General features: G+C 38.6%; 50 protein-coding genes (2 of these 50 only partly in view). 46 read left to right on the top strand and 4 right to left on the bottom strand.

All coding sequences use genetic code 11. The annotated features are described in order from the left end of the window. Window positions 1-262, bottom strand: the 5' portion of a protein-coding gene (locus AC2TFD_RS25785; protein WP_335568849.1) for an LCP family glycopolymer transferase. 731 nt of this gene lie to the left of the window's left edge; 262 of the gene's 993 nt are visible here — the first part of the coding sequence; it begins with the start codon at window positions 260-262; its stop codon lies off the left edge, out of view. A gap of 350 nt (window positions 263-612) precedes the next feature. Between AC2TFD_RS25785 and AC2TFD_RS25780 the strand changes: the two genes are divergently transcribed. From AC2TFD_RS25780 to AC2TFD_RS25725, 12 genes are all read left to right on the top strand, one after another. After that, complete coding sequence (locus AC2TFD_RS25780) at window positions 613-1,749, top strand: SDR family NAD(P)-dependent oxidoreductase (RefSeq protein ID WP_335513778.1); 1,137 nt, start codon at window positions 613-615, stop codon at window positions 1,747-1,749. Further along, a complete protein-coding gene (locus AC2TFD_RS25775) occupies window positions 1,749-2,801 on the top strand; it encodes a WaaS/CpsH family glycosyltransferase (protein WP_484674191.1) in 1,053 nt (350 codons plus the stop codon). The genes AC2TFD_RS25780 and AC2TFD_RS25775 overlap by 1 nt, the downstream gene beginning before the upstream one ends. Next, the gene (locus AC2TFD_RS25770; RefSeq protein WP_335513774.1) at window positions 2,798-3,514 is read left to right on the top strand and encodes a glycosyltransferase family 2 protein; all 717 of its coding nucleotides are present in this window, start codon (window positions 2,798-2,800) and stop codon (window positions 3,512-3,514) included. The genes AC2TFD_RS25775 and AC2TFD_RS25770 overlap by 4 nt, the downstream gene beginning before the upstream one ends. Window positions 3,515-3,766: 252 nt before the next feature. Continuing rightward, window positions 3,767-4,822: an acyltransferase family protein gene (locus tag AC2TFD_RS25765; protein ID WP_335513772.1), complete on the top strand. Its 1,056-nt coding sequence runs from the start codon at window positions 3,767-3,769 to the stop codon at window positions 4,820-4,822. Window positions 4,823-4,906: 84 nt separating this feature from the next. Next, window positions 4,907-6,271 carry an O-antigen ligase family protein gene (locus tag AC2TFD_RS25760; protein WP_335568850.1) on the top strand — a complete coding sequence of 455 codons (1,365 nt, stop codon included), beginning with the start codon at window positions 4,907-4,909 and terminating at the stop codon, window positions 6,269-6,271. Next, entirely contained in the window at window positions 6,268-7,104 is an 837-nt protein-coding gene (locus AC2TFD_RS25755) for a glycosyltransferase (RefSeq protein ID WP_335568851.1), read from the top strand. The genes AC2TFD_RS25760 and AC2TFD_RS25755 overlap by 4 nt, the downstream gene beginning before the upstream one ends. Window positions 7,105-7,366: 262 nt before the next feature. Further along, window positions 7,367-8,239, top strand: coding sequence for a glucose-1-phosphate thymidylyltransferase RfbA (rfbA, locus tag AC2TFD_RS25750; protein ID WP_335513765.1), 873 nt, complete (start codon window positions 7,367-7,369; stop codon window positions 8,237-8,239). A gap of 19 nt (window positions 8,240-8,258) precedes the next feature. Next, entirely contained in the window at window positions 8,259-8,819 is a 561-nt protein-coding gene (gene rfbC / locus AC2TFD_RS25745) for a dTDP-4-dehydrorhamnose 3,5-epimerase (RefSeq protein WP_335568852.1), read from the top strand. An 11-nt stretch (window positions 8,820-8,830) separates the two neighbouring features. Next, window positions 8,831-9,853 (top strand): dTDP-glucose 4,6-dehydratase, encoded by a 1,023-nt coding sequence (gene rfbB / locus AC2TFD_RS25740; RefSeq protein WP_335513760.1) that lies wholly within the window; start codon window positions 8,831-8,833, stop codon window positions 9,851-9,853. Then, window positions 9,853-10,698, top strand: coding sequence for a dTDP-4-dehydrorhamnose reductase (rfbD, locus tag AC2TFD_RS25735; protein WP_335568853.1), 846 nt, complete (start codon window positions 9,853-9,855; stop codon window positions 10,696-10,698). Before rfbB ends, rfbD begins: the two co-directional genes overlap by 1 nt. A 396-nt stretch (window positions 10,699-11,094) precedes the next feature. Continuing rightward, complete coding sequence (locus AC2TFD_RS25730) at window positions 11,095-12,168, top strand: glycosyltransferase family 4 protein (protein WP_335568854.1); 1,074 nt, start codon at window positions 11,095-11,097, stop codon at window positions 12,166-12,168. A gap of 129 nt (window positions 12,169-12,297) precedes the next feature. Beyond that, entirely contained in the window at window positions 12,298-13,362 is a 1,065-nt protein-coding gene (locus AC2TFD_RS25725; protein WP_335520652.1) for a glycosyltransferase family 4 protein, read from the top strand. A gap of 55 nt (window positions 13,363-13,417) precedes the next feature. On the opposite strand, the gene AC2TFD_RS25720 is transcribed toward AC2TFD_RS25725, so the two are convergent. Continuing rightward, entirely contained in the window at window positions 13,418-14,053 is a 636-nt protein-coding gene (locus AC2TFD_RS25720; RefSeq protein WP_335520649.1) for a YigZ family protein, read from the bottom strand. 262 nt (window positions 14,054-14,315) lie between these two features. Between AC2TFD_RS25720 and AC2TFD_RS25715 the strand changes: the two genes are divergently transcribed. The 6 genes from AC2TFD_RS25715 (at window position 14,316) to AC2TFD_RS25690 (ending at window position 20,853) form a co-directional block, all read left to right on the top strand. Then, complete coding sequence (locus AC2TFD_RS25715; RefSeq protein ID WP_335517289.1) at window positions 14,316-15,461, top strand: sensor histidine kinase; 1,146 nt, start codon at window positions 14,316-14,318, stop codon at window positions 15,459-15,461. A gap of 35 nt (window positions 15,462-15,496) precedes the next feature. After that, window positions 15,497-16,180 carry a response regulator gene (locus AC2TFD_RS25710; RefSeq protein WP_335517295.1) on the top strand — a complete coding sequence of 228 codons (684 nt, stop codon included), beginning with the start codon at window positions 15,497-15,499 and terminating at the stop codon, window positions 16,178-16,180. 314 nt (window positions 16,181-16,494) lie between these two features. After that, window positions 16,495-17,334, top strand: a complete 840-nt coding sequence (locus AC2TFD_RS25705; protein ID WP_335568890.1) for a DegV family protein — start codon at window positions 16,495-16,497, stop codon at window positions 17,332-17,334. A 193-nt stretch (window positions 17,335-17,527) separates the two neighbouring features. Then, the gene (locus AC2TFD_RS25700; protein WP_335568855.1) at window positions 17,528-18,496 is read left to right on the top strand and encodes an N-acetylmuramoyl-L-alanine amidase; all 969 of its coding nucleotides are present in this window, start codon (window positions 17,528-17,530) and stop codon (window positions 18,494-18,496) included. Between the two features lie 171 nt (window positions 18,497-18,667). Then, window positions 18,668-20,149, top strand: coding sequence for an ATP-dependent helicase ComFA (locus AC2TFD_RS25695; RefSeq protein ID WP_484674190.1), 1,482 nt, complete (start codon window positions 18,668-18,670; stop codon window positions 20,147-20,149). Next, window positions 20,146-20,853: a ComFC family protein gene (locus AC2TFD_RS25690; RefSeq protein ID WP_484674189.1), complete on the top strand. Its 708-nt coding sequence runs from the start codon at window positions 20,146-20,148 to the stop codon at window positions 20,851-20,853. The genes AC2TFD_RS25695 and AC2TFD_RS25690 overlap by 4 nt, the downstream gene beginning before the upstream one ends. Before the next feature lie 11 nt (window positions 20,854-20,864). On the opposite strand, the gene AC2TFD_RS25685 is transcribed toward AC2TFD_RS25690, so the two are convergent. Then, window positions 20,865-21,368: a spore coat protein gene (locus tag AC2TFD_RS25685; RefSeq protein WP_335510982.1), complete on the bottom strand. Its 504-nt coding sequence runs from the start codon at window positions 21,366-21,368 to the stop codon at window positions 20,865-20,867. 250 nt (window positions 21,369-21,618) lie between these two features. On the opposite strand from AC2TFD_RS25685, the gene hpf reads away from it, so the two are divergent. The 4 genes from hpf (at window position 21,619) to AC2TFD_RS25665 (ending at window position 25,913) form a co-directional block, all read left to right on the top strand. Further along, window positions 21,619-22,167 carry a ribosome hibernation-promoting factor, HPF/YfiA family gene (gene hpf / locus AC2TFD_RS25680; RefSeq protein ID WP_335510980.1) on the top strand — a complete coding sequence of 183 codons (549 nt, stop codon included), beginning with the start codon at window positions 21,619-21,621 and terminating at the stop codon, window positions 22,165-22,167. A 70-nt stretch (window positions 22,168-22,237) separates the two neighbouring features. Next, window positions 22,238-23,080 (top strand): DUF1028 domain-containing protein, encoded by an 843-nt coding sequence (locus tag AC2TFD_RS25675; RefSeq protein ID WP_484674188.1) that lies wholly within the window; start codon window positions 22,238-22,240, stop codon window positions 23,078-23,080. 315 nt (window positions 23,081-23,395) lie between these two features. Continuing rightward, window positions 23,396-23,797 (top strand): cbb3-type cytochrome c oxidase subunit I, encoded by a 402-nt coding sequence (locus AC2TFD_RS25670; RefSeq protein WP_335510975.1) that lies wholly within the window; start codon window positions 23,396-23,398, stop codon window positions 23,795-23,797. A 166-nt stretch (window positions 23,798-23,963) separates the two neighbouring features. After that, complete coding sequence (locus tag AC2TFD_RS25665) at window positions 23,964-25,913, top strand: SEC-C metal-binding domain-containing protein (RefSeq protein WP_335568860.1); 1,950 nt, start codon at window positions 23,964-23,966, stop codon at window positions 25,911-25,913. Window positions 25,914-26,383: 470 nt separating this feature from the next. Here the strand turns inward: AC2TFD_RS25665 and secA are convergent, their stop codons facing one another. After that, window positions 26,384-28,897, bottom strand: coding sequence for a preprotein translocase subunit SecA (gene secA, locus AC2TFD_RS25660; protein ID WP_484674187.1), 2,514 nt, complete (start codon window positions 28,895-28,897; stop codon window positions 26,384-26,386). A 507-nt stretch (window positions 28,898-29,404) separates the two neighbouring features. On the opposite strand from secA, the gene AC2TFD_RS25655 reads away from it, so the two are divergent. From AC2TFD_RS25655 to AC2TFD_RS25540, 24 genes are all read left to right on the top strand, one after another. Next, window positions 29,405-30,784: a NapC/NirT family cytochrome c gene (locus AC2TFD_RS25655; protein WP_335568863.1), complete on the top strand. Its 1,380-nt coding sequence runs from the start codon at window positions 29,405-29,407 to the stop codon at window positions 30,782-30,784. 26 nt (window positions 30,785-30,810) lie between these two features. Then, a complete protein-coding gene (locus tag AC2TFD_RS25650) occupies window positions 30,811-31,968 on the top strand; it encodes a cytochrome c3 family protein (RefSeq protein WP_335510967.1) in 1,158 nt (385 codons plus the stop codon). Window positions 31,969-32,106: 138 nt separating this feature from the next. After that, window positions 32,107-32,808, top strand: a complete 702-nt coding sequence (locus tag AC2TFD_RS25645; RefSeq protein ID WP_335510965.1) for a tetratricopeptide repeat protein — start codon at window positions 32,107-32,109, stop codon at window positions 32,806-32,808. Window positions 32,809-32,824: 16 nt separating this feature from the next. Further along, a complete protein-coding gene (locus AC2TFD_RS25640) occupies window positions 32,825-33,793 on the top strand; it encodes a 6-bladed beta-propeller (protein ID WP_484674186.1) in 969 nt (322 codons plus the stop codon). Between the two features lie 244 nt (window positions 33,794-34,037). Then, window positions 34,038-35,153 carry a cytochrome c3 family protein gene (locus tag AC2TFD_RS25635; RefSeq protein ID WP_335568866.1) on the top strand — a complete coding sequence of 372 codons (1,116 nt, stop codon included), beginning with the start codon at window positions 34,038-34,040 and terminating at the stop codon, window positions 35,151-35,153. A gap of 192 nt (window positions 35,154-35,345) precedes the next feature. Next, window positions 35,346-36,377: a cytochrome c3 family protein gene (locus tag AC2TFD_RS25630; RefSeq protein ID WP_484674185.1), complete on the top strand. Its 1,032-nt coding sequence runs from the start codon at window positions 35,346-35,348 to the stop codon at window positions 36,375-36,377. A gap of 229 nt (window positions 36,378-36,606) precedes the next feature. Beyond that, a complete protein-coding gene (locus AC2TFD_RS25625; RefSeq protein ID WP_484674184.1) occupies window positions 36,607-38,370 on the top strand; it encodes a hypothetical protein in 1,764 nt (587 codons plus the stop codon). Between the two features lie 344 nt (window positions 38,371-38,714). Beyond that, a protein-coding gene (gene prfB, locus AC2TFD_RS25620) for a peptide chain release factor 2 (RefSeq protein WP_335518154.1) occupies window positions 38,715-39,816 on the top strand; the annotation gives its coding sequence in 2 pieces (ribosomal slippage) (window positions 38,715-38,786 and window positions 38,788-39,816; 1,101 coding nt in all). Window positions 39,817-40,083: 267 nt separating this feature from the next. Then, window positions 40,084-40,947: a YitT family protein gene (locus AC2TFD_RS25615; RefSeq protein ID WP_335568870.1), complete on the top strand. Its 864-nt coding sequence runs from the start codon at window positions 40,084-40,086 to the stop codon at window positions 40,945-40,947. A 52-nt stretch (window positions 40,948-40,999) separates the two neighbouring features. After that, a complete protein-coding gene (gene cccB, locus AC2TFD_RS25610) occupies window positions 41,000-41,323 on the top strand; it encodes a cytochrome c551 (protein WP_335518149.1) in 324 nt (107 codons plus the stop codon). A 296-nt stretch (window positions 41,324-41,619) separates the two neighbouring features. Next, a complete protein-coding gene (gene ftsE, locus AC2TFD_RS25605; RefSeq protein WP_335514042.1) occupies window positions 41,620-42,306 on the top strand; it encodes a cell division ATP-binding protein FtsE in 687 nt (228 codons plus the stop codon). After that, window positions 42,296-43,189: a permease-like cell division protein FtsX gene (gene ftsX / locus AC2TFD_RS25600; RefSeq protein WP_335514044.1), complete on the top strand. Its 894-nt coding sequence runs from the start codon at window positions 42,296-42,298 to the stop codon at window positions 43,187-43,189. The genes ftsE and ftsX overlap by 11 nt, the downstream gene beginning before the upstream one ends. 104 nt (window positions 43,190-43,293) lie before the next feature. Next, a complete protein-coding gene (locus AC2TFD_RS25595; RefSeq protein ID WP_484674183.1) occupies window positions 43,294-44,607 on the top strand; it encodes a murein hydrolase activator EnvC family protein in 1,314 nt (437 codons plus the stop codon). 173 nt (window positions 44,608-44,780) lie between these two features. Beyond that, a complete protein-coding gene (locus AC2TFD_RS25590) occupies window positions 44,781-46,235 on the top strand; it encodes a S41 family peptidase (RefSeq protein WP_335514048.1) in 1,455 nt (484 codons plus the stop codon). A 252-nt stretch (window positions 46,236-46,487) separates the two neighbouring features. Beyond that, complete coding sequence (locus AC2TFD_RS25585) at window positions 46,488-47,681, top strand: PDZ domain-containing protein (RefSeq protein ID WP_484674182.1); 1,194 nt, start codon at window positions 46,488-46,490, stop codon at window positions 47,679-47,681. Window positions 47,682-47,803: 122 nt separating this feature from the next. Further along, entirely contained in the window at window positions 47,804-48,385 is a 582-nt protein-coding gene (locus tag AC2TFD_RS25580) for a putative ABC transporter permease (RefSeq protein WP_484674181.1), read from the top strand. 124 nt (window positions 48,386-48,509) lie between these two features. Continuing rightward, the gene (locus AC2TFD_RS25575) at window positions 48,510-48,878 is read left to right on the top strand and encodes an ArsR/SmtB family transcription factor (protein WP_484674180.1); all 369 of its coding nucleotides are present in this window, start codon (window positions 48,510-48,512) and stop codon (window positions 48,876-48,878) included. A gap of 279 nt (window positions 48,879-49,157) precedes the next feature. Beyond that, window positions 49,158-50,105 (top strand): cation diffusion facilitator family transporter, encoded by a 948-nt coding sequence (locus AC2TFD_RS25570; protein ID WP_484674179.1) that lies wholly within the window; start codon window positions 49,158-49,160, stop codon window positions 50,103-50,105. A gap of 273 nt (window positions 50,106-50,378) precedes the next feature. After that, a complete protein-coding gene (locus tag AC2TFD_RS25565) occupies window positions 50,379-50,618 on the top strand; it encodes a CsbA family protein (protein ID WP_335516771.1) in 240 nt (79 codons plus the stop codon). Between the two features lie 233 nt (window positions 50,619-50,851). After that, window positions 50,852-52,831, top strand: a complete 1,980-nt coding sequence (uvrB, locus tag AC2TFD_RS25560; RefSeq protein WP_335516769.1) for an excinuclease ABC subunit UvrB — start codon at window positions 50,852-50,854, stop codon at window positions 52,829-52,831. A 7-nt stretch (window positions 52,832-52,838) separates the two neighbouring features. Further along, window positions 52,839-55,709: an excinuclease ABC subunit UvrA gene (gene uvrA / locus AC2TFD_RS25555; protein ID WP_335568873.1), complete on the top strand. Its 2,871-nt coding sequence runs from the start codon at window positions 52,839-52,841 to the stop codon at window positions 55,707-55,709. Between the two features lie 101 nt (window positions 55,710-55,810). After that, window positions 55,811-56,128: a magnetosome magnetite crystal formation protein family gene (locus AC2TFD_RS25550; RefSeq protein ID WP_335516426.1), complete on the top strand. Its 318-nt coding sequence runs from the start codon at window positions 55,811-55,813 to the stop codon at window positions 56,126-56,128. A gap of 225 nt (window positions 56,129-56,353) precedes the next feature. Further along, on the top strand, window positions 56,354-57,469 hold the full coding sequence (locus tag AC2TFD_RS25545) for a DUF4097 family beta strand repeat-containing protein (protein WP_484674178.1): 1,116 nt from the start codon (window positions 56,354-56,356) through the stop codon (window positions 57,467-57,469). Window positions 57,470-57,484: 15 nt separating this feature from the next. Further along, a protein-coding gene (locus AC2TFD_RS25540) for a phage holin family protein (protein ID WP_335516420.1) crosses the window boundary here: on the top strand, window positions 57,485-57,671 show its 5' portion. 173 nt of this gene lie beyond the right edge of the window; only the first 187 of its 360 coding nucleotides appear in the window; it begins with the start codon at window positions 57,485-57,487; its stop codon lies off the right edge, out of view.

Here is a 57,671-nt window from a genome sequence, read left to right as displayed (position 1 = left end):
TGTCACCTTCACGTTCATCGACACCAACCATTAAGATTGAAATTGGATCTTTTTCTTGGACTTCAATCTTCTCCTCCCGCTTTTCAGAAACTTCTCTTGAAATGGGATTATTCATTTTATCAACAGCACTAGCTACATCTGAATATACATTATAAAAATATAAACCACTGCCTGCTAACATGAAGAAAATAATTAAAAGAGTGACTCTGAACCAATTACCTTTCTTTTTCTTCTGTTTTCTCACCGCTCTAGTAATGTTCATATATAGTATTCTCCTTAATTAAAGGGGTTATTTTTTTGTAAAAATCAACCATTAAGCATAAAATAAATTATAACCCCGAAATTAAAGAAGTTCAACTGGAAATAAAAATCCGAAGGAAAAAAGTACAATATCTGACAGGATTCTGTTATAATTTTGTTTTGTTACGTTAACGGCCCGAAAATACCTTGACGAAGATTGTAGAATATTTCGGGAAAATGAATGAATAGTAAGGCGTTGTTAAGAATAATCACAAATAGCTGCAGGAAATTTTTTGTTCCATACATATAGACGTTAAAGTTAAAAAGTTGTTACATGTCTTAAAGAATAAAACAGGAAAGAAGGAAGCTATAATGTTAAAAAATGTTTTAATTACCGGCGGGGCAGGATTCATTGGCAGTAGTTTAGCCTTAAGATTATTAGAAAGAGGATATGAGGTAACAGTTCTCGATAATTTATCGCCGCAAATTCATGGTGAAGATGGTACCTCATCAGAACTTTTTTTGAAAATTAGAGATAAAGTCAACTTTATAAAAGGGGACGTTGTAAATAGCGATGACTGGAGAAAAGCATTAAAGGGACAAGATGTTGTGGTTCATTTAGCAGCCGAAACAGGTACTGGTCAATCTATGTATGAAATTAATAAATATATTGAAGTAAATGTTAAAGGAACTTCAAATTTATTAGATATATTAACAAATGAAGAACATCAAATAAAAAAAATTGTGGTAGCAGCTTCAAGGGCGATTTACGGAGAAGGAATGTACCATTGCACAGAGCATGGAACAGTATACCCTGTTGAAAGAATAGAAGCAGATATGAGTAAGGGTGATTTTGAAGTAAAATGCCCAATCTGTAATCGGAACGTTGAAGTAATGGCCACCACAGAAGAGACTAAAATTCATCCAACTTCTGTTTATGGAATTACCAAACAAATGCAGGAACAAATGTGTATGGTGGTCGGAAAATCTTTAAATATTCCCGTTGTAGGATATCGTTATCAAAATGTTTACGGCCCTGGGCAATCATTAAAGAATCCATATACAGGAATTCTTTCCATTTTCTCAACGATTATTAAAAACAACAATAATATTAACATTTTTGAAGATGGTTTAGAATCTAGAGACTTTGTTTTTATTGACGATATTGTAGATGCGACTATTTTGGGTATTGAAAAAGAAGAGGCAAACTTTGAAAGCTTTAATGTAGGTACTGGTGTTGCTACAACTGTAATCGAAGTCGCGAATGTCTTGAAGGAAAAATACCAGTCGGATACAGAAATTAATATTAGCGGCAATTTCCGCCTAGGTGATATTAGACATAATTATGCTGATTTGACTAAAGTACATGAAAAATTAGGTTTTGTTCCTAAAGTTAGCTTTGAAGAAGGTATTAGTAAATTTGTTGAGTGGGTTAACCAACAAGAAGTTGTTGAGGACCGTTATCAAAAATCAATAGAAGAAATGAAGAAAAAAGGGTTATATAAATAATGAAAGCTGAGCTAAAAAATAAAAAGATTTTGTTTTTATGTCCTTTATTTTTTAATTATCATAAAAAATTGATGCGGGCGATGGAATCTATGGGTGCTCAAGTCGATTATTTCGATGAGCGCCCATCCAATACGTTTCTTTCAAAAGCATTATTAAGATTAAATCGGAATTTTGTAACCGTACAAATTAACAAATATTACGAAGAAATTACATCAAAAATCAAAGATAAACAATATGATTACGTGTTTATTTGTCAGGCTGAAGCAACACCGAAATCTTTTTTGCAAGATGTGAGGCAAATGAATCCCGATGCACGATTAATGCTCATGCTATGGGATTCAGTAGCTAATAAAGTAAATACGCTTGAAAAATTAGACCTTTTTGATGAAGTCTTTTCATTTGATAAAAAGGATTGCGATCAATTTGGGTTAACCTTTCGTCCCTTGTTTTTTGATAAGGAATATGAAGAGCTTGCAAAGGATGAAACTGAGCTTGTCTACGATTTGTTTTTTGTTGGTACCGTCCATAGTGACCGGTATTTGATATTAAACGAAGTTAGAAAACAATTTGCAACTAATAACTTAAATGTTTTCTACTATCTCTATATTCCAAGTAAAATTATGTATTACCAACGAAAATTATTTACAAATGAATTAAAAGGCAGCCAGATATCAGATTTTTCTTATGAAGGGCTGCCAAGTGAACAATTAACGGCTAAATTAAAGCAATCTAAGGCAGTTGTGGATATTCAACATCCAAAACAAACAGGTTTAACCATGAGGACGATTGAAATGTTGGGTGCAAATAAAAAGATTATCACCACGAATACGGATATTCAAAATTATGATTTCTATCACCCGAATAATATTTGTGTGGTCGATCGAAATCATGTAGTGGTACCCAGCGAATTTATGACCACTCCATTTGTACCAGTGGATGAAAAAATTAAAGAGCGTTACACGATTAATTATTTTGTTTTAGATGTACTAGGGTTAACGGAAGAAAAGCAACATGGTTTTTATCTCGAGAGAAGTGGTGGGGGAAAGCAATGAAGGTTTCTGTAGCAATGGCCACTTATAATGGAGAAAAATATTTACAGCAGCAAGTGGATAGTATCCTTTCACAATTAAGCAGTGAGGATGAGTTGATTATATCTGATGATCATTCTTCAGATGGTACGCTTTCGATTATTGAGAAATATATGAAAGAAGATTCAAGGGTGAAGTTGTTCTTTAATGAAGAAAAAGGGGTAACTTCAAATTTTGAAAATGCGATCAAACGCACATCGAATGATATTATCTTTTTAAGTGACCAAGACGATATTTGGAAGCCAGAAAAGGTAAAAACTGTACTATCTTACTACGAAAAAAATCCTAAAGTTCAGATGATTATGTCTGATATAACCGTAGTTGATGATGAACTCAATCCAACAATTGATTCTTTTTATGCATTTAGAGGAAGTCGATCAGGTGTTATTAAAAACATCATAAAAAATAGTTATATTGGCTGTGCCATGTCTTTTAGGAAGGAACTAAAGGCTAAAATCCTGCCAATTCCAAGAAACGTCCCTATGCATGATATGTGGATTGGGTTGGTTGCTGATATGAATAAATCTGCATTACTGATACCTGAAAAATTAATTTATTATCGAAGACATGAGTCGACAGTAACAAGTGTTGAAAACAAATCTTCTTTGAAGGAAAAAATTCTGTGGAGATTTCAAATTTCATCCTTATTATTAAATGCATTTATTAAAAATAACTAGGAAATTACTGTAGAAAAGCGGGATCATTCTCATGAATGGTTCCTTATTTTTTACTAACCAACCTTATGGAAAAATAAGTGATACAAATTCCAATGAGTTAATGCTATAATCTTTTTTGTGTTTATATTAAATATTTTTGTCGGATTTTGGAAAATTAATTTTACATTTGGATTCATTACACAGAAGTTTTGCTCTTTAAATAATTCGCATTATATTTACACCCTAAGATAAAAATAAAGGGGATGGTAAAGCTTGATATCACGTAAAAATATTGAACAATGCATAGATGAAAGAAAAAACAATCTAGATATTATTCGATTTTTCGCCGCTACTTTAGTTATTCTCTCACATGCTTATCCACTTACCACTGGTAACAATGCATCTGAGCCCTTTGCAATTTGGACAAATGGAGGAATGACTTTTGGAGAGCTAGCGGTTGCAATCTTTTTTGTTATTAGTGGATTTCTTATTACCCAAAGCTTCGACCGTTCAAAGAATCCAATAAATTACTTTAAAGCTAGAACTTTGAGGATTTTCCCTGGACTTATATTTGTAGTGTTATTATCGGTTTTTGTCCTTGGTCCAATTATGACAGAAGTCAGTTTAATGAACTACTTTAAGGACCGAGACACCTTCGAGTATTTGCAAACAATCTCTTTATACTGGATGCAATACGACCTGCCGGGTGTTTTTGAGAAAAATATATGGCCGGCAGCGGTAAATGGTTCCTTATGGACGTTATGGTATGAGTTTTTCTTTTATATTGTCGTTGCTGTTCTTGGTGTGACAAGGCTTCTCGATAGAAGAGTTGTTTTGCTTGGGTTTATTCTTAGTACTGTTCTATATTTCTTAGGAAAAGGCGGTTTTTATACCGATTTATTCCGCTATTTTAGTGCGGGTATGGTTGTTTATCTTTTTCGCAAACAAATCTATTTAAACGGCTGGTTCGCCTTGTTATCTTTTATATTAATGATTATTTCAGCAATAGTAGGTTATTTTGAATATGCGTTTTCTATTTTTGGAACATATCTCATTTTTTATGTGGCTTTTGATTCAGCAGTAAAATTCCATAACTTTGGGAAATTTGGAGATTTTTCCTACGGCATTTATATTTATGCATTTCCAATCCAACAAGTTATGACTCACATTTTTAATAATCAGCTGACACCAATAGAAAACTTTTTATTATCTTTCCCAGTAACGCTGGTGTTTGCAATCATTTCTTGGTACTTAGTTGAGAAGAGGGCGTTAAAGTATAAAAAGGTTTCAATTAAATCACTGCTAGAAAAAAGGAAAGTGTATGTTTAATATCTGATTTACACATAGAGAATTTATATAGGAGGCCATCCTTACACGTTTAGAGGTGCCGATAGGAATAGGAGAGGTTTGATTATGAATAGGTTTGAGAAAATATTACTAACGGTTTTTTTCGTAGAGCTATTCGTTGGCGGTGGTGGAAGGCTGATTGATTTTGGTGTGTTATCGATTCGGCAAGTTCTATTCATACTGTTAATAGTAACGTTTATATTCCGGATTGTGAAAGAGAAGGCATGGTTTAATACACGTATTAACACCTTTTTTCGAATCAATCCAGTTACAATTGGGGTATATACCTTAATAGTTTGGTTTGCAGCAAGTGCAGTAATAGGACTTGTAAATGGTCATCCGCTATCGATTGTAATGATGGACTTTCTAAGGGTAGCTTTCTTCGGTTTATATTTTCCATTAGCATATTATATCTCGAATGAACGTTTTACCTTAAACCGTATTATTAGATTATTGAAGTATAGTGCGCTCGTGGTTGCCATCTTTACAATCACGGTGTCACTATTGGGGAAAACAGTTTTTGCAGCCAATTTTAAGCCGTTTTATGATTTTATGAACTGGATGATGAATGATGATCTATTTTTCCGTCCAAGCAATAGTGTTTTTTATAAGAGTCATCTTTTTGTTTTAATCGGTCTTATTCTTTCGTTTAATGATTTATTGAACAAAAACTATCGTAAACTTGAAATTGCAATTGTTATTCTGGGTTCAATTTCTGTTCTTTGGTCGGAAACTAGAGGATTTTTGCTCGCCTTTATGTTAAGTGTTCTAATGATTATTGTTTTGGATGTTAAGGTGATTGTGGATCCGATTAAAGGATTATCAAACAAGATTAAGAAAATGATTCAATCCAAACAATTTATTAGAAAATTTACGATTTCCCTTCTAGTATTGGTGGCTGTTCCGTTTTTGTTTGAATACATGACGCTTGAACGATTTGAAGTAGTAACTGTTGAGGATACATCAGAGTATCAAGAGGGTGAGGCAAATGGAACTACATCTGGTAAAACGAAAACACAAGTGAACGATGTCAGTGTAAATGCACGGATGGAATTTATTGTTGCATCCAAAGAAATACTAGCCAATCCTAAAAACCTTATTCTTGGCTTAGGTTATGGGTCTGCAGTTGCCGGAAGAGAAGATGGATTGGAAATGAGTTTTCTCGATATTTTATTGGAACAAGGTTTAATTGGTTTCGCTATTTGGTGCTACTTATTTTTAATCATTTACATTAATTATTATAAGGCGTACAAACAGGATTATAAGATTTCTGCATTGGATATTTCATTATTGTCTGCATTTATGGGATTACTGCTATTAACAAACATTAATCCTTTCATTAATAATCCAATTGGTATTTGTTTCTTTTTAATTATGCTCGTTGTATCGCAATCAAAGAAAGAATTGAGCGCAAATGAGGGGTTCAAATGAAACTAACAATGGTATTAGTCTTGTACAAGCTTAAGCCAGAGGAAAGTAAAACGTTTCAAACGTTAAAGCAAATTCTGGGGTCAAAAAATAATACCCTCAAAAATATCGAGTTAATTTTATATGATAATAGTCCGTCAAAGCAGGACTTTACCCCCCTTAGTCATGAGGGGATACATACTACTTATTACCATGATCCCCGTAATTTGGGGATTGCTGCAGCTTATAATTATGCTTGGGCAGCTGCAAAACAAAATAATAGCCAGTGGCTGCTGCTGCTCGACCATGATACAGAATTAACTTATGATTATTTTAATTCAATTTTAAACTTATCCGAAGTCCCTGAAAAAGTAGTCGCGGTTGTTCCAAAAATTAATAGTGAAAATATTATGATTTCTCCCGTTTATAGTAACTCACTCCGTCCGTTAAAACAGGAACGGCCCTCTCCTGGTGTTCAGGAGCAGCCAGTCATGGCAATAAATTCAGGTGCATTAATTGCAGTCAATTTTTTAAATGAAATAAATGGTTTTAATGAAGACTTTCCACTTGATTACTTAGATCATTGGTTATTTTTCAAGATTTATGAAAAGGGACGGAAGGTTTTTTTGATCAACGTTTCATTAGAGCATGAGTTATCGGTATTAGATTATACAAGAGTTTCATTACAACGTTATCAAAGTATTTTGGAATCGGAAGTCAATTTCTATAAAAACTTTAAAAAAGATTTATTGCCTAAATATCGAATTCAATTGGCAAAGCGCTTCCTCAAACAACTACTAACTGTAAGGGATAAGGAAGTTGCTTTAAAAACCTTTAAAAAGTTATTTTCTCTTTAGTAAGTCAAACGGATCCTTTTTTAATTTGATTTCTTTGTATAAAAGAGGTCCTTTTTCTATGTGTAAACATATTTTAATGATCTTATGGGAATATTTAAAAAAACGTCAGTATTCCCGCAATGTTTATGTTAAAATTATAACTTTTTTCTAACAATCATGTTAATAATTGTCTTTATTAGATAACCTTCTTTATAATGGGGAATGGAAAACATGTCAGTTTTTGTAGAAAAATCATATAAAGTATGAAATTGGAGGGGTTTACGTGAAAGGTATTATTCTAGCAGGCGGCAGTGGAACTAGACTTTATCCTTTAACAAAGGTAGTTTCAAAGCAATTATTACCTGTTTATGACAAACCAATGATCTATTATCCACTATCAGTTTTAATGTTAGCAGGAATAAAGGATATATTGATTATATCTACACCAGAAGATACAGCACGTTTTGAACAAATCTTAGGTGATGGTTCTGATTTAGGCATGAACTTTACATATAAAATTCAGCCAGAACCGGGTGGATTAGCACAAGCCTTCATTTTAGGCGATGAGTTTATCGGAGACGATAACGTAGCACTGGTGCTTGGAGATAATATTTTCTATGGTCATGGCTTAACAGAATTATTAAAAAGAGCTGCAGCCCGGGAAACTGGAGCAACCGTCTTTGGATATTATGTGAACGATCCAGAGCGTTTCGGTGTTGTAGAATTTGATAAAGATGGAAAAGCGATTTCGATTGAAGAGAAGCCTGATGTACCTAAGTCTAATTATGCTGTCACAGGTTTATATTTTTATGATAATCGTGTCGTTGACATTGCAAAAAGTATTGCACCGTCACCTCGTGGTGAATTGGAAATTACCGATATAAACAAAGCCTATCTTGAGATGGGTGAACTAAAAGTTGAACTTCTTGGACGCGGGTATGCTTGGTTAGATACTGGTACACATGCTTCCTTGCTTGAAGCCTCTCAATTTATTGAAACAGTAGAGAAAAGACAATCCTTAAAAATTGCTTGTCTGGAAGAAATTGCTTTCAAGATGGGCTATATTACAAAAGAGAAGTTGATAGAGTTAGCAGAGCCATTAAAGAAAAATCAATATGGTCAATACTTAATTAAAGTTGCGAACCAAGGACGATAATGAATAGGTGGGTATACACATGAAAATTATTAAAACAAAAATACCTGACTTGAAAATTTTGGAACCAAAGGTTTTTGGTGATCACCGCGGGTATTTTATGGAGAGTTATAATAAAGACTTATTTGAATCATTAGGATTACATTATGATTTTGTTCAAGATAATCAATCGTTATCTGCTGCAGTTGGAACACTCCGCGGATTACATTTTCAATTGAATCCTAAAGCACAAACAAAGGTCGTTCGCTGCGTAACAGGTGCGATCTATGACGTTGCTGTTGATATTCGCCAGGGTTCCCCTACATATGGACAATGGGTGGGTGTAATTTTAAGCGAGTACAATAAGCGTCAGCTTGTTGTTCCGAAGGGATTTGCACATGGATTTTGTACAATCGTACCGGATACCACTGTTGCTTATAAGGTGGATGAATATTATTCTCCTGAGCATGATGGCGGTATTCTTTGGAATGATCCAGAGTTAGGAATCGATTGGCCGACAGAGAATCCGATTTTATCTGATAAGGATACCAAGCACCCAACATTGAGTGCAGCAACTCATCTAAATTTTGTGTACGAGAAATAGGAGGCATTGCAATGAAGTTATTAGTTACAGGCGGAGCGGGCTTTATTGGCAGCAATTTTGTCCGTTATATGGTAAATAAATACCCTGAATATAATATCGTTAACCTAGATTTGTTAACGTATGCTGGAAATCTTGAAAATCTAAAAGATATTGAAAATGCAGCTAACTATAAATTCGTTCGTGGGGATATTGCAGACCGTGAATTTATCAATGGTCTTTTTAAAGAAGAGAAGTTCGATTATGTGTTGAACTTTGCTGCTGAATCCCATGTTGACCGTAGTATCACGGATCCAGGAATCTTTGTACAGACCAATATTCAAGGAACTTTGGCGTTACTTGATGCTGCAAAGACTTTTGGTGTGACAAAATACCTTCAAGTATCAACAGATGAAGTATATGGTACTTTAGGTGAGACAGGCTATTTCACAGAAGAAACTCCTTTAGCGGCAAACAGCCCGTATAGTGCTAGTAAAGCTGGTGCAGACCTGCTCGTTCGTGCATACCATGAGACATTTGGTCTGCCTGTGAATATTACACGCTGTTCGAATAACTACGGACCGTTCCATTTCCCTGAAAAGCTTATACCGCTAATGATCATCAATGCTCTACATGATAAGGAACTTCCAATCTATGGAGATGGATTGAACATTCGTGATTGGCTTCACGTTGAAGACCATTGCCAGGCAATTGATCTTGTCCTTCACAAAGGACGTAATGGAGAAGTGTACAATGTCGGCGGCAATAATGAACGTACAAACATCGAAATTGTAAAAACTATACTAAACCATCTTAATAAGCCAGAGTCTCTAATGAAGTTTGTTACGGACCGCCCGGGTCATGACCGCCGTTATGCGATTGATGCGACAAAGCTTCGTACCGAACTTGGCTGGTCACCAAAGTATAATTTTGAAACAGGAATCGAACAAACGATCAACTGGTATTTAAATAACCGTGAGTGGTGGGAAAATATTATTTCTGGTGAATATCAGGACTATGTGAAATCCCAATATGGCGACAGATTAGAGGTAGAATAATGAAGGTTGTTGTAACAGGTGCAGCTGGTCAATTGGGTCAGGATGTTCTTTTGGAGTTGGAGCGAAAGAATCATCAAGCGTTCGGTGCCGACCGGCTGCAATTAGATATTACCAAAGAAGAGGATGTTCTTGCTTATATAAGTGAAGTAAAGCCAGACGTGATTCTTCACTGTGCGGCTTACACGAATGTGGATGCTGCTGAGGAAAACGAAGATGCGGCTTATCAAGTTAATGCTGCTGGTACAGAATACCTAGCGAAAGCGGCTAAACAGGTTGGTGCAAAACTTCTTTATGTTAGCACTGATTATGTCTTTGATGGCACAGCATCTAAACCCTACGAGGTTGATGAACCAACAAAACCGCTAGGTGCCTATGGAAGAACAAAATTAGCGGGTGAGCAGCTTTTACAAAAGCACCTAGATGAATTTTTCATTGTTCGTACCGCATGGGTATTTGGTGTTTATGGAAATAATTTTGTTAAAACCATGATCCGTCTAGGCAAAGAACGAGGAGAAGTCGGTGTCGTTCATGATCAAGTTGGCTCACCAACCTATACCGCTGATTTAGCCCAGTTCATGGTCGAATTAATGGAGACAGACAAATATGGAATTTATCATGCAACGAACAGTGGAATTTGTTCTTGGTATGAATTTGCAGTGGAAATATTTAAGCAGGCAGATTTGAAAGTCACAGTTAATCCATTAACGAGTGATCAATTTCCACGACCTGCTGCACGTCCGAAATATTCGGTTTTAAGCAAGAAGATGATTGAAAAGCAAGGTCTAAGACCGCTTCGTGATTGGAAAGAAGCACTTGCTGCCTATTTAGCTGAATCTAGATTTTAAGATTTTGGGCTTACAGTTAAAAACCCCTTTCGCACTGAAGGGGGTTTTTCATTAGATAAAACTTACTTAGAAATTTTGAAATTAAAGGTGAAACTTTTTCAGAAGGTAATCGTCTATATAATGTGTAACATACTTCAACAAAAATTTAATAAATAGAAGTAATTTGTCGGAATTGTGAAATAGTTCATTTGAGACAAATCCGTTTTCATCGTTGATATCACTGGTTTTATTGTACTTTTGTAATATTTTTATTAAAAGTAAAGAGAAAGAAATATAGCTTATCCTAGTTTATTTCTGTAAATTACTGTGCTATAATCCTTTAGGATATGTTTGTTAGATTAATAAGGTATGACTATCAAAATATAAAAATAGAGATACGTAAATCTTGGAGGGCATATGTTATATATAACTCTAGTTATCTGTTTTATTGCATCCATATTACTCACCCCACTGGTTAAGAAACTAGCATTTAAAATTGGAGCTACAGATAAACCAAATCAAAGAAAAGTTCATTCACGTATCATGCCTCGACTCGGAGGATTGGCTATATTTCTTAGCTTTATCATTGGAACGCTTATTAGTAAGCCCTCTACATTAATGTATGGGGAATTTCACTTATCAATCGTTATTGGCGCTACAATCATCATCTTAACAGGCATGGTGGATGATGTTAAGGAAATATCGCCTAAAGTCAAACTACTTGGTCAAATTGCTGCCGCCGCTGTTGTCGTGATTTATGGCGGTCTAAAGGTAGAATTTATCAATCTTCCTTTCGGTGGTATTATTGATTTTGGTTACTTAAGTATTCCAATTACAATGATTTGGATTATCGGCATTACCAATGCCATCAATCTCATTGATGGTTTAGATGGATTAGCTGGCGGTGTTTCTACCATTGGATTGTTTGCAATTGCAGGAATGTCCATGGTAATGGGGAACCAATATGTAACAATTATGGCGCTAATTGTAGCGGCAAGCACGATAGGTTTTCTTTTCTATAACTTTCACCCTGCAAAGATATTTATGGGAGATACGGGTGCCCTATTCTTAGGCTATATTATCGCAGTATTGTCATTATTAGGTTATAAAAACGTAACATTTATCTCATTAGTTATCCCTATTATCATTCTCGGTGTGCCAATTTCTGATACATTCTTTGCGATTATTCGTCGTTTAGTAAACAAACAGCCGTTGTCAGCACCAGACAAATCACACCTTCATCACTGCTTGTTGAAAATAGGGTTTACTCACCGGCAAACAGTCTTATTGATCTATGCAATGGCTGCTCTGTTTGGTTTGGCTGCGTTTGTTTTTTCACAATCGACCGTTTGGGGTTCCATTATCGTCATATTAACGCTTTTAATTACCATAGAGTTAGTTGTTGAGAGTATAGGGCTCGTTCGAGAGGACTATAAACCGCTATTAAAGTTTCTTAAAGGGCTCAAGCCTGTGAATTTAAAAAATAGATAATGATATATTCATAGAAAGGTCTAAAACAAAGTTTTAGGCTTTTTTTTTGGTATAATTTCCTGTTTTTACTACATATAGAGTGTTTTCGAAAATGCTTTTATGGACAAGATACTATCGAGGAGGGTCACTATGCTGTTTTTCACCTTGATAGTATGTTTTATTATTTCCATTCTTATTACTCCACTCATAAAAAAGTTAGCTGTCTATATAGGAGCAACTGACAAGCCAAATCAGCGTAAGGTCCATCAAGCGACGATGCCAAGGCTTGGCGGTTTATCCATTTTTATTAGCTTTATTGCTGGTATTTTCATTTTGCAGCCAATAAATCCAGCCTCAATAGCCATTATAATAGGCAGTTTAATCATTGTAATTACTGGAATTTGTGATGATATATTCGAATTATCGGCTAAGTACAAGCTTCTTGGCCAATTAGCAGCTGCTTTGACTGTTGTTTTTTTAGGCGACCTTCAGGTTATTTTCATTAATCTCCCCTTTGGAGGACATTTAGAATTCGGATACCTCAGTATTCCGTTTACAATTCTTTGGATCGTTGGGATTACCAACGCCATCAACTTAATTGACGGTTTGGATGGTCTTGCAGCAGGTGTGTCCTCGATAGCCTTAGTTACCATTTCAGGTATGGCACTCATTCAGGGCAACTTGTTTGTTGTTGCTGTGGGCACGATCGTCTTAATGGGCACGCTAGGTTTTCTTTTTTATAACTTCCATCCAGCAACTATATTCATGGGCGACACCGGAGCTTTGTTTTTGGGGTTTATTATTTCAGTACTCTCTTTGTTAGGATTTAAAAATGTAACTTTTATTTCTTTTATTATCCCTGTAATCATCCTTGGAGTTCCAATTTCAGATACCTTTTTTGCCATCATGCGAAGGATCATAAATAATCAGCCATTGTCAGCCCCAGATAAATCTCATTTACACCATTGTTTATTGAGGCTTGGCTATTCTCATCGCCAAACAGTTTTAATGATATATGCAATGTCGGCATTTTTTGGTGTGGTGGCTGTAATTTATTCTCATGCAAGAATTGGTGTCTCTATCCTTCTAATCGGAGCACTTGTCTTATTAATGGAGCTAATCGCTGAAAAGATCGGTTTGTTGGGGAATAACTTTCATCCATTACTAAAGATTTTGCGTATGTTTGGTATTACTACGGCAAAAAATCGATCATAAAGTGACGGACTCAAAATGACACTTGCTGTGGCAGTTGAGTCAGTCACTTTTTTTTTTATAGTTCAACCTCTAAATACGCTGTTTGCCCTTTTTCAATGCCAGCCTGGCCGTTTGTTAATTCGGTTATCCATTCATGAAACAAATTTACTTTGTCTTCATCTACATAAACGTCCAATTTAACAATGTCGAGATAATGAATTTCCTTCAGGATATAATCAGAATCCCGAAGTTCCTTTTCAACTTTCCCAAGCCAAGTATAATCAACTGTCACGTGAATCACTTGAACGAGCCTTCTCTCCACAATTCCAGCTGTACCCAGCCCTTCTGAGGTCGCCTTCCCATAGGCGCGGATAAGCCCGCCAGCACCTAATTTTATCCCTCCGAAGTAACGGGTAATCACGACGACAGTATCTTTAAGCTTCTTTTTTTTCAATACCTCAAGAATAGGAACGCCTGCAGTTCCGCTAGGCTCTCCGTCATCATTTGCTTTTTGAATTTGGTCATTTTCACCTATCATGTAAGCCGAGCAATTATGGGTCGCGTCCCAATATTTTTTCTTACAAATTTGGATAAATTCCTGAGCATCACTTTCAGTTTCTACTCTTTTGATATGAGAAATAAAACGTGACTTTTGAATGACAATTTCATGTTGACCAATTTCCTGCTTAACCGTAAAATACCTTGATAGCATAGTAATCTCCTCCCATCATATCTTTCGAATAATATAAAAAAAATATTGGTGTAATATAACTTTAACATTGAAGTCATTTTCCCGTGTTATAATAAATAATGGTTAAATAGTGTTAACTGTATTTTTTTAAAATAGTAGATTTGCTACAAAACATTATACTACTTATGCACTAAGAAGTTGGGAAAATTTTTAGTTTAATGCATAGAGATAGTAAAATATTACAATTAGCGTTAAACTAGAAAAAAGGTCTCTGGAGGAAAGCATGGCGAAAATTCAGAAGATTAATGTAAAATCGATTGATGAAATCCGTGAAGAGATGATTGAAACCGTCACCAGCAGTAAAAGCGATATATTTCAAATTAGTGAGCAATGTCGAAAAGACTATGAAAATATGACGGATGAACTAAAAACGATTAAAGACATGATGATCAAACTTATAGCGGAAGAGGAAAGACTTGAAGAACAGGTACTTAGGGCGAGACTAACGTTATCAGAGCTTAGTATGAATTTTAAAGCCTATTCTGAGGCTGAGGTCAGGGAGGCATATGAAAAAGCTCACCAGCTGCAAATGGACCTGTCGATAAATTGGCAATATAAACAGCAGCTGTTAGACAAACGAGCTGATCTTGAGCGCAGACTATTGGGATTGGATGAAACGATTGACCGGGCAGACCAGCTTATTTCCCAAATATCAGTAGTCATGAATTACCTGATGAGTGATTTAAAACTGATGGGTCAAGAATTGCAGAATGCAAAAGCAAAACAGGACTTTGGCTTGAAAATTATTGAAGCTCAGGAAGAAGAGAGGAAACGGCTTTCTAGAGAGATACATGACGGTCCAGCGCAAATGCTGGCAAATGTTATCATGCGATCGGATTTAGTGGACCGTGTTTATAAGGAACAAGGACCTGAGGAAGCTTTTAAAGAGATTGGAAGCTTTAAAAAGATGGTCCGTGCCGCACTTTATGAGGTCAGGAGAATTATTTATGACCTTCGCCCGATGGCGCTTGATGATTTAGGCCTAGTGCCTACCCTCAGAAAGTATTTACAAACCATCGAAGAATATCATAACAGTTCTAGTATTGATTTTATTCATATTGGATTAGAGAGCAGGCTTCCTACGAAGTATGAAGTTGCCTTATTCCGGTTGATACAAGAATCGGTACAAAATGCCTTAAAGCATGCCAATGCATGTGAAATAAAAGTAAGGCTGGAAATGACAAAGAAGGAAATTACCGTTCTAATTAAGGACAATGGCTCTGGTTTTGATATGAATCAAAAAAAGCCAGAGTCCTTTGGAATGATTGGGATGAGAGAACGAGTAGAGCTCTTAGATGGAAGTATCACATTTGAATCTAAAAAAGGAAAAGGAACAGCAGTCTTTATCGTGGTTCCGATACCGTCTTAAAAACATAAGCGAATAAATGGAGCAGGAGGGAAAAAATTATGACGAAGATTGCGATTATCGATGATCATCAACTTTTTAGAGAAGGGGTTAAACGAATCCTAGAATTTGAAAAGGCATTCCAAGTGGTTGCTGAGGGTGATGACGGAAGTGATGCAATAAACATCGTAAACGCCTATAATCCTGATGTAGTCATCATGGATATTAATATGCCTCAAGTGAACGGAATTGAAGCAACACGTGAGCTATCGGAAAAATTTCCAGATACAAAAATTATTATCTTATCCATCCATGATGATGAGAACTATGTTACTCATGCACTCCAAACAGGAGCAAGAGGATACTTATTAAAAGAGATGGATGCGGATGCACTGATTGAGGCCGTTCGTGTTGTCGCTGATGGAGGATGTTACTTGCATCCTAAGGTAACGCATAATTTAGTAAATGAATACCGCAAACTGACAGCTGGACGCACTGGCGGAGGTGCCTTTGTTCAAACCCTGGAACTGCGTCGTCCGCTTCATCTTCTAACACGACGTGAATGTGAAGTACTGCAAATGCTGGCAGATGGTAAAAGTAACCGTGGAATTGGGGAAGCTTTATTTATTAGTGAAAAAACGGTAAAGAATCATGTGAGCAACATTTTACAAAAAATGAATGTTAATGACCGTACTCAGGCAGTGGTATCAGCGATTAAGAATGGCTGGGTCGAAGTGAGATAAGTTATTTAAGAGGCATGCTCTATTACGGAGCGTGCCTTTTCACTTGAAAGATAAGAAAGTATAAGTTTTTAAACTTAGGTTACTGTCCAGCTCCAGCGCCCTAGCGGCTAGTGTCCTTCGGTCTCCGCGAGTAAAAATCCCTTCAGGATTTTTACCTACCTACGATAAGTCAACATCGAATCGCCTCCGGCTCTTCGTGTTTCCTTTATCTCAGTTGGAGCCCTCCAGGCCATACGCCGCTGACCAGGGCGCTTGCGCTTTTCTTAGTTTCATATAAAATAGTAACAAACATGACATTAAGGATGGAATTTATGATGAAAACGGCAGTTGTTACGGATAGTACCGCTTACATACCAAAAGAAATACGCGATAAATGGAATATACATATGATCCCTTTAAATGTTATCTTCGGAAACAAGGTGTATCGTGAGGAAGTTGATATTACAGCGGGTGAGTTTTTTCAACTAGTGAAGGAGAAGGAACTGCCAACCACTTCTCAGCCTCCAATCGGGCAGTTTGTAGAGCTGTTTGAAGTATTAGCTAAGGATTATGAAGCCGTCATCAGCGTCCATCTCTCAAGCGGAATTAGCGGTACCTATGCCGGTTCTGTCACAGCCAGTACGATGGTGGAGGGTTTGAAGGTATACCCATTCGATTCGGAGATTAGCTGCATGCCCCAGGGTTTCTACGCCATTGAGGCGGCAAAAATGGCTTTAAACGGGGAAGATGCCGAAACGATCATCTTACGCCTAGAGGAATTGAAGAAAACGGCTAAAGCCTACTTCATGGCAGATGACCTATCTCATCTACAGCGTGGCGGCCGCCTTTCAGGTGCTCAAGCGTTTATTGGTAGTTTACTTCAAGTAAAGCCACTTCTCCACTTTGAGAATAAAGTGATTGTCCCATTTGAAAAAATACGCACACGAAAAAAAGCGATGAAACGGATTGCTAACCTGCTAGGGGAAGACGCTGCAAGCGGCGCAAACTTTCAGGCCGCCATCATCCATGCAAACCGCAAGGACGAAGCCCAGGAATGGAAGTCAGAGCTAGAAGCACTGTATCCCAATGTTGAATTCTTCATCAGTTACTTTGGTCCAGTCATTGGAACCCACTTGGGAGAAGGTGCGATGGGACTCGGATGGATCAGAAGATAATGTATGAGATGGCCGGGCAGAAGCCCGGCTTATGTTGGCTTTAAGGGGTAGTTAATTCTCTTGAAAAGGTTATTGAAAAATTATAAATCTTTGATAAAGGTTAGGGTAATTAATAGGGAAATATCTAATTTTTGAAAATATCCGAACCAAATTTAATTTATTTTCATTAACTAGTTTTAGGGAGATGATATTAATGGTTAAAATTATGTTAGATCCTGGACATGACATAAACACGCCTGGAAAACGTGCTTTAGATAACAGTATGAGAGAATTTGAGTTTAATAAAGGTACTGCCCTCCATGTAGCCAATTTACTTTCGGATTATCATGATGTAGAGACATTCTTTACTCACGATTTAAATGATAGTATTGATACAAGCCTAACAGCACGTGCAAACTTAGCCAACCAGTTGCGAGTGGATTGTGTGGTGAGTATCCATGCAAATGCAGGAGCGAGCCCAGCGCGCGGAATTGAAACCTATATTCACACAAATGCAACTGCCAGAAACTATAATCTGGCAAGAATGGTTCACGATCATACCATAATCGCTACAGGCATGGTCAATCGCGGGGTGAAGCGTGCCGACTTTGCTATTTTACGTGAAACCAACATGGATGCTTTGCTCATCGAATGTGGATTTATGACCAATTCAGAGGATTTAAGACTGCTCAAGTCAGATGATTACCGAATAAAATGTGCGCAGGGGATCGTCAATGGATTGGTGCAATTTTACGGATTGAATAAAAAAGCAGCACCAGTAACATCACTATCACTATCACCATCTGTCGTTTATGAAGCACATATTGAAGATATCGGCTGGCAGGGAGTAAAAAGAGATGGTGAAACCGCAGGAACAACCGGACAATCACGAAGATTAGAAGCATTAACTGTTAGACTAGAAAACACTAATGCTCGATTGCAAATGCAAGGACATATCGAGGATTTAGGCTGGACGAACGAACGTTCCAATGGGGAAGTTTTAGGAACTATCGGTGTAGCGTTAAGACTTGAAGCCATCAAAATAAAAGCTGATGGATTAAACATTATGTATCGTGTACACATTGAAAACGTCGGATGGACCGATTGGAAGGAAAACGGTGAAGAAGCTGGAACCACAGGTCAAGCAAAGCGGATCGAAGCCATTGAAATAAAGTTAGGTTAATAATAATAAAGAAGCCCTTACTCGATTTGAGTTTGCGGCCTCTTTACTGCCAATAATTTTATTTTATTAATCATCGACAATAAACAGGTTTTTTGACAACACTTGTTGAATTCTTAACAGTAATGAAGGAGTGATACTTCAAAAAAACTAAATAAGAAGGGTGCTGTTTTCGTGCGTTTCCTTGTAAAGGAGAATTATTTATTCCCTCAAAAGAGTACTGACTCACTTCCCATCTCACAAATACCAACCATTCCACAACCACCATTAAACTTTAATTTCCCCTACAACTCTAAACTACAGCTGCTTCTTACAGGCAAACAACTCCTGCTCGATGACCTTCCATTCCCATTTGAAGAAATCCATAACCACTATGAAAATGGCTATATTACCTACCGAAAGGGAATTGAGTATTATAGGAATAAGCGTTTTTGCTCCCGCTGCGGCAATAAAGAAATACAGTGGTTTGCAGAGTTTCCATGTTCAAGGTGCGGGGAAATATGCCTTTATTGCCGTAAATGCCTGATGATGGGGAGAATCAGTGCATGTACACCATTAATAGGATGGAATGGGCCTGGTCCTCGGAACCATTTACCGGAAAAAAAACTGGAGTGGAAAGGACGGTTATCGGATGGGCAGCAGGCCGCATCTAATAAAGTACTTGAGGCAGTAAAGAGCAAGACTGAACTCCTAGTTTGGGCGGTTTGCGGAGCAGGAAAAACCGAGGTTCTGTTTGCCGGAATAGAAGCGGCTCTTGCTGCCCAAGAAAGAGTTTGCATTGCAACACCGCGCACAGATGTTGTCCTCGAACTAACCCCGAGATTAAAAGCAGCATTTCCAGGAATCACCGTTGCTTCCCTGTATGGGGGGAGCGAAGATCGCCATCTCTATGCTCCGCTTACCATTGCTACCACACATCAACTGCTCCGTTTTTACCACGCTTTCGATACCGTCATTTTGGACGAGGTTGACGCCTTTCCATATACAGTAGAGGAATCGCTCCAATATGGTGCTGTTCAAGCTAGAAAGTTAGATTCATCAATGATTTACCTGACAGCGACACCGAACGAAAAATGGCAGCAGGAGTGCCGTACAGATAAAAGAGCGTTCACTACAATCCCAGCTAGATTCCACCGTCATCCTCTTCCAGTACCTCACTTTACATGGTGTGGTAATTGGCAAAGACAATTAAAAAAAGATAAACTTCCTGCCAATGTGATGCAATGGGTAAAAAAACGCCTTGATAGTGGAAAGCAAGCGTTACTTTTTTTCCCGCATATCGGTTTAATGGAAAAAGCTCTCCCAATCCTTTGCCAATTAACGCCTGACATCGAGGCAGTCCATGCAGAGGATCCCCTTCGCAAAGAAAAGGTCCAAAAAATGCGAAACAAAACGATCCCATTATTACTGACAACCACCATTTTAGAACGAGGTGTGACCTTTCCCAATATTGATGTTGCTGTTATCGGTGCTGAGGACGATATCTTTACTGAAAGTGCCCTTGTCCAAATTGCCGGTCGGGCGGGAAGAAGCAAGGATTATCCTGATGGTGTGGTTACCTTCTTTCATTATGGAAAAACTGAACCTATGCTCAAGGCACGAAAACAAATCATTGCTATGAATATGGAAGGTGTCAAAAGGGGGCTTCTTGATTGACGAATACCCACTGTTTAATATGCCATGACATAATCCAGCCTTCAATCGGATGGATCTCTATTTTTTCAAAAGAAAAAGAACTACTAATCTGCTCGATATGTGAGGGGAAGTTGGAAAAGGTTGAAGGCGAAACATGCAGAATATGCAGCCGGCCATTTCAGTTTTTAGATGAAAGGTTTAAACATGACGACTTGTGTCATGATTGCAAGCGCTGGGAGGAGGATATTGACTGGAATGGGTATCTTACCTTCAATCACTCGATATTCACTTATAACGAATTTTTAAAGGAAATTATCGCAACATATAAATTCCGCGGAGACTATGTACTTTCTAGAATTTTTGCACCCTATTTAATAAATTATGTTAATAAAATAAATCCAGACCTTCTCGTTCCCATTCCATTAAGTGAGGAGCGGTTATACGAGCGGGGATTTAATCAGGCTGAGGCTCTGATTATCGAGTCAGGTTTAATCTCCAGCAGGCTCCTTACCAGGACACATGCAGAAAAACAATCTAAAAAGTCAAGATCGGAACGGATTCATATTCCCCAGGTTTTTAAGCTGGACCAGGACATGGATGTAAAAGGAAAGTCCATCCTGTTAATCGATGATATTTATACGACTGGTTCGACCCTTAGGCATGCTGCTAAATTAATTAAAGGTTCAGGAGCGCAAAGGGTACACTCCTTTACGCTTGCCCGGTAATTAACCTAATTCTATTTATATTTCATTTTTAAGGCTTTTTGAGCATTTTCAATATCATGCCCTAGTAAGCGTCCTAAATCGTAGGAAGGATAAAGCCCGTGTTTATGCATATAATTAAAAATACGTTCATGTCCTTTAATCGCTGCGGTGATTTGCTTGGTTAGAACATTTCTCAAAGCTGGTGTTGCGGTCTCCGTAATCGCAATACTTAAATTACGGACTAACGATTTAGAAAGACCGAGAAGGTCACCGGCATAAAACCCAACATCCTCGCGATAGTCATCGTCGTCATCCCTGCCTTGGTAGCCTGGGGCGGAAGGATAAAATTTAAGCAATTCAGTCAGGTTATGTTCTAATTCGTGAATGCATTTGTTGTAAATCTCTTTTAGCTCGGCATCAGGTACCTTTTTATATGACAGTTTTAATTTCATTAAGCCAACAGATTGAAAAGCAACGAGTTCATGCAATTCTAACGTTTCATGCCAAGCGAGAGTTCTTCTTTCATGCTGTTCCATTTTTAATTCCCCCAGTCACGTTTCATCCTCAGTACCTTATTCACAAGACTTAAAAGTGGTAAATTGTCCCTGGAAATAATAGACTAAATGTGTAAACACATTTCTGAATAGCCATTTAGTTAAATGGTTCTCACTATTTACCCGTTGTTTTTGTCAAAATTTCGACAAAATTTATATTAGGATTTAGCAGGAGAATGAAGGGGTAAAATAGAAATGTATTTACATAGGAATATAAAGGAGGAGTCCACAAATGAATTATAACGTTCGTGGTGAAAACATTGAGGTAACTCCAGCAATTAGAGATTACGTTGAAAAGAAGATTTCAAAATTAGAACGATATTTCACAGAAGCACCTGAAGCAACGGTACATGTGAATTTAAGATTCAATCAAGATAAAACTTCAAAAGTGGAGGTAACCATTCCTCTGCCAAACCTAGTCCTTCGTGCAGAAGAAACAAATGTAGATATGTATGCAGGGATTGACTTGATTTCAGACAAGCTGGAGCGTCAAATCCGCAAGCACAAAACAAAGGTTAATCGTAAATTCCGTGAAAAAGGTGATATCCCGATTACGTTTGCTATATCTGAAAACTCAGAAGTCCAAGAACAAGATGAAGATGATTTAGAACTTGTTCGTACGAAACGCTTCGATCTGAAGCCAATGGACAGTGAAGAAGCGATTCTTCAAATGAACCTATTAGGACACAGCTTCTACGTCTTCAACAACTCTGAGACAAACCGTACGAACGTCGTTTATAAGCGTAAAGATGGACGCTATGGCTTGATTGAAACACATTAATACGTATGAACGCAGTCCTGAGCAATCGGGGCTGCTTTTTAAATTACGATAAATTTAGGGGGATTATCATATGACCTTTTCCATCGTAGGCTATGACCCAATCGAAAAGGAATGGGGGATTGCCGTTCAATCAAAGTTTCTTGGGGTAGGTGCAGTGGTGCCTTGGGCAAAGGCAGGTGTTGGAGCTGTTGCAACCCAATCCTATGCGAATACATCCTATGGGCCAAAAGCACTGGAATTAATGGAACAGGGAAAGACTGCCCAAGAAACACTCGATATCCTGCTTGAGGAGGATCCGGATAAAGAAATGCGCCAGGTCGGTCTGATTGATTCCAATGGTTCACCTGCAACTTTCACAGGATATGCTTGCTACACTTGGGCTGGCGGGGTGACAGGCACCCATTTTGCTGCCCAAGGGAATATTTTAGTCGATGAAAAAACAGTTGAAGCAATGGCCCAGACGTATACAGAAACCAATGGTTCGCTCGCAGACAGACTTCTCACTGCGTTAGACCGAGGGCAAGAGGCTGGAGGCGATAGCAGGGGTAAGCAGTCTGCTGCACTCTATATCGTAAAGGAAAAGGGTGGCTATGGCGGTTTCAACGACCGCTATATAGATCTAAGAGTTGATGACCATCCAGACCCCATTAAAGAATTGATTCGAATTTATCATCTTCAACAGCTCTATTTTGCACCTTCAAAGGCTGAGAGAATTGCTGCGATTGAAGGAGAAATCAAAGAGGAGCTCATTCATCATTTAACCAGATTGTCGTATCTAAGCAGTACTTCACAAAGCAAAGAGGAAGTATTTAAAGCCCTAACAGCCTATATTCATACTGAAAACTTTGAAATGAGAGAACAGAGCTCTGGTTTTATCGACCTGGAGGTTCTCGAATTTATGAAGCAATCATAATTTCCCTCCTATATTACTAGGAGGTTTTTTTTGGTAAGGCTGTTTTTCGTATGATTGTTGTTAAAATCCTAAAGCCGATTTTAACGTGGAAATATGTATTTTGAGCTTTAGAATTTAGTTTGCAGGCTCTTTTCTTATTATATTTATTGATTTTTCTGCGGGAAATTTAGCACAATCATTAAAGTTTATTCGAAAAAGCAACAAGTTTAAGAAAAGAGCCTTCGGTAAAAATACTATTGCCATAATTGGAATATTGGTATTTAAATGTAATATAGTATAATAGTTACAGAAATGAGAAAAGGAGGTAGGTACAAAGTGGGAAAAGCGTATTTAAAGGTAGCAACAGTTTATTTTACAATTGGGGTTTTGGCAGGTCTGACCATGGGAATTATTCATGATTTCCGTTTTACATCCGTCCACGCCCATGTTAATTTGTTGGGCTGGGTAACGATGGCGTTGTTTGGAATTATTTATCACTTATATCCAAATGCAGCGAATTCAAAATTGGCAAAAACGCAGTTCTGGTTTCACAATATTGGGGTACCGGTTATGTTAGGCGGGATTGCACTGCAAATAATGGGTGTTTCCGCAGCCCTTGCACCGACTATCATCGGTTCAATCGTTGTGGTGTTAGGAGTCATTTTATTTATGGTGAATGTCTTTAAACATGTTGGGAATGATTCAAACATCAAATCTGATAAAAATGTATCGCTATAATATACTGTGCATACATGATTTCAATTGTGAAATCATGTATGCATTTTTTTTGACCATCTTTAAAAGTTGAAGTATATTTCCTATCAAGCTGGCAAAAATGGTACTATTTTAATTGGAATAATAATAGATACCTAAAGATAGTAGAGGGATTAAGGGGCGAGTAATGATGAAAGAGAGTATAGGCCGGAATGAACCTTGTCCATGCGGGAGCGGAAAAAAGTATAAAAAATGCTGTGGTGCGAGGGAGGCTGTATCAATTACCCATGTGCTTGAAGGTGAGATTGACGATTTACAAAAGCGTCTCCTTCACTTTGCACTTGATCATTATGAAGAGGAAATACTCAAGGGATTTGATGAATATCATGAATACTTTGACATAGAAGAGGAAGAGCGTCAGTTTTTCGAATTTGTCTATACGATTTGGTATTCGCTGTTTTATAAATTGGAAAATGGGGAAACCATTTTAGAAAACTTCATACCCTTAGAGGCTCGAAAACTTAAACGGCCAAAATTGAAACAAATCTTGCAATCTTGGACAAATGCGAGGGCAATTGCGGGTGAAATTACCCATGTTGAAAACAATATTCTAACTGTTACTGATGGTCTTTCATCGGAAGAATTTATGGCCATGGTAACAAATTTACAACAACCATTTGAAAAGGGAACATTTTTTATTGGATTTCTCCTTCCGTTTGAACAAATGTATGTCTTTTTCCCAGCGCCATTTGATTTGCATGATTTACCGCTTCATCAAGCGATTGATTTTATTAAACAAAAAAGTGATATGGCAGGCTACGGTTCACCGCAGGAGTTTTTCACCGATTTCTTTATGGAAATCATGAAGGACCTTCCGGGGATTGGCGGGATGATAGATGTAGATGGCATGGAGTGGCAGTCACCGGTTTATCAGGAAGTGGCGGAAATTTTAAAGCAGAAGCTTGAGTCGTTAGGTGAAATACCGCCAATTGTGGATTTAGGGGTCATTCTCTGGTTCCAATACTGTGAGAAAACGCAAAAGAGGATAAAAAATCCGAATCTCTATGCAGCATCTCTGCATTATTTAATCTCAACGTTTAACCATTTGAAATCACCTCTAACTCAAAAGGAACTGTCCAAGATGTATGGGGTACCTGTGGGCTCCCTTTCGTCTACCTATAGACAAATGGATGACGAATTGGAAGAGGAGATAAGAAGTATTATTGAGATTTCAATGGAAGAGTCGACTGAGCTTGATTCTACTAGGCCGCTTAATTTAGTTCAAGGGCCAATGCCTACAGAACAAATCATGCAGGAAGTATTGGAGGAGATCCAAGGTCACAATTTTGAGACCATGGAAGAAATAAATGAATTTTTGAATAAGAAGCTTGCTGCTCCTGCCCCTAAAAAGGCACCAAAAACGAATAAAGGGCGTGCCCAGCAACTGGTTTATGACGCCATGGAAGCACGTGGACACCAGCGAAGTGATCTTGCGCGGCAGGCTCTTAAGCTAGATCCCAAGTGCGTTGATGCCTATGTTATATTAGCTGAAGCCGCAGATTCTGATGAGGAAGCAATGATATATGCAAAAAAAGGCATGGAAATTGGGGAAAAGGAACTCGGGAAAGCCTTTTTCAAAGAGAACAAAGGTCATTTCTGGGGCTTACTCGAAACAAGACCATATATGCGTGCGAAGGCATCGTATGCAAATGCCGTTCATCAATTAGGACAAACTATGGTTGCGATACGTGAATACGAGCAGCTTCTAGAATTAAACCCAAATGATAACCAAGGTATCCGATATATCCTGTTTGGCGCTTACCTTGAAGAAGGATTATTGGAAAGTGCAGAACGGTTGTTGAAGCAGTATGAGGAGTCGACTGCACATGGTTTATATAACAAGCTTTTGCTTGAATTATATAAAAATGGTTTTTCTGCAAATGCTGCTAAATTACTGAAAGAGGCTAAAAAAGTTAACCCACATGTTATTCCATTCTTATCGGGTAAAAAGAAAATCCCTATGTTCCTTCCAAGTGGATATCAATTAGGGGACGAGAGCGAGGCTATTATGTATGTAGACGATCATTTTCAATTATGGAAAAAGATCGAGGGGCTGCAGAAATGGCTGAAGAAACAGTGAAATTGAGAGGGGAACCTCTCTTTTTTTTATGGGCGAATGCGTAAGCTAAAATTTTGAGGAGCTGGAGTGCCCGGTAGCTGATTTTATATCCTGGATTACCGCTAAGCGTCATTTTCGCAGTTGAAGGGAATCAAAGCCCATCTTTGATTCCCGCTAAGCGTCATTTTCGCAGTTGAAGGGAATCAAAGCCCATCTTTGATTACCGTTAAGCCCCATTTTCGCAGTTGAAGGGAATCAAAACCCATCTTTGATTACCGCTAAGCGTCATTTTCGCAGTTGAAGGGAATCAAAACCCGTCTTTGATTACCGCCAAGCCCCATTTTCGCAGTTGAAGGGAATCAAAACCCATCTTTGATTACCTCTAAGCAGCAGAATCTCCAATTAAGGGAATCAAGTCCTCCACTAGTTATCTTAATAGCCTACAATTAGTAAAATAAAAAGGACTGACATTTTGCCAGCCCTTTACCTGCCTATTTCCCTGCCCCGTGGCAGTTCTTATATTTCTTCCCGCTGCCACAATAACATGGATCGTTGCGGCCGATGTTGATTTGGTTTACTTTTGGTTTTTTCTTAACTGCTTCTCCGTCTTCCTTCGGATTGACAGCCTGCCCTTTAGCGACTTCTTGACGCTCAAGGTTGTTGCGGATTTCTGCCTTCATGATATACATAGAAGCTTCTTCCTCGATGGATAAAACCATTGCCTCAAACATTGCGAAGCCTTCATGCTGGTATTCGCGAAGCGGGTCAATTTGTCCGTACGCGCGAAGGTGAATACCTTGGCGAAGCTGATCCATTTGGTCAATATGGTCAATCCACTTACTATCCACAGCACGAAGTGTAACCACTTTTTCAAATTCACGCATTTGTTCATCAGAAAGGATTTGTTCCTTTTCATCGTAACGTTCCTTCACCTTAGCAAAAATCGCCTCTGTCACTTCCTCTGGATCTTTACCGCGTAATTGCTCAATGGTAATGTCACCTTCATGCAGCAGGTTAGCATTTACGAAGTCAATAATGCCCTGCAGGTTCCATTCTTCCTCATCCTCATGCTTATTTGCATGTGCTTCAACGTTACGCTGAATGGTAGAAAGAATCATTTTTTCAATAATTTCACGCAGGTTTTCTGATTCTAACACTTCATCACGCTGGGTGTAGATAATTTCACGCTGCTGACGAAGAACATCGTCATATTGTAAAAGCTGCTTACGAGCATCAAAGTTGTTGCCCTCTACACGTTTTTGCGCAGATTCAACGGCTTTAGAAACCATTTTACTTTGAATTGGCTGCGTATCGTCCATTCCAAGTCGTTCCATCATCGCTTTCATGTTGTCAGAACCGAATCGACGCATCAATTCATCTTCCATCGATAAATAGAACTGGGTTACCCCAGGGTCTCCTTGACGTCCAGAACGTCCACGAAGCTGGTTATCAATTCGTCGGCTTTCATGACGCTCAGTACCGAGAACGGCAAGACCGCCTAATTCAACAACGCCTTCACCAAGTTTAATATCCGTACCACGGCCGGCCATGTTTGTAGCAATCGTGACAGAGCCTTTATGACCTGCTTCCGCAATAATTTCTGCTTCGCGCTCATGGTTTTTCGCGTTCAAAACATTGTGTTTAATTCCCTTTTTTAATAAATATCTAGAAATTAATTCGGATGTTTCAATGGCTACTGTACCAACAAGGACAGGCTGGCCCTTTTGATTACGCTCGGCAATATCCTCAACGACAGCACGGAATTTGCCATCCATAGAAGCATAAATTAAATCCGGGCGGTCATCACGTGCGATTGGTCTATTCGTTGGAATCACGATAACGTTCATATTATAAATGTTACGGAATTCTTCTTCTTCCGTTTTCGCTGTACCTGTCATACCCGCAAGCTTTTCATACATACGGAAGTAGTTTTGGAAGGTGATTGTTGCCATGGTCATGCTTTCGTTCTGAACTTCCAAGCCTTCCTTTGCCTCAATCGCCTGATGCAAACCTTCGCTATAACGGCGGCCCTTCATCAAACGGCCAGTAAACTGGTCAACAATAATGATTTCACCATCTTGGACAACATAATCCACATCAAGGTGCATACTGACATTTGCTTTTAATGCCTGGTTAATATGATGGTTTAAGGTTACATGGGAAATATCAAAAAGATTTTCGATCCCAAATGCACGCTCTGCTTTGCTGATTCCTTCATCAGTCAGCATTACGCCTTTTGTTTTTTCATCATACGTAAAATCAGTATCCCTAGTAAGTGTTCGTACAAAAGCGTTAGCCTGAATATAAAGAATAGCTGACTTTTGGGCAGAACCAGAAATAATCAATGGTGTACGTGCTTCATCAATTAAAATCGAGTCAACCTCGTCAATAACCGCATAATAAAGCGGCTTCTGTACTTTTTGCTCTTTATAAAGGACCATGTTATCACGCAAATAATCAAAGCCAAATTCATTGTTAGTTCCATATGTAATGTCACAGGCATATGCTTCTTGCTTTTCTTCCTTTGACATACTGTTTAAGTTCAAACCAACTGTTAAACCTAAGAATTGGTATAACTGACCCATTTCGTTTGCGTCACGGCTTGCCAGATATTCATTGACAGTAATAACGTGTACTCCTTTACCTGAAAGGGCATTTAAATAAACAGGCATGGTAGCGGTTAAGGTTTTACCTTCACCCGTCTTCATTTCCGAAATATTCCCCTCATGAAGAGAAATACCCCCCATTAGCTGAACATGATACGGATATAAACCAAGCACCCGCTTAGCTCCCTCACGAACAACCGCGAAGGCTTCAATTAATAGGTCATCCAGTGTTTCACCTTTTTGATAGCGAAGCTTAAACTCTTCCGTTTTTTCTCGGAGCTGATCGTCACTAAGTTTTTCAGTATCTGCTGCCAGTGCGTCAATTTGCTTTGCCAGTTTGTCCAGCCGCTTCAGCTCACGCTTATTTAGGTCGAACACTTTATTTAAAATCCCCATCATATGATGAAACGCTCCTTTATATCTGAATTTAACCTTCTAAAAATATGCTCATTTTCATCCGAAATTTTCGATAATTACCCTTTTTATCTTACCACTTCCGATTTAGAGTGACAACATTGTTACCGTTATAGCCACATTTACAAAAAAATGATCTTCGGACCTATTATTAGCTAAAAATCCAAGCATTTCAAAATTGTCTAACTTTTGTATGCAACCAAACCAGTATTTAGTCTATTTTATCTGCAACTATTTTTAGTTTTTAGTCAATTCTTTGTATAAAAATACATAAAGTTACAGGTTTACAACTTGGCTATATTGTTAACTTAACCCTTTATTTATCAGTGTTTACATGTTGTTTTTAGGAGAAAGGTCATGTGACTTACCTATGAGAAATTATTCACAAATTGTACATTGGAAAATACTTTTACAATGTTAGATACTACCATTAGAGAGGTTAACTTAGAAATTATATAGAGAGAAAAATAAGAAATGGGAAGGGTGAGTAGAGTGGCCTTTTGGGGGAAGAAAAATAAAGAAAAACCTGAAACGAGTGAAAATAAAAAGAAAACGGGCCCTATACGCAGACTTATGTCTAAAGTCAAAAACATAAATTGGAAGGATCCAGTTAATCGATGGAAATTATTATTTGCATCGATTGTTGCATTTATCGTCATTTTTGGCGGGGGATATGGTGTCATATCTTTCACAAATTCGCCATCATTCTGTGCCAGCTGTCATGAAATGGCACCAGAGTATACAACATTTACAGCAAGTTCACATAGTGAGATCTCCTGTGTACAGTGTCATATAAAACCTGGATTCGTCAACATGATGACACATAAGGTAATTTCATTAAAGGAAGTTTATCATCACGTAATGGGCATACCTGAACAGATTGTTCAAACCGAGCATGAGGCTGTGTCAGATGAAAACTGTCTGCAATGTCACTCGAAAAATCGACTTGTTTCAGCTTCCGGTGACTTAATCGTTAACCACAAAGGACATATTGAAGAAGGTGTCCCTTGTATCAGCTGTCATGCCGGAATTGCACACGCGAAAATAGCGGCCCGCGGTATCAACACTGAGGAAGTCCGCGGTCACTGGACAGAAGAAGTTGCACAGCAAATGATGGAAAAGAAATACTTGGCTCCAAATATGGGAACGTGTATTGACTGTCACGATAAAGTGAATAACGGTGAAAAGCCATGGACAGATGTCGCATATCTTGTACCACCTAATCCAGAACACCTTGAAGAAGCAGCAAAGAAAACTTCAAACGCAGTAAAACATGAGGCAGCTACCGAAGAAGAAGCGAAAGAAGCCGTTGCACAGCATGACGAAAAAACACAAAAACTAATACTAGAAGCACTTGGAAAACAGCAGAAGGACGTTAAGCTTTCAATGGCATGTGAAACTTGTCATGAACAAGTGAACATTCCGGAAGACCACAAAGTTGCGGATTGGAATAATAATCACGGAGGAACTGCTCTTAATCAACTTGATCAATGTGTGGATTGTCACCAGGATTCTAAGTGGTTTAGAGATATTCCGGAAGAAGATCTTATCTCTCTTTTAAAAATGGCTGAAGTAGAGGAAGAAGATAAAGATCATAAATATAAACCGAACATTACTATTGTCAGAGAGCAGTCAAGAATCAATAAATTCTGTAGTGCCTGTCACTCTGAACGTCCAGCAAGTCACGGTGAAAGTGATCAATACTTAACATCACATGCCAGTAAAGCTACCACGGCAGATCTAAAGGCAGAATGTTTTGTCTGCCATGATCGTGAAGAGCCAAAAGCAGATTCACAGGATGTAAAAGCACCAACAGATGTTTACTGTCAATATTGCCATAGAACTGGCTTTAAAGATGATGTGAAAAACTAAGAAAAATACTCTGGAGGGACGCTTTTATGGATGAAGAACAAAAACAGCTGTCGAACCCTCCCCGTTCTCGCTTAAGATTATATAAATTTATGACACTAACTGTGTTGTTTCTAGCCCTTTTCTTCTCCCTCGGGGTGTTCGGGCTAGAGGCAACTTCAAGCTCTAAGTTCTGCGCCTCATGTCATGAGATGCAACCTGAATACTTTACGTGGAAGGCTTCTTCGCATAGTGAAGTGGATTGTGTTAATTGTCATATCGAACCAGGGATTAAGCAGACAGCTAAGGATAAAATTGGGTTAATCACTAAGGCCGTAAATAAAAGTGATGAACAAAATGTAGCACCAATACGAATGCCTGACGAGATTCCAGATAGTACATGTGAAAGCTGTCACAATGTGTTGCAGAGAGAATTTACAGTTTCTGGAGATATCATCATCCCACATGATAAGCATAAAGAAGAAGACGTTACATGTATTCAATGTCATAGCGGAGTCGCCCACGGTGAAATTGCCGATAGAGAAATGACCTTTAAGACAGATTATGATAAATGGGATAGTGATTTAGGAGTTGCGGCAATGGCTGATTTGAAATGGACACGCCCAACAATGGATACATGTATGGATTGTCATGAATCTAGACAAGTCACAACTGAATGCAGTGCCTGTCATACTACCGGTATGATTCCAAAGAGCCATGAAGAAACAAATTTTAAAACCAAAACACACGGAAAACAGGCAAAGGAAGAATTGAAGGATTGTAATTCCTGTCATCGATATATGTCCTCTGTAGACCTTGAAGGTTATGAAGGTGCTTCAGTTCTGGACAAATATATACAGACTGACAGCGGAAAATCTCCTAAAACAGAAAGAACGTATGCAAAAGAAAACACTTATTGTCAGGATTGCCACAAAATTCGACCAGAGAGTCATGCAGATTCGTTCTTTGGTAACCACGGCTCCAAAGCAAGCAATAACGAAGAAAACTGCTATACATGCCATGAGCCAAATCGATCAAACACATCAAGCAGTAATACAGTGAATTGTTCATCCTGTCATCAGATGAAGCATTTAAATAAGTGGCGTGATAATCATCCTGTTGCAGTGGGAAATGTTAATAATCCGCAAGAAAGCTGTTATACCTGCCATGTCAAAAAGACGTGCAGTTCCTGTCACAAAAAAGAATAAGCTGGGCCCAAGTCAGCTTGGGCTTTCCGATATTTTTATAACAGTGCAATTTGAGTTTTAGCTTTTGTAGGTTTCAATCTTCAAAACGGATTGATAATATCCAACAGAAAATAATGATGAAGTATGAGGAGGATTCTTATGGAGGCCCATGAACTCCCAATAAAAGAAAATCCGGAAACAAACAAGGATACGGTGATTAAGAAAAAAAATGACCGCTTCACTAAATTACAGGGAATATCCTTAATTATTGCGACACTTCTTATCAGCTTGGTTGGCGGCTATATGATCAGCGACAAATTTATTTGGAGTAAGCAGAATCAGGATCGAATTGTACAGCAAGTAAACTATTATGAAGGTTTGGTTAGCAAAGAACCAAATAAACCAGAGCATCGTGTAAATCTTGGCTATTCCTATCATTTAAATGGTGAGAATGAAGAAGCTATTAAACAGTTACAAATGGCTATCGACTTAGATAAAAAGAATGTTTCGGCGTATTTTAATCTTGGGCTGGTCTATAACGATGAAGAACGCTATGATGATGCACTTAAGCAATCTAATAAGGCAGTTGAGTTAGCTCCAAGAGATTATAAAGGTCATTTATTAGAGGGTATGATTTATCGTAAACTCAAAATGTATGAGAAAGCATTAGCTTCTCTTCAGGAAGCAGATAAATTAATGCCTGTTAATAATGATATTATTTTCGAGATTGGCAGAGTAGCAGAGGATCAAGGTAATGTACAAGATGCTGAGGAACTGTACAAAAAGGCATTAAGCTATGACCCTCTTTATAAGCCTGCTTCTGAAGCATTAACTAGAATAGCAGGAAAAGACAGCAAATAAAAGGAGATGACTAGAATTGAAAAAGTCAACAACGTATATATGGATGAGTGCCATGGTTGTACTTTCTATAGCCCTATTCTCAGCCATCACCTTTATGGATTTGGGGCCAACGCTAAAGCCAATTGTGGCAGCAGCGAACCCTACTGATGGGGGAGAACCAGAATTTAGACAGTCTTTTTATGGCAGCTTTGAAGCGCCTTTAGACAAGCCAATGGATGTTGCGAAAATTGGAGAATTTATTTACGTTTCGGATACCAAAAATACTCAAGTGCAGGTTTTTGACCAGTCCGGTAATAATGTAAATGCATTCGGTAAAAAAGGTACGGAAAAAGGACAATTCCAATTCCCATACGGAATTGCCGGTGATAAAGATGAACAAGTTTATGTAGCTGATTTATATAATGGGAACATTTCCATTTTTACCTCTAAAGGGGAATTTATTAAATTCTTCCCAGACAACGATAAATTGATTCAATCACCTGGTGGATTACGTATCTACGACGAAAAGCTTTATGTCACGGATATTAAATCAAACAAGTTGTTCATTTTTGATTTACAAGGTAAAAAGCTAATGGAAATCGGCGGTGCCGGTCAGGATGAAGGGAAGTTCATCGCCCCTAATGCCGTTGCAGTCGACCAAGATAACCAAATTTATGTCACAGATTCAGGAAATAATAGAGTTCAAGTTTTTGATAAAGACGGAAAATTTATTAGAATTATCAATGGATCAGAAGATGGTAAAGGTACTGCGCTCTTCGTAAATCCCCGCGGAGTAGCTGTTGATTCAAAAGGAACCGTTTATGTAGTCAGTAATTTATCACATAACATCTATGCCTTTGACCAAGATGGAAAAAAAGTAAGGGAATTAGGTGGAATGGGGACAGACAATGGCCAGCTATATCTGCCAAACGGACTATTCATTGATGAATTTGGTGCCATATATGTAACAGATACCATCAATCAAAGAATTTCAGTGTTTTACTAAAGTAATGTCCTTTAATAAAGTAATTCACACAGAAATCTAGCAATAATGTTCACGAGACCTTAAAAAACCTCCCTTTTTTATTCTACGTGATTTCTATATTTCTAGATAAAGATCCCTTCCTTTCGGTATATGGGAAATAGTGATCTCCTTAAAGGTGGTGATGCGAGGAAAAAGAGCTAACGTTTTAGAAGTCAAACATACTAGAGAGAAAAAAAGAGAGAAAGAAATTGGGAGGTTTTTAGAGATGAGCAAGGTGAAATTAGGATTTACAGCATTATTTACGCTTATTTTATTAAGCATGTTCGCCGCATTTGCTTCTGCAGAAGGAACGTTTGTTCCAACGCCTGGCAACCCAGCACCAGACATCCATGTTGGAACCATCGATAACAATGGTGAAGTAAACCAACACAGAACACATGGTAATTTCCAAAATAACACTAACTCTTGTGCAAACTGCCACAGCACGCACAATGGGGACAGTGCAACACTATTGAAGTTCGAAGAAACTGAAGCTGATCTTTGCTTGACATGTCATGATGGTACTTTAGGCTTCTATAACGTAAAAGGACAAGGTGCAGGTGCAGGTACTTTCAACACTACTCATGAAAGTTCCTCTATGCACAATGTAGGTACTGTTGCAATTGGAGCAGCTCCTGGTGCTCTTGATCAAAAAGCTAATGAAGAGCAATTACAATGTTCTAGCTGTCACAATCCACACGGATCTACTAATGACCGTTTATTAAAACAAACTGTTGCTGGTGTAACGTATTCTACAACACCAATTAAACTTGCTTTAACTGAAGACCCAGAATTTGCAGCGATCAACAGCAGCTCTACAAACTCTGGATTAAAGATTACAAAATCAGTTGGTCCTAAAGAATCTGCAGATAAAGTTAACTATGCTAACTTCTGTTCTACTTGTCATGATACTTATGACACTGGCAGCGGAAAGCAAACAGCTCTTGGTCACTACTCACATACTACAAACAGCTCTTCAGCTGGACGTAACTGTGCAAGCTGTCACTATGCTCACGGAACAGATATTACACTTCTAAAAGACGCTGCTGGTAAAACACTTGCAGATTATACTAAGCCAGTTGCAGATGGCGGTATGGGCTGGACAGATGCTGTTGCGAAGGAATACATGAAAGATGTAAGTGCTGGTGGTTCAAACAATAAAAAGTACACTAACATGTCTGTTTGTTGGACTTGTCATACATCAAGTCACCCGCTTGACACTCCAATGCCTGCACAAGTAGGAGATCCAAACGCTGGTACTGGTGAATTATGGAACTACGTATGGAGCACAAGATACAACAAGATGATTCCTACATTCAATGAAAAAGCTAATATTCGATAAAAAAAAAGCCAACAAATAGCCCCACTATTTGTTAGCTCAATAAAAGTTCAAATGGAACAGGGTAGTAAATTGATCTTTACTACCTTGTTTTCTATCAATATTATTACAATTTGTAAAAAATTAAAACTGATAAGTTTTATGTAAAAAAGAGAGAGAAAGAGAGAGAGAGAGAAATTTGGGAGGTTTTTAAGAATGAGCAAGATTAAATTAGGCTTAACTGCTTTATTTACGTTGTTGTTGTTTAGCATGTTTGCTGCAATGGCTTCTGCTGAAGAACCGTTTGTTCCTTCACCAAACAACCCAGCCCCTGGGATTAACGTTGGTACTATTGATAACAATGGAAATGTAGCATCTCACAGAACGCACGGAAATTTTCAAAACAACACAAACTCTTGTGGGAACTGTCACAGCACCCACAATGGGGATAGCGCAACACTATTAAAATTTGAAGAAACTGAATCAGACTTGTGTTTAACTTGCCACGATGGCACATTAGGCTTCTATAACGTAGAAAAGAATTCTGGCGCTGGTGTATTCAATAGCAGCCATGATAGTTCTTCTATGCACAATGTAGGTACGGTTGCAGTGGCTTCTGCACCCGGTGCACTAAATCCAACTGATGAAGAACTACAATGTTCCAGCTGTCACAATCCACACGGATCGGTAAACGATCGTTTATTAAAAACAACTGTTAACGGTAAAACTTATTCTACAAAAGCAATTGATCTTGAACTAGTTGAAGATCCTGCTTTTGCAGAATTCAATGCTAGTACTGGCCCAACTGGTTTAAAAATCTATCAATCTAAAGGTCCTGTATTTGTAAACCAAGATTTACCTGATGTTCCACAACGTGTTTATTCAAACTTCTGTTCTACGTGTCACGAAGATTACTTAAAGTCAAGCGGTTCGGAACGTGTTGATGGCCACTATTCTCATACAACTAACAGCTATAAAGCTGGACGAAACTGTGCAAGCTGTCACTACGCACACGGTACTGACATTACATTATTAAAAGATACAGCTGGTAAAACAGTTGCTGACTATGTAAAGTCTGGCTGGACTCAAGAAAAAGCTGCAGAATATATGAAAGATGTCAGCGCTGGAGGCTCTGCTATCAAAAAATATACGAACATGACCGTATGTTGGGCATGTCACCAAACTACCTATAAACTTGACACACCTCCTGTAGCAGGCGGAAACTACTCAGGTAAACCAACAAGATAAAAAGGCTAACAAATAGCTCTGCTATTATTAACCTCAAATTTGGTTTTACAAATTAGTTAGTAAACAAGGTAGTAATAGAAATTATTACTGCCTTGTTTTATTAGTACAGCCTGTTGCCAAATTGTCAAAAAGAATACCTTAACGATGATAATTAATGTTAAATCAGTTGATATAATAAAAGAAAAAAGCGCTAAATGGCTTTTATTATGTACAGAAAAAGGTGGATATTATGAAGAGGACGAACTATAGACAAAGGTTATTTTCATATATTGTCATAACGAGCGTTTTCCTTAGTTCTTTCCTTTCTTATTCTCCTGCTGACATCGTTTTTTCTGCTCAAGGTGATCCTTATTTAGAGGTGAAAACTCCGAGTGAAGCAGCGGTGTTTGATGTTACAACGGTTGAATTTACAGGCAGTTTGTCAGATGATCGTACACCACCTGATCAGCTTTCACTAAAAATTTTTGAGAAACTTGATTCCGGGAGTGAGCCTATTGAAATTACGAATGATGGGCAGTTGAAGATTTCTGTTGAGGGCCAAAACGGTAATTGGGCATTTACAAAGGAATTTACCGAAGGAAATCATTTACTTTCTTTTGTCCTTATGGATATGGACGGAAAGTCAGTCGAAAAAAGCATGAATTTTACGGTTAAAGAGCCAGTTGTCGAAGTGAAGGAAACACTAACGGAAGAAACTATCATAGAGCCGGTGATTCTGACAACAGAAACTGTACAGACTGCGGTTGAAGATAACGTTCCAAGGCCATATATAGTAGATATGAAAATTATCCCGCCAGGTGTTACAAATGCAAGTGAGTACTTACCTGCTGAGGATATGACCCAAGTCCCTTTGGATTCAACAATCATGGTGGTTATCAGAGAAACTGGGGCATTACATTACACTCAACCTTTGTTTGTTTCATCAAGTAAAGGAGAAATCAAAAGTATAGAAGAATTAGACGGGAAAATCCCACAACGTAATGAAGATGGGGATTATGTTATTATGTTTACCCCTGCTGCACCGTTAGATTCAAGCACAACTTATTATGTTTATGTAAATCCTGCTATAACCAATGAATTTGGTCAAAGGATCTTTCCTAGATTCTTTAAATTTACTACTACCAATGTATATCATATAGGAGATATTCACGGAAACTACACGAATAATACCAATGCATGTGCATATTGTCATAGCACACATACCGGAAAAACTGCCACACTTGAAGGTGGAGAGTTTGGAGCTTCCGAAGATAATTTCTGTATGGTGTGTCATGATGGAACGAATGGATCACCAATGCCTGATAAATATAATAGTACAAACAAACATAATCAACACACAGACGCAGTATCCAAGAAATCTGAATCATGCACAAGCTGCCATAATCCACATGCTTCTTGGACAGCAGAAAATCCAGCTAGACTTCAAAGTGATCAAAAACCGGGGGCAAGTCACTTCCAAACCTTTACATATAAAAAGGCGGGAACAGCCACTGGTACTATCGAAGATTTTACCCTTTGCTTTAGCTGCCACGATGGCAGTAAAGCACCAAATATTAAACAATACTATGAGAGTGGAACTTTATTAGCAGAATCTGGTCATAACATTACTGCTGTCGATGGCAGTTCCCTTAATGGACAACTAGCCTGCGCAGATTGTCATGAAACACATGGTTCAAATAATATGATGTTACTGCGAGAAGAACTTGGTAATGTAAAAGTTGCAGATGCTGATAAATTTAAGACAACCGGCACTGCATGGGATGCTGCCTATGAGCGTCAATTCTGTTTGAAATGTCATAATAATACAACCGAGGTTTATGGAAAGACTGGTAAATTAAAAGATAAGAATACTTCTGGTGAACCAATCTTAGGTCATCAATCAGCAGATTTACAAAGCTGCTCTGCCTGCCATGGCGGTGCTAAAAGATCCTATATGGATGCAGCACATGCACCTAAAAAAGCCATTTACCTACCTGAACCAGCAAATCCTTAAAAACGAGAGCCCTCCTCTCGTTTTTTTGTTTGTGGATAAGTTAGCTAATCTACCTAAAGTAGTTAATAAATTGTAGATAAGTCCTGTGGATTTGTAGATATGTGGATAAATTATTTAAATTTTTGTAAAAGTCATGCAATTGGCTCTACTTATCCACAAACATTTTTGGGATTTACTAAACCTTCTGTTGATAAGTAGTAATCATGCACAGGTGGGTTCTCGTTGAATACTTCTTGTATTTATTTTTGTAATTCCCCCCATACTCAGTCTATAATGGAAAAGGAACATACGAACGATCATGTCATATGCTACAAACAGACGTAATTTTTATAGAGGTGAAGAAAATGGAATTAGCGGAAATTCGAAATGAGCTTGAGAAAACAGCTAAACGTTTAGCGGACTTTAGGGGGTCTCTTTGACCTTGAAAATAAAGAAGCAAGAATAGCGGAACTTGATGATCAAATGCTTCATCCTGATTTCTGGAATGACCAAGAGAAAGCCCAGACTGTTATAAGTGAAGCAAACGCACTAAAAGATCAGGTAAATGAGTTTACGAATTTATTTGAAACATTTGAGAATCTTGAAGTCAGCTACGAGCTTGTAAAAGAAGAAAGTGACGAGGAATTACAGGCAGAGCTTGAGGAAGAGTTGGTTAAACTAACCTCAAGATTAAACGACTTTGAACTTCAGCTACTGTTGAGCGAAGAATACGATAAACACAATGCAATCCTCGAGTTACATCCAGGTGCGGGCGGAACCGAGTCACAGGACTGGGGCTCCTTACTTCTTCGGATGTATACACGCTGGGCTGAAAAGAAGGGCTTTAAGGTTGAAACGCTTGATTATCTTCCTGGTGATGAAGCTGGGATTAAAAGTGTAACCTTGGCTATTAGAGGGCATAACGCCTACGGTTATTTAAAAGCAGAAAAAGGTGTACATCGTTTGGTAAGGATATCACCGTTTGATGCCTCAGGACGCCGTCATACATCGTTTGTATCTTGTGAGGTAATGCCTGAATTTAATGATGAAATTCAAATCGATATTCGTACAGAGGATCTCAAAATTGATACGTATCGTGCCAGCGGTGCCGGCGGACAGCATATCAATACAACGGATTCTGCAGTAAGGATTACCCACACACCAACAGGGGTAGTGGTGACTTGTCAATCCGAGCGTTCACAAATTAAGAACCGTGATGCAGCAATGAAAATGCTGAAGGCTAAGCTTTATCAGCGAGAAATCGAACAACAAGAGAAAGAACTATTGGAAATTCGCGGTGAACAAAAGGAAATTGGCTGGGGAAGTCAAATCCGTTCCTATGTTTTCCACCCATATTCAATGGTAAAAGACCATCGAACTGGTGCCGAAAGCGGGAATGTTCAAGCTGTTATGGATGGAGAAATTGATCAGTTTATCGACGCTTACCTGCGTTCGAGAATTTCATAATATAAGTAAAGCCTTTGCCAATGAGTCGGCAAAGGCTTTACTATTGGGATTTCACTTACACCTTATCATTTCCATAATCAACCCATTTTTGAACATAGACAATTAATAATCCCTCATAAAAACGATATGAATGACAAATACTAAATAAAATTTATCCCTTTAATGCGTTATCTCAATGCCATTTACAGCTAAATGTTGCCATGCTATACTCACATCGGTTGAAATCAGAAATGATAGCATAATGGTAATATAGAGGGGAATCGTACGATGAATCGCAGAAAAAACAAAAAAACTATACCTAAATTTAATCCTATAGTAGAATACATAAACATTTTAATTGGTTCGGCTATAATCGCGCTCGCTTTTAATGTATTTCTGCTGCCTAATCAAATCGCTTCAGGCGGCGTTAGTGGAATCAGTACAATTTTATTAAGTGTTTTCGGGTGGGAGCCTGCCTATGTCCAATGGGCTTTCAATATCCCATTATTTATTGCCGGAGTTGTTTTATTAGGAAAACAATTTGGCATAAAAACTCTAGTGGGTACTGTTTTTCTGCCATTTATCGTTTTTTTAACAAAGAATATTGAGCCATGGACGAATGATGCTTTGCTCGGAGCATTGTTTGGTGGAATTGGCGTGGGGCTGGGCTTAGGAATTGTCTTTAGAGGAAATGCCTCTACTGGCGGAACAGACTTGGCAGCGCAAATTATTACGAAGTACACAGGGTTAACCCTAGGAACGAGTGTTGTCCTCATTGACGGGCTAATTGTTCTAACTGCAGCGTTAGTTTTTGATATAGAACGCGGTTTATATGCATTAATTGCTTTATATGTGACAAGTAAAACGATAGATTTAGTCCAAGTTGGTTTTGGCAGGTCGAAAACGGCGATGATTATTACAAATAAACAAGAAGAAGTGCGTGAAGGAATTCTGAATAAAATCGACCGGGGTGTCACAAAACTTTCAGCGTATGGAGGTTTTACCGATAACGAGAGGCCTGTCCTGATGTGTGTGGTTGATCAGCGCGAGTTCACAAAATTGAAACAATTGGTTAAAACCCTTGATCCATCTGCATTTATCGTCGTTATGGACGCCTCAGAAGTATTGGGAGAAGGTTTCAAAAGGGCTTAATAGGGGCTATAATAAGTTTCGTATGGAAAATTCTTCTGAAGGGGGAGTAGTTATGAAGAAAAAGCTACTAAAAATGTTATTTGGAACAGCTCTGGTTATAAGTCTTGCAGCTTGCGGCGGCGGGGATGACGAGGGTGGAGGCGACACAGCTTCTGCTGGGGATGCTGAAAAAATTTACTCGCAAAAATGCTCAAGCTGTCATGGCGGTGACCTAAAGGGTGGTATGGGACCTGACCTAACAGCAGTGGGAGCCAGCAAATCTAAGGATGAGATTGCTGCAATCATTAAGGATGGTACGAATGGCGGAATGCCAGGAGGACTTATCGAAGGTGATGACCTTGACAAGGTTGCGGATTGGCTCGCAGCTAAAAAGTAATATAGTTGTAAACGTTCTGTATTTGTGCAGAACGTTTTTTATTTTAATGATTCTTATATTACTTTATTAAGATACTGTTAACTTTTGTCGAAAAATATAGGATATATATAACAACTTATACAGGTATTGAAAAGAAACTGTAATAATTTTACCGGTTTTTTTACGTGTATAGAATGTTATAATGAATTTATGCGAAATCCTGCATATTTTGTCTAGGATTTTGTTTTTGTGCAAGAAAATAAGAGGTTATTGTCGAATCTTTTTGTTTCGAAACTAACTTATAAAGGTGATTCTATATGATAGAAATGCAAGATGTATTTAAAAAGTACCCAAATGGGGTTACTGCGATAAATGGGATAGATGTTCGGATTAACCAGGGGGAGTTTGTTTATGTGGTTGGTCCAAGTGGTGCTGGGAAATCTACCTTTATTAAAATGATGTATCGTGAGGAAGTACCAACATCAGGAACGATAACGATGAATGGCGTTAACTTGGCTAAGATAAAGAATAAGAAGGTACCGATTTTCCGCCGGAATCTTGGAGTGGTTTTTCAAGACTTTAAATTATTGCCAATGAAGACCGTTTATGAAAATGTTGCCTTTGCTTTAGAGGTTATTGAAGCGCAGCCGAAGTTTATCAAGAAGAGAGTGATGGAAGTCCTTGATCTTGTAAACCTTAAACATAAAGCCAGAATGCTTCCAACAGAGTTGTCTGGAGGGGAGCAGCAGCGTGTTTCCATCGCACGTTCGATTGTTAACTCTCCAAAGGTAGTAATTGCAGACGAGCCTACAGGTAACCTTGATCCCGAGACTTCATGGGAAATCATGAATATCTTTGAGGAAATTAATAATAGAGGAACTACGATTGTTATGGCGACACATAACAGAGAAATCGTGAACACGATTAAACATCGTGTTATTGCAATTGAATCCGGAAAAATTGCACGTGATGAACAAAGAGGTGATTACGGTTATGAAAATTAGAACTCTTGGCCGTCATGCGCAGGAAAGCTTTAAGAGTATTGGCAGAAATGGCTGGATGACGTTCGCCTCTGTCAGTGCGGTTACGGTAACACTCATTTTAGTAGGCGTCTTTTTCGTTATTATGATGAATCTAAATAAGGTTGCTCAAACCATAGAAGAGGACGTTCAAATTCGCGTTCACATCGATGTTGCTGCGAATGAACAGGACCAGCAAAATTTAAAAGGTGAGATTGAAAAGATATCAGAAGTGCAAAATGTGAAATTTTCATCCAAGGAGCAAGAGCTTCAAGAATTAATTAAGAGTATGGGTGAAGAAGGACAAGCATTTAAACTATTTGAACAAGACAACCCACTTAACGATGTGTTCATTGTAAAAACGAAAAACCCTAAAGATACCATGAAAGCAGCAGATAAAATTGAAAAGTTAGAGTATGTTACCAAAGCTGTTTACGGTAAGGGAACCGTCGAAAAACTATTTAACTTTATTGAAGCGAGCCGTAATGTCGGTATTGTATTAATTGCTGGTTTATTTTTCACGGCTATCTTCTTAATCTCCAATACGATTAAGATTACAATTATTGCAAGACGAAGAGAAATTAAGATTATGAGGCTTGTAGGAGCAACGAATAGCTTTATTAGGTGGCCATTTTTCTTAGAAGGGTTATGGCTTGGTATACTAGGCGCTATCCTGCCAATTATCTTAATTTCGATTGCTTACTATAATGCGTATGAATATCTTGCACCGAAGTTAGTAGGGAACTTTATTCAAATTCTTCCATATAATCCATTTATTTATCAAGTATCGGGAGTTCTTCTTTTAATGGGTGGATTAATTGGGATTTGGGGAAGTTTGATGTCAGTAAGGAAATTCTTGAAAGTTTAATTCTTTTGAGGAAGGACAGTAAGAATATGTCCTTCCTGATTAATGTTTGCCGTATGATTACGATATAACCGTACATAAATAAAGGCAGGAGGGAGAAAACACCTTTGAAAAAAACAATAGTAACTCTTGCGGTTGCAGGAGCGGTCGGATTAAGTGGTATTTTTGGGGGAGTTGTCGAGGCTGCGTCCATTTCTAGCTTAAAGGATCAGCAAAATCAAATTGAAAAGGAAAAATCTGAATTATCATCTACTATAAACGATGCTGACCAACAGATTAATGGTTTAATTGAACAGCAGTCTGAAGTGAAAAAAGAAATGACACGTATTGATTTTGCAATTGGTGACACTCATAAGAAAATTAGTGAAAAAACAGCTGAATTGGAGGAAACCAAGGCAGAAATTACTAGACTTCAAGAAGAAATTAGAGTTACAAAAGAACGAATAGAAAAGCGAAATGAACTCTTGAAGGAGCGCGCCCGCAATTATCAAGAAACAGGCGGAATGGTCAGTTACCTTGATGTGTTAATGGGTTCACATAACTTTAGCGACTTTATTGACCGTGCCAGTGCGGTAGCGACGATTATGAAAGCAGACCAGGATATTTTAAAGCAGCATGAAGCTGATAAAAAGAGTTTAGAGGAAAATCAGGCCAAGCTAGAAGAAGAGCTTGCGAGTGTTCAAACTATTCTAGCTGATTTAGAAAAAATGAATCAACAATTGAATGCGCAAAGAGCTGAGAAGGATCGGTTATTGGCTTCTCTAGAACAGCAAGAAGATGAGATACATGAGCACAAAATGGAACTACAGGAAGAGGCACAACTACTTGCTGCCCAATCAGCAGCCATCCAAAAAGCAATTGCGCTTGAACAAAAGCGCCAAGAGGAGGCAGCAGCAGCTTCAGCGGCAGCCGCAGCTGCAGCTGCTTCAGCAGCAACAGCAGCAGCAAACAATAACTCTGGGTCAGGAAATGGTGGAGGGAATAGTACCCCGTCACAAACAACTGCACCTGTCTCTAGTGGGGCCTTCACCCTTCCAGCTAATGGAACATTTACATCAGGATTTGCTCCACGTTGGGGTTCGTTCCACTATGGAATTGATATAGCAAATAGAGCATCGGGTGTGCCAATATGGGCTGCTGCAGATGGTGTAGTCATTCAATCCTATTATTCTAGCAGTTATGGGAATGTTGTTTTTATTGCTCATTCAGTTAATGGACAAACATATACTACTGTTTCTGCTCATATGGAGGCGCGATTTGTCAGCTCTGGAGCAGTTGTTAAAAAGGGTCAGCAAATTGGAATTATGGGTAACACAGGAGACTCTACTGGAAAACATTTACATTTTGAGCTTCATAGAGGGGAATGGAATGGCAGCAAAAGTAATGCGATCAATCCAGTTGGAATTGTACCAATGCCATAATTATAAAAAAGGGAGAAGCCATGCTTCTTCCTTTTTTTAATGAAGAAAAATCCATACAAGGCACCTATCTACTTTTCTAGCATAACTCGTCCCTTCCTAACATAATAGTTAATAAACGGGCAGGGGATTAGGATATGAACATTCAATAGAAGCTGCACATGAGGGGGAGCAGGATGAAAAGTAAATGGATTGCCCTGATGGTGGTGGGTTCGCTTCTTACTGGAGCGGGGGGCACTTATGCAGGAATGCAATGGTTTGAACAAACAGAGGGGAACACAGCCCTTGAACAAACTTTTACCGAAGAAGAACAAATCGTTACGGGTCAGAGTGATACAGAAGAACTTTTAAAAGTGAATCAGGCATATGAATTAATCCAAAGCAAATATGTTGAAAAGGTAGATAATGAGAAGTTAGTTGAGGGAGCAATTCAAGGAATGTTAACTGCATTAGAGGATCCCTATTCAGTTTATATGAATAAGGAAACAGCAAAGCAGTTTAGTCAAGCTTTAGAATCATCATTTGAAGGGATTGGAGCTGAGGTGGGGATGGTTGATGGAAAGATCGTCATTATTTCTCCATTTAAAAATTCTCCAGCTGAAAAAGCAGGCATAAAGCCAAATGATGAGATTTTGAAGGTAGATGGGAAAAGTGTCGAGGGACTAGACCTTAATAAAGCTACTTTAAAAATACGTGGTAAAAAGGGAACTATTGTCTCTTTGGAAATATCTCGGAAGGGCTTAAAGGAACCTCTCACCATTAAAGTTACACGGGATGAAATTCCACTCGAGACCATACATGCTTCTGTAAAAAAGAAAGATGGGAAAAAGATCGGATATATTGAGATAACGTCCTTTTCTCAAGAGACAGCCTCAGATTTTAAGGAGGAGTTACGTTCGTTAGAGAAACAGGATATTGAGGGATTAATCATTGATGTCCGTGGAAACCCAGGTGGATTGCTGGTAAGTGTAGAAGATATCTTAAAGGAATTTGTTACAAAGGATAAGCCCTTTATTCAAATAGAGCAGCGAAATGGGGAAAAGGAACGGCACTTCTCTAATTTAGCAGAGAAAAAAGAATACCCTGTTGCTGTCTTAATCAATAAAGGCAGTGCATCGGCTTCAGAGATTTTAGCAGGAGCACTGAAAGAAGCCTCAGGTTATCAGTTGGTTGGAGAGCCGACGTTTGGGAAGGGGACCGTACAGCAGGCTGTTCCAATGGGAGACGGCAGCAACATTAAGTTAACTCTTTTCAAATGGCTTACACCAGATGGAAATTGGATTCATAAGGAAGGGATTAAGCCTGACATAGAAATCAAGCAGCCAGCTATTTTTAATACCCATCCACTCCAAATCGAGGAACCACTTAAAGAAGATATGAACAATGAGCAGGTAAAAAATGCGCAAGAAATATTAGCTGGTTTAGGATTTGCTCCGGGGAGAACGGATGGTTATTTTAGCGCTGAAACAAGTACTGCGGTCAAAGCCTTTCAACAAAATAACAACTTGCAGCCAACTGGAAAAATTGATGCCAAAACAGCTGCCAAGCTTGAAGAAGAAACCATAAAAGAAATGAAAAAGGAGAAAAATGATCTCCAGCTGCAAACTGCATTACGGCTAATTGCAAAATAATCAGGGAAACAGAGGCTTATGCCTCTGTTTTTGTATGTGACAAAATTATATAATTCCTTGGGGATGAAAGAGAATTTCCGTGGAAATATTGACGAAAAATCGTTGAATTTGGAAAATGACCGTAGTTGGCTGGAGAGAATTCGACAATTAATTTATTTTTCAAGAAACTAGCAATAGGTTTTATTCTTCCAATTTGGTAAAATAATCTTTAGGGCTAGACTAATAGATTTTATAATAAGGGTGGTGACTGAATTGGTGCAAATATGGCTTATTGAGTTGTTAAAAGGTACAGGAAAACTTTTTCTGCATCCTGTTTTTTACTATCTTATTTTCCTTTCCGGAATTCTGGGAGTGTCAAGAGTTAAACGGGAACGGAAAAATTTCCATAACAGGACGTTTGATGCTTACTATGAACTTCGACAATTGTTTCCATTAGGATTAATTCTAGGACTAGTGCTATCTGTAGCTGCTGTTTTGGCGGGTTTAACTGTTCCGTTTGCTGCCATCCTTCTCACCGCAGGCTTTACGTTTTTATGGAGTTTAACAACGAATATCCGGTTAATGTCGCCAGTCTATACAGTCGGTGCTGCCTTTTTCGGGATCATCATAATCGCAGAGTATAACTGGAGCATTCCAGTCTTTGAAGGGTTATTCAAGGATATAGATGAAAAAATCTATCCTTCTGTTGTCATCCTGTTGGCACTCTTATTACTTGCAGAAGGAATTCTTATTTTAAAAAATGGAACGAAAGGAACGTCTCCAAAACTGGTGAAAAGCAGGCGCGGTCAGAGCGTTGGTGCTCATGAAGTAAAACGCTTCTGGTTATTGCCAATGTTCCTGCTAATTCCTGGGAAGGTATTGACAATGCCATTCGAGTGGTGGCCGGTCTTTCATATCGGTATGGAATCCTACTCTTTAATCCTAGTTCCGTTTGCTGTCGGATTTAGCCAGCAGATTCAAGGCATGCTGCCAAGGCAGGCGATTCAGCTGCATGGACGAAGAGTAATCACACTCGGAATCTTAGTGCTCATTTTAGCTGTTATTGGTTATTGGTATCCGCTTGTATCAATTATAGTTGCTGCTGTGGCAATTATCGGCCGTGAAATGATCTCCTTAACACTGCGGTTGAAGGATGATAATTTACCGTTTTATTTTTCAAAGAAAAACAACGGTTTAATGATTATTGGGATTATACCTGAATCACCAGCACACAAAATGGGGCTGCAAGTTGGGGAATTAATTTCAAAAATCAATGGTGTGAAAATTACTGACGAACAAGTTTTTTACGAAGCTCTGCAAAAAAATCGAGCTCATTGTAAGCTCGAGGTTTTGGATATCAATGGTGAAGTTCGATTCGTACAACGGGCATTGTATGAAGGTGACCATTATGAATTAGGTATCCTTTTTGTCCAGGATCAGAGAAAGTTTGTTGAAGAAATTAGCTAAGATAAAGTTGTGGGGAGGGGAGTCAGCTTGCTCTCTCCTTTTTGTCTTTACCGGTATATTTGTAACCACGAGTGCGAAACCTAACAGGGGAATTTATTATCCAAGAAAGGTGGTTTAGCCATATGATTAGTTTTTTAGACTTTAACTCTCCTGTGAATGTAAATTTTGATGGAATTTCCGCTGTTGTTTTTTATTTTACCATTTATTCGTTAATTGGCTGGCTATTGGAGAATACCTATAGCCTCGTCACAAAACGGAAATTTTTTAAACCGAATTTTTTTCTTGGACCTTTTAAGCCGATGTATGGTTTTGCCCCTGTTCTCTTGGTTTATTTAATCGGTCCGGAAACAAGTTGGCCAGTTATTTTGTTACTATGTTTTTTTATTCCTACCTTTATAGAGTACGTCAGCGGGGCACTACTACAGAAATGTTTCCAACGTCAATGGTGGGATTATTCTGATATGCCGCTGCAAGTTCAAGGTCATATCTGCCTGCCATTTTCTCTTTGTTGGATTCTGCTCTCTTTTGCCTGTATCAAATGGATTCATCCTGTCATTATTTCTGCTTATAAAGTCTCCGAATTACTATGGGCATGGATTTGGCCGGCAATTATATTGTATTTTATTGCAGAGCTTACATTATCGATTCGCAGACATTCAGTCCATGCTTTGGAAGAAGCAGAATCGCCCAATCCAATTCAATAAAGAAAAACTCTCCTTCTGTTTAATAAGAAGGAGTTTTTTTTGAAAAAATAAAAAAGATTGACATTCAAACTTTGATTTGAATATCATATAATCAAATAAAGATTTGAATGTATGAGGTGATGGAATGAAGGAACGTGATATTTGTGAGGTTACCTGTGTTGATACACACAAAACCACAAGAATGCAGCCTTTAGTTGAAAAAAGCAATATTGTTGAGGTCACAAAGCTTTTTAAAGCCTTATCAGATGAAACACGAATGAAAATCGCTTATGCACTTACCATGGAAAACGAGCTGTGTGTTTGTGATGTGGCTAATATTGTTGGAGCAACAACGGCGACAGCTTCCCACCATTTGCGCCACCTGAATGGCTTGGGGCTTGCAAAATACCGTAAAGAAGGGAAATTAGTCTATTACTCCCTTGATGATGATCATGTAAAACAATTAATTCATATTGCCTTCGAACATCAGGAAGAAGTATCCAGTCGAAGGTAGGAATGTATTACAAAGGCTATTTTCGTAAATATTGTTGTTAAAATCTTAAAGCCGATTTTAACTTTGTTAAAATCCTAAAACCGATTTTAACTTGGAAATAGCTATTTTGAGCTATAGAATTTAGTTTGCTGGCTCTTTTCTTATTAAATGCTGTTTTCTGCAGAAACTTCGCACAATCATAAAATTTTGTTCCAAAAAGGAACAGAGCTTAAGAAAAGAGCATTACAAAAAAGAGATAAGAGAAAACTAAGAGACAACTCTAGTTGGGAGAGGATATTTATGGGACATCATCATCACCATGGACACTCTCATGGGCATTCACATGGTCACGGACATGGACATGGGCATTCACATTCTAGTAATAAAAAAGCATTACTGAGTTCTTTTATTATAATTGCTGTTTTTATGGTGGTTGAGGTTATCGGCGGAATTCTAACAAATAGCTTAGCTTTATTATCGGACGCCGGTCACATGCTTAGCGATGCGGCAGCCCTAGGATTAAGCTATTTTGCAATTAAATTAGGAGAAAAACAAGTATCACAGGAAAAAACCTATGGTTACAAGCGTTTTGAAATCATTGCCGCTGCTTTAAATGGGCTCACTCTTATCATCATTTCCTTATATATCTTTTATGAAGCGTTTCAGCGCTTCTTTGCTCCGCCTGAGGTGCAAAGTACAGGGATGCTGATTGTATCCGTAACAGGTTTAGTGGTTAACATTATCGCAGCCTGGATTCTAATGAGTGGTGACAAGGATGATAACCTAAATGTTCGAAGTGCGTTTTTACATGTACTGGGAGACATGCTGGGCTCTGTTGGAGCTATTGTCGCAGCCTTGTTGATTATGTTCTTCGGCTGGACCATTGCTGACCCAATTGCCAGTGTGATTGTCGCGGTATTAATCATTATCAGCGGTTTTCGTGTTACCCGGGATTCCTTCCATATCCTAATGGAAGGTGCACCATCCCAAATTGACATTCAGCAGGTTAAACAAGCCCTCAGTAAAATCCCGCTTGTTAAGGAAGTTCATGATTTACACATCTGGACCATTACTTCTGGGTATCCGGTATTAAGCTGTCATATTACGATTTTAGATGAAGCCGTCCATGATGATATTCTGGCTCGTTCACAAAAAATTCTTCATGATGAATTTCATATCGAGCATAGTACTATTCAAGTCGAAAAAGCTGAAATTGGCTGCCCGAGCCCGCATGGAAATTGCAATTAATTTAATAAAGGCTGTGTTCGTAAAGATTGTTGTTAAAATCTTAAAGCCGATTTTAACGTGGTAATAGATATTTTGCACTTTAGAATATATTTTGCAGGCTCTTTTCTTATTAATTTACTCTATTTCTTGCACTAACTTAGTACAATTATTAATTCTTGTTCCTAAAATCAACAAAGTTTAAGAAAAGAGCTTGAAAAATACAGCTAATTTATTGCAATTTTGTGAATAAATTTCTAAAATAGATAGACAGAAACAAATGAATGAGGTGTACCCATGGAAGAGGTTTTTAGATACTTGTCGGCGTTTATATTGCCAGGATTGCTCGTGCTGCTATTTACCCGGGTCACTTATAATCGCTACATTGGTCTTGCATTAACCGTTGGACTCATTGCTGCTTCTGTTTATAAAGGTTATACCAACACCTTTCCACTTATTGTAATAGATGCATTTTCCTTAACAGCCGGTTTCTGGCTCGCAGCTAAGATGAAGCAAAGAGTCCTCAAAAAAACGTAGCTTCATTCAAAAATCAAAGTCTGTCAATAAAATGGCAGGCTTTTTTTGCTTTTAATATAAATAAACTTAATAATCTACGAGAAAATCGAATGTAGGTTCGCATATTGTTGGTTAGTTTTTAGGATATTGTGTTAGAATGATACTATTAGATGTAAGAGGAGCACTTTCCGGCACCATCCCGGACTTTTTGCATGTTGAAAAGCCAGAAAGTGTGTGAATCGGGAGGGAATTTTGTGAAGGACCAATTTGAATTAGTTTCGAAATACTCGCCCCAAGGTGATCAACCGGAAGCGATCCGTCAATTAGTTCAGGGAATTAATGAGGACAAGCGTTATCAGACGCTGCTTGGTGCCACCGGAACGGGAAAGACTTTTACTGTTTCCAATGTAATTAAAGAAGTAAATAAGCCGACACTTGTGATCGCTCATAATAAAACATTAGCGGGGCAGCTTTATAGCGAATTCAAGGAGTTTTTCCCAAATAATGCTGTTGAGTATTTTGTCAGTTACTATGATTACTTTCAGCCTGAAGCCTACGTTCCATCGACAGATACATTTATTGAAAAAGATGCGAGTATAAACGATGAAATTGATAAGCTTCGTCACTCGGCGACCTCCTCCTTGTTTGAGCGGAAAGATGTCATCATTATCGCTAGTGTATCGTGTATTTATGGTCTCGGTTCACCTGAAGAATACAAGGAGATGGTACTTTCTTTAAGAACAGGTATGGAAATTGAGCGTAACAAGCTGCTTCACCGTTTGGTGGATATTCAATATGAAAGAAACGATATTGATTTTAAGCGTGGTACGTTCCGTGTTCGTGGCGATATTGTGGAAATATTCCCTGTTTCGCGTGATGAGCATTGTGTCCGCGTAGAATTTTTTGGAGATGAAATTGATCGCATTCGCGAAGTAGATGCTTTAACAGGAGAAATCATTGGTGAACGTGAGCATATCGCCATTTTCCCTGCATCCCACTTCGTCACTAGAGAAGAAAAAATGCGATTGGCGATTGAGAACATTGAAAAAGAACTCGAAGAACGTTTGGAAGAATTGCGTGATGAGAATAAATTGCTCGAAGCACAGCGGATAGAACAGCGGACTCGCTACGATCTCGAAATGATGCGTGAAATGGGTTTTTGTTCAGGTATTGAGAACTACTCACGCCATCTGACTCTGAGACCAGCAGGCTCCACGCCATATACGCTCCTCGATTATTTTCCAGAAGATTTTCTTCTCATTGTTGACGAATCGCATGTTACATTACCTCAAGTAAGGGGAATGTTCAATGGTGACCGAGCACGAAAACAGGTGCTTGTTGACTTCGGATTCCGTCTTCCGTCAGCGCTAGATAACCGGCCGTTGACTTTTGATGAATTTGAAAAGCATATTCACAATGCAATCTTTGTTTCGGCAACACCAGGACCATTTGAGCTTGAGCATACTCCAGAAATGGTTCAGCAAATCATTCGTCCTACAGGTTTATTGGATCCAACCATTGAAGTGCGCCCTATTGAGGGACAAATTGACGACATCATTGGTGAAATTCAGGAGCGAATCAAGAAGAATGAACGTGTATTGATTACGACTTTAACAAAGAAAATGTCAGAGGACTTAACGGATTATCTGAAAGAAATCGGTATTAAAGTTCAATATTTGCATTCTGAAGTCAAAACACTTGAACGTATTGAAATCATTCGTGAGCTGCGGCTCGGTAAATACGATGTTCTTGTCGGGATTAACCTTCTAAGAGAAGGTCTCGATATTCCAGAGGTTTCTCTCATTACCATTTTGGATGCCGATAAAGAAGGGTTCCTCCGTTCGGAACGTTCATTAATCCAAACTATTGGCCGTGCGGCTCGTAACGCCAATGGCCATGTCATCCTGTATGCGGATAAAATGACAAATTCGATGGAAATAGCAATTAATGTAACAAGAGAGCGTCGGAGAATTCAAGAAGAATATAATAAAAAGCACGGCATTACGCCAATGACCATTCAAAAGGGAATTCGGGAGTCGATTCGAGCCACTCATGCTGCCGAAGAACAGGAAGACTACAAACCATCCGCAGCCTTTGGTAAGATGTCGAAGAAAGAAAAAGATAAGCTAATAGCCACGATGGAAAAGGAAATGAAAACAGAAGCAAAGGCGCTTAATTTTGAGCGAGCGGCCGAACTTCGTGATTTATTATTAGAGTTAAAAGCGGAAGGATGACGTAACCATGGCGATGGATAAATTAATTGTAAAAGGCGCCAGAGCCCATAATTTAAAAAATGTAGATGTCGCCATTCCGAGGGATAAGCTTGTTGTATTAACAGGACTTTCTGGTTCAGGAAAGTCCTCTTTGGCTTTTGATACGATTTATGCAGAAGGACAACGGCGCTACGTAGAATCACTCTCGGCTTATGCACGGCAATTCCTGGGACAAATGGATAAACCGGACGTCGATTCCATTGAAGGACTATCTCCAGCGATTTCAATAGATCAAAAAACAACAAGCAAGAACCCTCGTTCAACCGTAGGAACGGTGACGGAAATTTATGATTACTTGCGATTACTTTTTGCCCGTGTTGGAAGACCGACCTGTCCAATCCACAACATTGAAATTTCTTCGCAAACGATTGAGCAAATGGTCGACCGTATTTTGGAGTATCCAGAACGAACAAAAATGCAGATCCTTGCTCCAATTATATCGGGTCGAAAAGGGATGCATGTTAAAGTATTAGAAGATATAAAAAAACAAGGCTTTGTGCGTGTTCGTATAGATGGAGAAATGCTCGACCTTGGAGATGAGATTGAATTAGATAAAAATAAAAAACATTCGATTGAGGTTGTTGTTGACCGGATCGTCGTCAAAGAGGGCATGTCCGCTAGGATTGCAGATTCTCTTGAATCGGCCTTACGCCTTGGTGAAGGTAAAGTGCTCGTCGATGTCATTGGTGAAGAGGAACTCCTTTTCAGCGAAAACCATGCCTGTCCTCACTGTGGTTTTTCAATTGGGGAATTAGAACCTCGGATGTTTTCGTTCAATAGTCCTTTTGGTGCCTGCTCAGAGTGTGACGGACTTGGTTCCAAGCTCGAGGTAGATGTTGACCTAGTGATACCCAATAAGGATTTATCTTTGAAACAGCATGCCATTGCCCCATGGGAGCCGACGAGTTCACAGTATTATCCGCAGCTGCTCGAGGCTGTTTGTAACCATTATGGTGTTGATATGGATATACCGTTCAAGGACATCCCAAATCATCTTATAGAAAAAGTTCTTTATGGAGTAAAAGGTGATAAAATTTATTTCCGTTATGAGAATGATTGGGGACAAGTTCGTGAAGGGCATATTGAATTTGAGGGCGTCATCCGTAATGTAGAGCGCCGTTACAAGGAGACAAGCTCTGATTATATTCGTGAGCAAATGGAGAAATACATGGGTGAACAGCCGTGTCCGACCTGTAAAGGCAATCGGTTGAAAAAAGAGAGCTTAGCTGTGTTAATCTCTGGACGTCATATTTCTCAACTAACACATTTATCAATTGAAGAAACCTATGATTTTTTTAAAAGCATATCCTTATCGGAAAAAGAAATGCAGATAGGCAAGCTGATATTTAATGAGATTCATGAGCGCCTAGGTTTCCTCATGAATGTAGGACTCGATTACTTAAGTCTTGGCCGTGCATCAGGGACTCTCTCTGGAGGAGAAGCGCAGCGTATTCGTTTGGCAACCCAAATTGGTTCAAAGTTAACAGGCGTACTCTACATTTTAGACGAGCCTTCGATTGGTCTTCATCAGCGTGATAATGACCGCCTAATTGAAACGTTAAAGCATATGCGTGATATCGGAAATACCTTGATTGTTGTTGAACATGATGAAGATACCATGATGGCTGCTGATTACTTAATTGATATCGGGCCAGGTGCAGGGGTCCATGGCGGTCAAATTATATCTGCGGGCACACCTGCTGAAGTTTTAGCCGACCCGAATTCGTTAACTGGGCAGTATCTATCCGGCAAGAAGTTTATTCCATTGCCACTCGAGCGACGCAAATCAGATGGAAGATATATCGAAATTAAAGGGGCTTCAGAAAATAATTTACGTAATGTAAATGTCAAGATACCTTTAGGTATGTTTATCGCTGTCACGGGTGTGTCTGGTTCCGGGAAAAGTACACTGATTAATGAAGTCCTTCATAAATCACTCGCACAGAAACTAAATCGCGCAAAAACAAAGCCTGGTGAGCATAAAGAGATTATCGGTATGAATTATTTAGAAAAAGTCATCGATATTGACCAATCACCAATTGGCAGGACACCACGCTCCAATCCTGCAACCTATACAGGTGTATTTGATGATATCCGAGATTTGTTTGCAACAACGAATGAAGCGAAAGTCCGCGGTTATAAAAAAGGACGTTTTAGCTTTAATGTTAAAGGTGGACGCTGTGAGGCATGTAAGGGAGATGGAATCCTCAAAATCGAGATGCACTTCCTGCCGGACGTCTATGTTCCATGCGAGGTATGTCATGGAAAACGCTATAACCGTGAAACGCTCGAAGTGAGATATAAGGGAAAGAATATTGCGGAAATTCTAGAAATGACGGTCGAGACAGCTGTACAGTTTTTCGAAAATGTCCCAAAAATCAGCCGCAAGCTGCAGACGATTTATGATGTTGGTCTTGGATATATAAAATTAGGTCAACCTGGAACAACTCTTTCTGGCGGAGAGGCACAGCGTGTAAAGCTTGCTTCTGAACTTCACCGCCGTTCAAATGGAAAAACCTTTTACATTTTGGATGAACCAACGACTGGTCTTCATGTTGATGATATTTCAAGGTTGTTAGTCGTTCTCCAGCGCTTAGTTGAGACTGGCGATACTGTCTTGGTGATTGAGCATAATTTAGATGTCATCAAAGCCACAGACTATATTATCGATCTCGGTCCTGAAGGCGGGGACAAGGGAGGGACCATTGTCGCTTCAGGGACCCCTGAAAAAGTCGCAGAGGTACCAGGTTCGTATACAGGCAAATACTTAAAGCCTATACTAGAGCGTGACCGGTTACGAATGAAGGAACAAATCAAAGAAAAAGAAACGATTGGATAGAGCTAAGACCTTTGGGTTTTAGCTTTTTTGTATAGAGGAACCATTTTTTTGAAACCTTCATCCTTTCCCATCCGTAATATACGGTAAGGGGAGTGATGGATATGGAAACAAGGAAGGTCCTTTCTGGCTTATGTTACTTTAGTATTTTTTTTGCTGGGATTCTTTTTCCGCTTGTCGTGATGTTCGCCTCAGGAGATGATGTCACAAAAAGCCATGCTAAAAAGGCATTTTTATCTCACTTAATTCCACTAATACCAGTTCCACTGCTAATATTCGCTATATTTAATGATTTGAATGCTATAAATAATGAAGCTATTCCTGTTTTTACACTGGTCACTGCAGGAATAATAATCTTAGTTAGTCTGATTGTCACGATATGGAATGTGATAAAAGGCGTAAAAGCCTTCATGATGGAATAGATTTTATAGAAAGGCTGTTTTCATAGATATTGTTGTTAAAATCTTAAAGCCGATTTTAACGTGGAAATAGTTACTTTGCGACTTTGAATTTAGTTTGCAAGCTCTTTTCTTGTTAAATTTATACTGTTTTCTGTGAAGACACAGCAGGATCATTAATTTTCGTTATAAATAGCAACATAGTTTAAGAAAAGAGCCTAAAGAATACTTTTATTGGAGTGGATGATGATGAAGGAAGAACGAAAAAGGATTTTAAAGATGGTAGAAGAAGGAAAACTAAATGTCGATGAAGCATTAACCTTATTAGAAGAACTTGAAAAACCAGGGCAAACTATGGAACAAAAGCAGGAGCAAATTGCTAAGGAGATATCAACAGCTTTTCAGTTTGAAGAAGCAAAGAAAGAAGAGGGTGCTCATAGTAAAGTTCATTCAGCGAAAGAAAAAATCTTTCATTTTGTTGACACAGCATTGAAAAAAGTGAAAGACCTTGACCTTGATTTGAACTTCGGTCAGTCCGTAGAAATCTCACATATCTTCCATCAAGGCGATGTTTACTTACGAGATATGGATATTGATCTTGCTAATGGCTCCCTTAAGCTTGTACCTTGGGATCAAAACGATGTCAGGATTGAATGTAATGCAAAGGTGTACCGTGTAGATAACTCCGATCAGGCACGGGAGAACTTTTTAAAAGATGTTTTATTTGCGATTGATGGGCAAAAATTGCGGTTCATGACCCAGCAGAAATGGATGAAGGTGGATGCGGTAGTTTATGTTCCTCAAGCTGAATATGAACGGGTTCGTGTAAGCCTATTCAATGGTCCAATTTCAGGAGAAGAATTATCCATAAGTGATTTACGGATGAAAACGGCCAATGGAAAAATTGAACTAACACGATTAAATGGGAAAAAGGCCGAAGTTGAAACCGCAAATGGTCATATTACCCTAAATACAAGCACCATAGATAATCTTGAAGTAGAAACCATTAACGGAGCGATTAAGCTTGATGGCGATTTTGGAAAAGTTGAGACACAAACATTAAACGGGAATACCACCTATAATTTAACCGGAAACCGTTGTGAATTAATTTCGGCGAAAGCGACGACAGGCGGTATTGATTTGTATATTCCTGATGGAGTGGCTGCTAGCGGAGAGTTAAAGACGAATTTAGGCGGTTTTAATATTAAACTTGATGGAATCCAGGTTCTTGAAGAAAAGAGTGAAATGATTCAAAAAATGCTTCGCTTCCAATCGGTCAATCATCCAGACCGGATGTTAAAGATATTTGTCGATACGAAAACAGGGTCCATTACGCTTCATAAATCGGCTGAGGCAAGCAGTTAATAGGAGATTTGATAAATGAAATGGTTGATTGGGATATTAATAAATGCAGTTCTGTTTATGGCAATTGCAGGCTATTTTTCTGAAAGCTTCGTGCTTGATGGCTTTGCCGCTGCACTAGGAGCAAGCTTCTTATTATCAATTATAAATATCATTGTGCGGCCAATTCTCGTTATTCTAACTTTACCTGCCACCATTTTAACAT

The organism is Neobacillus sp. plas4, from assembly GCF_057221695.1.
Note: the sequence above shows the minus strand (reverse complement) of the source record. Positions and strands in the feature narration are given on the sequence as shown.

What these genes read in the sequence shown, in the direction of transcription:
- AC2TFD_RS25630 (WP_484674185.1), top strand. Translation starts at nt 35,346, where the DNA reads ATGAGCAAGATTAAATTAGGCTTAACTGCTTTATTTACGTTGTTGTTG.
- AC2TFD_RS25715 (WP_335517289.1), top strand. Translation starts at nt 14,316, where the DNA reads ATGGCGAAAATTCAGAAGATTAATGTAAAATCGATTGATGAAATCCGT.
- rfbC (WP_335568852.1), top strand. Translation starts at nt 8,259, where the DNA reads ATGAAAATTATTAAAACAAAAATACCTGACTTGAAAATTTTGGAACCA.
- uvrA (WP_335568873.1), top strand. Translation starts at nt 52,839, where the DNA reads ATGGCGATGGATAAATTAATTGTAAAAGGCGCCAGAGCCCATAATTTA.
- secA (WP_484674187.1), bottom strand. Translation starts at nt 28,897, where the DNA reads ATGATGGGGATTTTAAATAAAGTGTTCGACCTAAATAAGCGTGAGCTG.
- AC2TFD_RS25725 (WP_335520652.1), top strand. Translation starts at nt 12,298, where the DNA reads ATGCTGTTTTTCACCTTGATAGTATGTTTTATTATTTCCATTCTTATT.
- AC2TFD_RS25565 (WP_335516771.1), top strand. Translation starts at nt 50,379, where the DNA reads ATGGAAGAGGTTTTTAGATACTTGTCGGCGTTTATATTGCCAGGATTG.
- AC2TFD_RS25615 (WP_335568870.1), top strand. Translation starts at nt 40,084, where the DNA reads ATGAATCGCAGAAAAAACAAAAAAACTATACCTAAATTTAATCCTATA.
- AC2TFD_RS25705 (WP_335568890.1), top strand. Translation starts at nt 16,495, where the DNA reads ATGAAAACGGCAGTTGTTACGGATAGTACCGCTTACATACCAAAAGAA.
- AC2TFD_RS25755 (WP_335568851.1), top strand. Translation starts at nt 6,268, where the DNA reads ATGAAACTAACAATGGTATTAGTCTTGTACAAGCTTAAGCCAGAGGAA.
- AC2TFD_RS25580 (WP_484674181.1), top strand. Translation starts at nt 47,804, where the DNA reads ATGATTAGTTTTTTAGACTTTAACTCTCCTGTGAATGTAAATTTTGAT.
- AC2TFD_RS25685 (WP_335510982.1), bottom strand. Translation starts at nt 21,368, where the DNA reads ATGGAACAGCATGAAAGAAGAACTCTCGCTTGGCATGAAACGTTAGAA.
- AC2TFD_RS25775 (WP_484674191.1), top strand. Translation starts at nt 1,749, where the DNA reads ATGAAAGCTGAGCTAAAAAATAAAAAGATTTTGTTTTTATGTCCTTTA.
- AC2TFD_RS25550 (WP_335516426.1), top strand. Translation starts at nt 55,811, where the DNA reads ATGGAAACAAGGAAGGTCCTTTCTGGCTTATGTTACTTTAGTATTTTT.
- AC2TFD_RS25650 (WP_335510967.1), top strand. Translation starts at nt 30,811, where the DNA reads ATGGATGAAGAACAAAAACAGCTGTCGAACCCTCCCCGTTCTCGCTTA.
- rfbB (WP_335513760.1), top strand. Translation starts at nt 8,831, where the DNA reads ATGAAGTTATTAGTTACAGGCGGAGCGGGCTTTATTGGCAGCAATTTT.
- AC2TFD_RS25645 (WP_335510965.1), top strand. Translation starts at nt 32,107, where the DNA reads ATGGAGGCCCATGAACTCCCAATAAAAGAAAATCCGGAAACAAACAAG.
- AC2TFD_RS25760 (WP_335568850.1), top strand. Translation starts at nt 4,907, where the DNA reads ATGAATAGGTTTGAGAAAATATTACTAACGGTTTTTTTCGTAGAGCTA.
- AC2TFD_RS25545 (WP_484674178.1), top strand. Translation starts at nt 56,354, where the DNA reads ATGAAGGAAGAACGAAAAAGGATTTTAAAGATGGTAGAAGAAGGAAAA.
- AC2TFD_RS25665 (WP_335568860.1), top strand. Translation starts at nt 23,964, where the DNA reads ATGAAAGAGAGTATAGGCCGGAATGAACCTTGTCCATGCGGGAGCGGA.
- AC2TFD_RS25770 (WP_335513774.1), top strand. Translation starts at nt 2,798, where the DNA reads ATGAAGGTTTCTGTAGCAATGGCCACTTATAATGGAGAAAAATATTTA.
- AC2TFD_RS25730 (WP_335568854.1), top strand. Translation starts at nt 11,095, where the DNA reads ATGTTATATATAACTCTAGTTATCTGTTTTATTGCATCCATATTACTC.
- AC2TFD_RS25720 (WP_335520649.1), bottom strand. Translation starts at nt 14,053, where the DNA reads ATGCTATCAAGGTATTTTACGGTTAAGCAGGAAATTGGTCAACATGAA.
- AC2TFD_RS25625 (WP_484674184.1), top strand. Translation starts at nt 36,607, where the DNA reads ATGAAGAGGACGAACTATAGACAAAGGTTATTTTCATATATTGTCATA.
- hpf (WP_335510980.1), top strand. Translation starts at nt 21,619, where the DNA reads ATGAATTATAACGTTCGTGGTGAAAACATTGAGGTAACTCCAGCAATT.
- AC2TFD_RS25675 (WP_484674188.1), top strand. Translation starts at nt 22,238, where the DNA reads ATGACCTTTTCCATCGTAGGCTATGACCCAATCGAAAAGGAATGGGGG.
- rfbD (WP_335568853.1), top strand. Translation starts at nt 9,853, where the DNA reads ATGAAGGTTGTTGTAACAGGTGCAGCTGGTCAATTGGGTCAGGATGTT.
- AC2TFD_RS25575 (WP_484674180.1), top strand. Translation starts at nt 48,510, where the DNA reads ATGAAGGAACGTGATATTTGTGAGGTTACCTGTGTTGATACACACAAA.
- ftsE (WP_335514042.1), top strand. Translation starts at nt 41,620, where the DNA reads ATGATAGAAATGCAAGATGTATTTAAAAAGTACCCAAATGGGGTTACT.
- ftsX (WP_335514044.1), top strand. Translation starts at nt 42,296, where the DNA reads ATGAAAATTAGAACTCTTGGCCGTCATGCGCAGGAAAGCTTTAAGAGT.
- AC2TFD_RS25590 (WP_335514048.1), top strand. Translation starts at nt 44,781, where the DNA reads ATGAAAAGTAAATGGATTGCCCTGATGGTGGTGGGTTCGCTTCTTACT.
- cccB (WP_335518149.1), top strand. Translation starts at nt 41,000, where the DNA reads ATGAAGAAAAAGCTACTAAAAATGTTATTTGGAACAGCTCTGGTTATA.
- AC2TFD_RS25570 (WP_484674179.1), top strand. Translation starts at nt 49,158, where the DNA reads ATGGGACATCATCATCACCATGGACACTCTCATGGGCATTCACATGGT.
- AC2TFD_RS25780 (WP_335513778.1), top strand. Translation starts at nt 613, where the DNA reads ATGTTAAAAAATGTTTTAATTACCGGCGGGGCAGGATTCATTGGCAGT.
- AC2TFD_RS25635 (WP_335568866.1), top strand. Translation starts at nt 34,038, where the DNA reads ATGAGCAAGGTGAAATTAGGATTTACAGCATTATTTACGCTTATTTTA.
- AC2TFD_RS25700 (WP_335568855.1), top strand. Translation starts at nt 17,528, where the DNA reads ATGGTTAAAATTATGTTAGATCCTGGACATGACATAAACACGCCTGGA.